Consider the following 57,671-nt stretch of genomic DNA (forward strand, 5'->3'; position numbering starts at 1 on the left):
CAAATCCATACGCTTTTTGCGTCTTAAAAATAAAAAACAGATGATTCCTCAGGGCCAATTTGAGCAATGTTTTTAATTGAACTAAAAAGATTCAAAAAGGTGAAAATATCGCCTACTGACATAAATAGGGTGTTTTTAATCTTGAAATTTTACACAATAGTAGCAAGGAGCACCAAGTCGAAATCGATTGAAATCCTCTATTTCCTTATACAAATTCAACCTAAGCTCCTTCTTTTGCTGCTGTGATCGCGAGCACATTTTTTTCCTTGGGAATCCGGAACTCCCATGGGGTTAATAATTTTTAACATTGTCAGCTAACTATTTTTATGCGATTAAAGTACTGTTCGGCAATTCGCATTTCCCTATTGCGAATGTCATTATTCGGGCTTATGATGCTACTCCATTTTTCTGCATTTGCCCAAAATCAAATATCTGGTCGGGTAACCGATCCTAACGGTGAAGCCATTATTGGCGTAAATGTGGTGGAAAAAGGAACCACCAACGGTACCATAACTGACTTTGATGGAAACTATCAATTTCAGGTTTCTAGTGGAGCCACGATTACCGCTTCTTTTATTGGATACACTACTGAAGAAATGGTGGTGGGAAATCAGAGTAAAATTGACTTTGTTCTACAAGAAGATGTGGAAGAACTGGAGGAAGTGATTGTCATCGGTTATGGTGTTCAGAAAAAATCAGTGGTCACAGGATCTATTGCCTCGATTAAAGCGGAAGAGATTTCAGCTACCCCTGCACCAAACATCAGTCAGGCCCTTCAGGGAAGAAGCCCCGGGGTTACGGTATCAAATGCTTCGGGTCAGCCAGGTGCTGGAATTAACGTTCGCGTGCGTGGTGTCGGAACTACAGGAAATGCTCAGCCATTGTACATAGTGGATGGTATGCAGGTGGATGATATTTCTTTCTTAAACCCAACAGACATTGAGTCTATGGAAGTATTGAAAGATGCGGCCTCTGGTGCAATTTACGGTTCTCGTGCAGCAAACGGGGTGGTTTTGATTTCTACAAAGAAAGGACAAAAGGGCCGACTGGTCTTGAGTTATGATGGTTATATGGGGGTGCAATCTCCCTGGAAACATGCTGATCTACTAGGGGCTCAGGACTATATGATGATCCACAATGAAACGGCTTTGAATGATGGTAAAGCAGCCCATTTCTCTCCGGAGTTTATGGCTACTAACCAAACGGATACCGATTGGCAAAGCGAGATCTTTAATAAAGCGGCCATGATGATGAACCATCAGTTCATGCTTTCCGGAGGAAATGATGCCTCTACTTACTCGGCTTCTATTGGTTATTTTGGGCAAGACGGTATCGTGGGGCCTTCAGAAAAATCCAATTTTCAGCGCTTCAGTATGCGTTTGAATTCGACGCATCAGTTGAATAAGAAAGTGAAAGTTGGACAAAACCTGACCTTTACCAACAACCGATCTGCCGGCATTCGAGAGGATGACATCTACTTTTCTCCTTTAACATTTGCCCTGTTACACGATCCCCTGACCCCAGTAATTGAAACCGATAAGGCGCGCTTGGAGGAAATCAAAAACATGTCTCCAACAGCCTTCCGAAATGCTAATGGTGAGTATTATGGTATTTCTCAACACAATATGAGGGATAATGTGAATCCGGTTGCGGCCATTGACAATACGTTCAATGCTGTGGAAAACCGAATGTTGATTGGTAACTTTTTCGGAGATTTGGATATCACCAAGGCCTTTAAAATTCACACTGACTTTGGATTTGATTTCCGAAATAACAATATCCGCAACTACACACCAGAAGGAACTTACAACAATGATCGGATCTATTTTGTAAATGACGCCTCCAATCGAATGACCAATATGTTTAATTGGCAGTGGGAAACCTATGCGGCTTATGACAAAGCGTTTGGTGGCCACCACCTGAATGTAGTCGCCGGAACCACACTTCAGAGATTCACTAATCAGTGGATGGAAGGAACCCGAACCAACATCAACCCATCCGGTTGGGATTATGCCTGGTTAAACAACGGAGCAGATGATGACACCCAAAAAGTACAGGGCATGTTCATTGAAAGCCGATTAATGTCTTTCTTCACACGTGCCAATTGGGATTATAAAGAAAAATACATGTTGAGCGCTACCGTCCGAGCGGATGGATCTACGCGATTTGGTTCCAATAATCGATTCGGGTACTTCCCTTCTATCTCTGCCGGTTGGTTAATTTCCAATGAAAAATTCTTTAGCTCCACCACCATTAACCATTTAAAACTTAGAGGATCCTGGGGTAAAGTGGGTAATCAGGAGATTGGCAACTTCCGTTATATGTCGGCTATTAACCAAACCATTCCCTATGTAATTAGGGTCTGCTGAAATAGTTCGAATTATCTAAAAACGACTGAAGATCAACTTATTAAATCACATTAAATCTCTTTTAGTGCAAGGGGAAATTTTGTAAATTGTCCTTTAAATAGCCCCAGGGCTCCTTTCCTACTTTTTTAGCTTGCACTATGATTAAGCATTCCCCTGATCAACTTGAGATTTCTGATTTTATGGACCCGTATTTGGGTGGCCTTAATCCCAATAATAGATGGATTATTATGGCCAAAGAAATTCCTTGGAGTCAATTAAAAAGGATCTATGAACGGAACATGTCCTTCGACAAAGGAGCTAGACCTAAACCAGCGCGTTTAGTGATTGGAGCCTTGATTATCAAACACAAATATAAGTTGTCTGATAGAGAAACAATTGAACAAATCAAAGAAAGTCCATATCTACAATACTTTGTTGGATTGCATAAATTTCAACATGATCAGGTATTCGATTCTTCATTATTTCCGACAATTAGAAAGCGTTTGACCATAAAAGACTTTAATGATTTAAGTCACTTACTCCAGAGTCATGACGTTAGTATTGATGAGCAAAGCGAACTTCGTGATGAAAAAAATGTAGAAAGTGATACAAAATATAAGAAGCCTGAAATTGAAAACTCGATTTCAGTTGATGCTACTGTAGCGGTGCAAGAAATTCCTTATCCGACCGACCTGGCTTTGATCAATAAGGCTCGCATTGAATCAGAAAAAATCATCGATATATTATGGGAATTTGTTAAAACAGATGCTAAGAAACCTAGAAGCTATCGACAAAAAGCCCAAAAAGAATTTCTAGCGTTGACAAGAAAAAAGAAGAAAGGCGCCGATTTTTGGAGGGCTGCAAATCGAAAACAACTACAGTATCTTCATCGAAATATAGGGCATATTCATCGTCTATTAGACCAAATTAAGGTAGGTATTCCTTTGAATAAGCGTTTTTTGAAGCTATTGTATGTTATTCAAGAAGTGTATCGCCAACAAATGGAAATGATTGAAGAGAAGAAAAATACGGTTGGTTTCCGTATTGTAAACTTATATCAACCACATATTCGCCCCATCATAAGAGGGAAGTCTGGAGCGAATGTTGAATTTGGAGCTAAAATATCAATATCTATTGACCAAGGCTATTCTTATATTGACCATCATGATTTTGAAGCATACTATGAAGGGGAAGAGGAGATTATCAAAAAGCATATTGAAGCACATAAACTACGGCACCCTCACACTAAGCTAAATGGAATTGTTGGAGACAAAATTTATGGAAATCGAAATGCTAGAGAAGTTTATGATCAAAATGATATAACTTTCGTCGGCTCACCTCTTGGAGCTCCTCCTAAAGATCCTGAAAAAATTAAAGAGCGGGAAGAGAATAAGGTTATCCATCAAAAATTGAGGAGTCATGTAGAAGGAAAATTTGGACAAACTAAAAGGGGGTATGGATTGAATAATATTAAGGCACGAAGATCAGACACCACAAATTCTTGGATTGGTGCCATCTTCTTTATTGCTAACCTTGAAAGATTCATGAAAGGAATCTTTTTTGACCTGTTTTTTAATATTTATAAATATGATTTATGGGCATTAGTTACATCAATCATCGAAGCTGGAATTGGTAAACCAAATTTCAAGAAAAATAAAGAGACCTTTTTAAGCAGACCCTAATTAATGGTTCCCCGATTTACGGAATGGGATTGACCGCAGCCCCCAACCCGGATTTACGATGGGAATCCGCCGTATCCTCCAATCTAGGAGTTGATTTAGGCCTTTTGGATGACCGCATCTTGTTCAATGCGGAATATTACAAAAAGCGTTCAGACGGATTTTTGGCAGCCGAACCAATTCCTGATTATGTAGGCATTGGCTACCCGACCTCCAATTTGGGTATTATCGATAATCAAGGAATTGAATTAATGTTGCAATACCGCAAGAAAACCGGTGATTTCCATTATGACATTTCTGCCAATGCGGCCTACAATCATAACCGCGCAGTGGATGTAGAGAACGAAAATGGTTACATCAACTCCATCAACAATCCGGGAGGTTATATAGGTGCAGTAAGAATGGAAACCGGTATGCCATTCCCATTTTTCTATGGATTCCAAACGGATGGCATTTTCCAAACACAGGAAGAAATTGATGCCCATGTAAATGCCAATGGTGAACCTTTACAACCAAAAGCACAACCGGGAGACATTCGTTTTGTAGATGTAAACGGAGACGGATCTATTGATGAGGATGACCGTACCGATCTGGGTTCAGCCATGCCAAGCTGGACTTTCGGAGCAACCTTTAATGCTTCTTACAAAAACTGGGATTTCAGCATTTTCTTCCAGGGGCAGGCAGGTAACAAAATTGCCAACTTGAACCGCCGAAGAGATGTAGAATTACAAAATTATAATGGCCGGGTAATGGATCGCTGGCATGGGCCGGGCACCAGTAATGAATACCCTCGTATGACCGTTACGGACCCTAACAATAACTACCTTTGGTTTAATGACATGGTGCATTTGGAAGACGGATCCTACCTGCGTTTGAAAAACTTGCAAGTGGGCTATACCATCCCAATGGCCATTACCGAAAAAGTAGGCATCAGCAGATTGAGGCTATATGTTTCCGGTCAAAACTTATTGACCTGGACGAATTACACTGGCTTAGATCCGGAATTAGGTTCTGTTAATGCCCAAACTGCTACCATGGGATTGGATAGAGGTAATTATCCACAGTCTCGCATTTATATGATGGGTGTCAACATCACATTCTAATTTCTCCCCAAAAAGTATTATCATGAAAAAAAATAAAATATCGCTATTGCTGTTGGCTTTTATGCTACAGTTGGCGGCTTGTAATTTTTTAGATCTTGATCCGGTGGATCGAGTGGACGAAGAGACCTATTTTCAAAACCGAGATGAGGCCTATCTGGCCCTATTAGGAGCTTATGAACCTTTACGCTCTGACCGAACCGTTGCCCTGAACAATATCCTGGGGATGTCAGCAGATATTATGTCTGATGATGCCTATGCCGGTGGAGGATCGGTCACGGATAACTACCCATTACAAAATGCCGGAAGATTCATGAACAACCCGGCAGATCAGGGGGTAGTGCAGGGATTTTGGAAGAAATGCTACCGTGGAATTGCACGAGTAAACCTGCTGTTAGATAAATACCCGGAAATTAATTGGAAACCTAGTGAACAGCAGGATAGCTTAAACTTTGCAGCAGAAGCCACTTTCCTTCGAGCACACTATCATTTTGAATTACTTCGTTGGTATGAAAATATACCGGTAGTTCAGCAAGTATTGGATGCTACCAACTGGAGAGGCATTACGCAATTGGATCCAGCTCAGGCTTATGCCTTAGTAGCAGACGACATTTTGGAGGCCATTCCACATATGATGGACCAGGTACCACAATCTGAGCAAGGTCGATTAAGCCAATGGGCTGCAAAGGCAGAGCTATTGAAAGTCTTTCAATTTTATACCGGGGTTTATCAAAAAAATAGTCTGCCAGTAGCAGGTGGAAATGATTTTACGCTGGCAGATGCTATTGCCATGGCCGAAGAAATCATTCATGAATCCGGGCATGATTTGTTAGCGGATTACGCCGCAGTTTTTGATGCCGACTCAGACTTTAACAATGAAGTCCTATTTGAAATTCCATTCTTCGACAGAGGTGGAGCGACTCCCGGAGCGGACAATCACCTGGGAAATTTCCAGTGCCAAATGTCAGGGCCAAGAGGTTACAACTCGGATTTATTAAGAGCAGGTTATGGTTTCAATATTCCAACACACAGTCTATACAATGCTTTTGAGGACAGTGACCCTCGTAGAGCTGTAGCCATTGTAACGGCGGAAGAATTATTGACCCGAGAATCTGCAACCCCAAACCTGGAGGCAGGCTTCACCCACACGGGCATGTATGCTTATAAGTACACCACCCATGCAGATCGCTTCCCTTCAGCGGCTCCCGTGCAAAACTGGTCACAGAACTTCCATTATATTCGTTTTGCTGATGTTTTATTAATGGCTGCAGAGCTTCATCTAAACAATGGAAATCAGGGGAAAGCTTTAGAATATACCAATCGCGTGAGAAACCGCGTAAATTTACCTTCAATGACTTCCGTAGACCTGGAGGACATTTATCAGGAAAGAAGAGTGGAATTAGCATTAGAGGGCTGGCGATATTTCGACCTTTTGCGCCGTGGCGTGGATTATGCTGACCAGCACCTGACCGTCACCAACTATCAAATGCAGGCGCCAAGTATTCCGGACTTACCACAGACCGGGGATGTGGGCAACCCACAGGATTTTGAAGTCACCTTTGATAAAGTAAAAAGAGGATTCTTGCCCATCCCTCTTAATGAACTGGATTTGAATAATAATCTGGTTCAAAATGCGGGCTACTAATTGAACCCATAAGAAAGGGCAGTCGAAAGGCTGCCCTTTTTATATGTTCAAAATGAAATAGTAAAGGGTACAAAAAAGTAATTCCGTTATTGAAAAAACGTGAAGAAAGATTTTTGCCCGAACCTCATAGCCAATCGGCTTTTTAGAAGCATTGAAAATAGCATCCACTCTGGGTCTTGTCTTCAGATTTTGATACTTATTCCATAGCCTGATCACATTTAGCCGGATTATTCCTGTTTAAATTCTCGTTTAACTGCAGAGCGGGACAAAGTACGGAATTTTTGCTTGTTCTGAGTTTTTTACAACAAAGCAAATGAAGGGGGGAGCAAGCAAGCCTGCCCCTATTTGGCCTATTTGGAAATTAACCAAAACAATTTTAACAAGCTGAAGGCACATAGAACAACTAAATAAATCGATCGGTGAATAATTCAGAATAAGGAATACCGCTAAAGCCCAAATCGGTATTGAATACCCGCCAGCACTTGCGTACGAGTCCCCAAAAAACCCACCTCTCCCCGGAACATCCACTTGGGGTTGAGTTGATACTGGGCGCCCACCAAAAAATTCCACATCTCTTTCTGTTGTTTATCCAAAGAATACTGCACCGTAGATTCTCCTATCTGGTTAAGCCCATTTTCTAAAGCATTCAGCGCCTCTCCTACTCTACCTATGGCTTCATTGGAACGGTCATATACCGGCTGATAAATCCGTTGTTGAGCTGATGTTAATCCCTCCCACCAACTATCCAATTGATTTTGAGCCTCCTCCAAACGCATATAACCCTGATCTATTTTTTCTAATGCACCCTCTCCGCTCAGCAAAGCATCCAGGGGCAGTGTACCGGAAGTCCCAGAATTAATTTTCACTCGAAAACCTCCCACCCAAACCGCCAGATTGCTTTTTTTGCTAAACTTAAAAGTTTTGCCCATTCTGGGGCCGAACACAAAACTAAAGGCTGGCTCTTCAAGTGCATCAATATCGGTCCAGGTAAAATTCATATCTAAAGCCAACCAGCCATTGGCAATACCAATGGTCGGGGTAATACCAAAGCCTGCGGTAAGCCCGGAAAAATCAGCCTTAGTCTGTAAGTCAATAATTTCAGTATATCCCGTGCCATTTGGCACAAAGACCCCAAAGTCTACCTCCGTACTAGATGCTGAGCCAGCAATAATCCCATAAACATTTAAAAAGGGTAAAATCCAAATATCAGGGCGGAAGTTAAAAGCACTCGTACGGGCTTGCGCATTCTTAAATCGGATGACATCATCCAGATTATACATCGGACCATTATTGAAGCCAATCATCAAGTTATTAATGGTCACATCAGATTCCTGAAATAAATAATTTAAACTCATTCCCGCAGATAATGGCAATGTATAACCCGCCTGGGCAGCCTTTTCTCCCAAAATAGGTAAAACATAAGGGTATTTAATTTGCTTCAAACTATCGGAAACTACCTCCCGATTTGGATTCACTTCTCGATTGGAATAAACCTGCGCCTGAACGCTTTGTGTCCCAAAAAAAGCGAGCAACAATAGCAACAGAGGGACATGAAAAATTGGAGTAAAATGCTTTAGAGCCATATGCAGTGGTTAATTCAAGATTTAAGTATTTCCCCCTCCATTAAGGACTTATACTTAAGTCAGGTTTGGAAACATTGAATGGACTTGATAACAGCAATACCGCATTATTTTGAAAGCATAGCTTCGCTACCGCAAAAAAATACAAACCACCTTAAAATCAATCAAATACATTTCGATTAACATGATTTTGAAGGAAAGCTATTCGCCTAAGTCTTTTCCCAAACTTCTTAGAGGAATACAATTAAAAGTTAGAACAGGAGGAATTAGCATAAGTTTGCTTTTCATAAAAAAACTTAACTTTTGAAAAGGCTAGTGCCGCCTCTCCAGCTCACCTCTTTACCTTATGAATAACGGATACTGGCTAATTGGCGTCCCTCAAATCGTTTCAGCGAGCCTTAATTGAAAGGTGTTTAGATTTAAAATATAAAGATAAGCTAAAACCAAAAAATTGATGCTACATAGCCGTAAAGGCAAGGCAAACGCATGACTGAAATTAAGAACGATTGTAAAAGCACAATTCCTGATAAAAGTTTAAGGTGTTTTAAAAATAATGAATCATCAATTCCAATGAATCAAAAATTAATTATGACCTGAAAACTTGATCCGTCTTTTAATTCAGGACACAAAATAGATGAATTTAAACAATATTTAAGTAAAAGAATAAATCATGGGAATCAAGAGCAAAACATTACCTCAAATCAAAAACAAACAATTTTCATCTACTTTTTTTTAATCCATATCACTCAAACAATATAAAATATAGTAACATTTTTTAATTCGATTTTCAACAAAAAAGATTACAAAACCAGTTTTATCGTTGGCCCTTTTAAAAACTCCCATAACCTCTACCCTCTCAAAATGATAAATTTAGCTTCACGCAAGCTATAATGATGCTGGAAATTTTAAAAAAGACAATGACTCTGTTTTAAACCCAAAAAAACGCCTAACCATATACACCTATCGAATAGTGATAATTTTTAAATTAAAAATACTTTTTTATACTTGCTTATTATTTTAGCTTTACAATTAATACTACTATATTAAATCACTTAATATTAACACATCTAAAACAACCACTTACGCCTGATAATTTTTTGACATGAAAAAAACCATCCTGCTGTTCACAGCCATGCTATTTTGTTCATTTTCAGCTGAGGCACAAGAAGATGATGTGAAAATAAACACCCTTTCCAGACGATTTGATATTAAACTATCCGGAAGAAAAATTACCATTAACGAACATAACTTTCAGGAAAAAACATTCCTTAAAAATGTCACCAGGCACGCCAGCGATGCTGTAGGGTATTCCAACCTTGACCCCGTCATATCCCTGGAGGCCTACACTAAAATCCCACACAAAAAAGGGCGATACAAACTTCAAAATGTAAGCTTAATCGAAACTAGTGATGTTGTTGAGGCCGGGATTTTTTATGGGGGACATAAAATGAAAAACTTCCTCTACCCCAATATTTCCCCCGGGGCCAGAGGGGTTCTTAAATACACAAAGAGATTAGTAGAACCACAAATGATGGGCAGGTTCTTCTTTGATGATATCTACCCAGTGGATAGCAGCTGTATTGAAATAAACTATCCCGCAAACTGTGCTATAGATTTCAAGCTGTTCAACATAAAGGACGAGCAAATACTTTTTGAGAAAACGGAACAATTAGGCACCATCACTTGTCGGTGGATCATGAAAAATCAGCCGGCTTATATGAAAAATGCCGGCGCTCCAAACCCTGCCTATACCTCACCGCATATTATTTTGAGAATCAGCTCCATTCTGGTAAATGGAGAAAAAATCACCATCAATGAAAGTCCTGCAGACCTTTACCAATGGTACCATAGCCTGTTACAAAAAATACCGGAGGAAAATAAACAGGAAAAAATTAACCAAAAAGTTAATGCGCTAACGGAAAATCTCATCAACGAAGAGGAGAAAATTAAGGCCATTTATAATTGGGTACAATGCAATATCAAATACGTTGCCTTTGAAAATGGCATGGCTGGCTTTATTCCAAGACCAGCTGGTGAGGTTTTTACTAAACGATACGGGGACTGTAAAGATATGTCATATCTTCTCCAAAATATGCTGAAAAGTGCCGGGATTCCCGCCCACCTTACCTGGATCGGTACGGTACATAAACCCTACACCTATTCGGATGTGCCCACCACCGTTACAGACAACCATATGATCTGTGCGGTGCAAATAAATGGCGACTACAAGTTTCTGGACGCCACTAACCGATTTCATTCTATTGAACAATCCCCTTCCATGGTACAAGGGAAAGAAGCATTAATTCAAAAGGACGCTACTGAGTTTGAAATAATAAAAGTCCCTGTAGCTCCTTTGGACCGATGTCTGCGTAAAGATGAATTAAATATTCAGTTAGAGGGCAATAGCTTAAAGGCGGAGGGACAAACGCTTTTGAAAGGGTATCAACAAGAAAACTTTTTACATGCCGAATTCCTTTTTGATAATCATCGGGAAAAAAATTTCCATCAGAAATACCTTAATCTGGGGAAAAAAAGCTCCTCCTATGAACAGGCAGAATCTGAATCTTTAGAAGATGGACTTAATGTCAACTATACCGCAACTTTTAATAATGAGGTAGTAAAAACCAGTGATAAAATTTATATCAATTTAAACCTGGATCCCTGCCTTAAGACTTTAAATCTTGGAGATCTACAACACAGAAGCCAGCCTATTCAACTGCCCAAAAAGTATAATTATGCTTTAACCACCAGTCTGAAGATTCCGGATGGCTATGTAGTTGATTTTTTCCCTGAATCCCAGGAGCTATCACTGGAGGGAATGGACCTCCGCTATCAGTACGCTATACAGGAGGGACAGCTAGTGCTCCACAAAACCCTCCAGATTGACCAACTTTTCATCGAAGGAAAAGATTTGGTGAAATTTTCCACCCTATTTGAAAAGCTGGTTAAAATTAGTCAACAAAAAATTATATTAAAAAAGTCATAATATGAGCAAGCTCTTTGTCACCTTTCTATTTTTTTGTTCTTCGTTTTATAATGCATTCGCACAACTTTCAGAACATCACAATATTAACTGGGAGATCTCTCCGAAATTACACCCTCTAGATGAGCAATACCAACAGGAGTCAGCCATAATCATAAAAGACGAACGGGTAATCGAACTGGTTCCGGTTCAAATGCAGGCAGTCAGTGTGAACACCGTTCATAAAATCATCAAGATTATGGATGAGTCCGCTATTGAAAATTATAATAAGGTATATATACCCTATATTTCGGAGGAGCAGTTACTGGAATTAAATGTAAGGACAATTTCAAAGGAAGGAAAAGTCATTGACTTTGATAAAAGTAAACTGAAAGCACTTGAAAATGTAGATGGAAAAGGAAACTTCCATATTTTTGCGATCGAAGGCATAGAAGAAGGCGGAGAAATTGAATACACCTACACCATTACGCAGATGGCTCAATACTTTGGAAGCGAAATATTCCAGACTGATGTTCCTGTAATGGAAGCCAGTATTAAAATTGTTTACCCAGGCGCGATAAATTATACTACCAAATCCTATAACGGTTTTCCAGATGCGGTCAAGAGATTTAATTATCATTATGCCGCTGCCACTAATATTCCAGCCATGCAGGAAGAGGAGCAATCTGCCTTCAGCCCGAACCTGATGCGTTTGGATTTCAAAATTGATAGCAATCCGCAAAAACAGAATTTAATATCCTGGAGAACCATAGGGGAGACTTACTTCAAACAATTCAATATGAGTAAAGGAAGCGCAAAAGCATCCAAGCTTATCCGTAATTTGAAGATTAATAAATTGTCCACAGAAGAAAAAGTGCAGGCTATTGAGGATTATTTAAAAAATAATATCACCCTCACCAAAAGCTCCAAGGAAGAGTATGGAGACCCAAATTTTATCTTGAAGAATAACACCAGTAATGAAGCAGGATTAATAAAAACCTATTTTAAATGTCTTAGCGCTGCAAAAATCAGGTTCAATGTCCTTATCTGCGCCAATAAATATAAACTTCATATTGATAAAGATTTTGCAATTTACCCCCAACAAAGCGATATAATTTTTTATTTCCCTGAAGTTGACGCATTTGTCGCCCCCACCTATGCCAATATGCGTTTAGGCGCCGCTCCTTGTCTTTTAGAGGGGACAAATGCTATCCAGTTAAGAACCGACTATAACTCATCGAATAGATTGATTTACTTAAAAGGCACCAATCTACGACGAATTTCTACATTGAGCCCTCAGCAAAACTTTGCCAGTGTTATCGCCAATGTCTCGGTGAGTCCGGAAAATTTAAAAGCGAAGGTTGATTTGGCCCATAGTTTTCAGGGCCACCCTGGCTATGAGGTAAGATTTGGATATTTGATGAATAAAGAAGGAGAGGACCTGGAGAATTTTAAGCAAATGATCGTCACTTCCGCTTTAGAAGATGCAGTTTACGAAAATTTTGAAGTACTTAACGAGGACATGACGCATTCCGGGAAAAAAAATGATCCTTTGGTGGTTAAGGCCACCTTTGAAACAGACGGAATGGTCGAAAGTGCTGGAGATGACCTACTGGTATCTATTGGAAAAGTGATCGGGAAACAAAGTGAGCTATATGAAGATAAAGAACGAATTACTGATGTTACCACCAGACACCCAAGAGTATATCGTCATGAAATAAGCCTTGAAATTCCTAAAGGGTATAATTGCAAGGGTCTGGATCAACTAGAATGCGAGCACCTCATTGAAGAAGATGGGAAATTATTAATGAGATACATCTCCCACAGTACGATTCAGGATGGGGTACTCAAAATAGTCATTGAGGAAGAATACCATCAGGCAGAAATGGATAAATCCCAATACGATAACTACCGAAAATGTGTAAATGCTGCCGCTGATTTTAATAAAGCGGTGCTCATTCTAAGCCCCGAGCTATCCAACTAAATTTGTGACTATTCAGTAAGCTTAAGAAAGGGAGAACTGACAATTAGGAATGCGACAAAATCCTCAAGCTATCGATGCACCCCTTTCCTTCTTTCAATATAAAAGATTAAAAACATCAAAACCTCCCTCTAATAAAAGGGAGGTTTTTTACTTTCTGAAGGCTACCTTCTTATCACCTATAAATGGTATTGCCAGTATTGCCTTTTCATGAACAAAAGCTCTTTTGGTTCTCATCAATGACCCATAAACGGAATCTAAAGAGGCAGAACTAAAGGGGAATAAAAATTCATATTGAAAAATAGGAGAAAGCCCGGAGGCAATGCATATTCACCTCAATATTTACTAAAACAAAAATCCCACTCGCAACTCAGGACTTACAAATCCAAAAATGGTGTAATAATCCTTCTCTTTTGCATCAACAGGTGGATTGCCTTCCTCCTCTGATAGTATCATTTTATCCCATTGACGTCCCCAGCGAAAGCGACTTTCAAGCCCAACATAAAATTTCTTACTTAAATAATAATCTAATCCCAGGAATGCATCAACACCAGATTGCCGAACAAAAATTTTATCATCTGTGCCCTCCATTGGTCTTGAAGGAGAAATTTTCCCACCCTCTTTAAAGGTAGATTTAGTTTGATTATAAAAAAACTGACCTCCAATATAAGCCGTAAATCGATCATTTTTCACAAAATGATACTCATAACCCAGAGAAATCCCACCCACAGCACCAGTAGTTTTAGAATCGTAGGTGGGACCGCTATATAAGGCTTCATATTTATAATTATCAGCTACTCTACCGTAGTTACCTTCCATACGTACTCCTCCCTTTTCTCCCAAAAATTTCCGCACTCTCAACCCCACTCCCATTGAAGGGGATAGAATTTCAGGACTATCCTCAATCACATTCAAATTATTTCCCAAAAACGATTTAAAGTTAAACTCTATCGCCCAGTCACCGGGTTCGAATTTCAGCTCTTGAATGTCTTGATCCTTCTGCCCCATCACCTGAAGGCTGAATAAAAGTAGGAAAGCAAGTAGGTAAGGCCTTTTCATATATATAAATAATTAAATGTTAAACAAAATTAAATCTTATAATATTTATAAATACAAGAATAACATTGTTATAACAAAAATTATTTCAAAAAAAACACTCATTCTCATGAGTGTTTTTAATAATATCATCGAAATCTACTTTTCGATATCTTTCAGGCTTTCCATTTTCTTGGCTTCCAAAAAGCTCTTCACATCCCCCAGATGTTCTTTCACTTTTTTATTCCCAAACTCATATACTTTGTCTGCCAGACCATCCAGGAAATCCCGATCATGGGAAACCAGGATAATGGTTCCTTCAAAACTTTGAAGGGCATCTTTCAAAATATCCTTGGTCTTCATATCCAGGTGGTTGGTAGGCTCATCGAGTATCAGCAGGTTCACCGGCTCCAGCAATAATTTGATCATCGCCAATCGCGTCCGCTCTCCCCCTGATAGTACTTTCACTTTTTTGGTAGACTCTTCCCCGCCGAACATAAATGCCCCTAGCAGGTCTTTGATTTTATTCCGGATTTCTCCCACGGCCACATCATCAATAGTCTGGAAGACGGTCAAATTCTCATCCAAAAGGGCGGCCTGATTTTGGGCAAAATATCCAATCTGAACATTATGGCCCAGGGTCCGCATTCCTTCAAAGTCAATTTCCTCCATAATGGCCTTCACCATGGTAGATTTACCTTCCCCATTTTTCCCCACAAATGCCACCCGATCTCCTCGTTTAATGGTCATATTGGCTTCGCTAAAAACTAAATGGTCCCCATAAGTTTTGGCTACATCCTGCATCATCACCGGGAAATTTCCGGAACGCGGAGCCGGAGGGAATTTCAATCGTAAAGCGGAAGTATCCACTTCATCAACCTCCACAATTTCCAGCTTTTCTAACATCTTCACCCGGGATTGCACCTGCAGGGTCTTGGAATAGGTTCCCTTAAAACGCTCAATAAAAGCTTTGTTTTCAGCAATCATCTTTTGCTGTTCTTCAAAGGCCTTTTGTTGCTGAGCTCTACGCTCCTGGCGTAATACCAGATAGTCAGAGTATTTGGCTTTATAATCGTAAATCCGACCCATGGTCACCTCAATGGTTCGGGTGGTGATATTGTCCACAAAAGCACGGTCGTGAGAAATAACCACAACGGCCTTCCCGCTTTCGGTCAAAAATTCTTCCAGCCACTGTATAGATTCAATATCGAGGTGGTTCGTCGGCTCATCCAACAATATCAAATCCGGATCCTGCAACAACAGTTTGGCCAGCTCAATACGCATTCTCCAGCCCCCACTAAAGGCTGAAGTAGGACGATCAAAATCTGAACGATCAAAGCCTAAACCTTTCAGGATTTTTTCAACAGCAGCATCATAATTGGTTTCTTCAATAGAATAAAAAGTCTCGCTTAAAGTGGATACCCGCTCAATCAGCTTCATATAATCATCCGACTCATAATCGGTACGGGTTTCCAGCTGCTTATTCAATTCATTGATCTCCGCCTCCATGGCATGGATATGCGCAAAGGCTTTCGCAGTCTCCTCAAATACCGTCACATCATCTTCGGTTAACAAATGCTGTGGAAGATAAGCCACCTTTTTATCCTTGGGCACGGCCAAATTTCCTTTGGAAGGCTGTTGGGCGCCCGCCAAGATTTTCAACAGGGTGGATTTCCCCGCCCCATTTTTTCCCATCAAAGCGATGCGATCCTTTTCATTAATGACAAATGAGATATTTTCAAACAGCGTTCGTCCACCAAACGCCATGGTAAGTCCGTCTACAGAAATCATGATTTTGTTATTTGAGGCGAAAATACGAAAATTTAAAAGGCAACCTGCTATTCCAGCGGCTTTAAAAGCCGGAATTACAAAGAGCGTGTTTAAATGCCAAAATTCGAAACGAAAATTTGAAATATTGCAGAAACGATACCGGATTATTTTGAGAGAATAGCAGCGCTATTGCTGAGAAATGATTCAAAATCACTTCCAATAATTCGAATTTGTAGTCGGATGGTGCGGTTTTAAACATGCGCTAAGGAGAAAACGAGCGCCGTCATATAGGGGCTATCAGAAAAACCAACCGCAAAAGTTGATCTGAAATCTTGGAGAGTAGCACCTGAAACTAGCAGGGAGTTAAACGGAATAATTAGAATCTCCAGCAGGAGCGTTTTGTACTCCCCCTATTATTGAGCTTAAAAAAAAACCGGCCTGCGCTGCAGACATTCTTACAAATATCTAATTGGAAAAATAAAAGTGTACTATGGCCATTTTCAATACTTTACTTCTCCATAGTACCGGGAACCCTTTGGCCGCAAATTCACTTTTTACGGTGGTAGCGCTTAACTTTTTTAGTTGAAAAATAAATTTTTCACAATCCTTCACTGTCATTTCATTTATTATATCGGCCACCACTCCTATTCGTGAAATAACCGAAATTACAGCGGAAGTAAATAAATCGGCTACCTTGACCTTTTCTGTTTTCATTACACTAAAAGCCCCAAGCCAAAACAAAACCCCTTTCCTAAACCACTGGATCACAAAAGACTAGCGAGACCATTTATTGCTCCTCTTTTTTTGCTTATCTTCTATTGGTATGATTTTCCTGGATTCTAATTTTAAGTGCAAGTTTATTTGGCATAAAAAAAAGGTATCCGGTACCTTTGAAATTTAAATCTAATTGCACTTAAATAAGAAATAACAATGGCCCAGATTACCCTGACACAAAGATATGAAATTGAAGCGTTAGTTAAAATAGGGTTCAATAAAACAGCTATTGCTGATAAAGTTGGATTTCATGTATCGACTATAGGGAGAGAAATAAAGCGTTGTCGTAAAGGGTATTACGACGCTGATACGGCGCATAGTAAGTACCTGGCCAATCGTAAAAATAATCGGGAACCGTATAAACGGACCCCTGAAATGGAACAAGTAATTCGTAAGTTTCTTATTGATAATGATTTCAGCCCAGAACAAATAGCTGGAAGATGCAAAGAGGAAGGGACTCCTATGATCTCAGTTGAAGGAATTTATCAATTCATTTATAGTGTCCCTGAATTGGCTAATCACCTTAGGATCAGTAAGGGGAAAAGGAAAAAACGGAAATCTAATTCAAAAAATGGATCAAAAATTCCAGATCGGAAACCTATTCATATTCGACCCACGGAGGCTGATAATAGATCGGAGTTTGGGCATATTGAACTTGATGTTGTGGTAGGGACCAAGGAGAAGTCAAATGTTTTGGTTACGGCTGTTTGTAGAAGGTCTAGATATACATTGATCGGAATAGCATTAAGCAAATCAGATAAAGATGTTTTGAAAGCTTTAGAAGATATGGCTTCAAGATCTTTAATACCTTGGAAGACGGTTACTTGTGATAATGGGAAAGAATTTGCATGCCATAAAGAATTAGAAGCCTCTGTTGGTTGTGTGGCCTACTTTGCAGACCCTTACGCCAGTTGGCAAAGGGGTACCAATGAAAACACAAATGGCCTAATAAGACAGTACTTTCCTAAAGGGAAATCAATGGACAATATCAAAATGAATTCAGTACTCCAAGTAGAAGAAACCCTCAATAATCGCCCAAGAAAGAAATTGAATTTTTGGACGCCTATCGAATATATTCATGGTGAAAGAAAAAATTTGATCACCATCAATAAAACTTGCATTTAAAATTGGAATTCAAGTTTTAAAAATTAAATAATCCCAATAATTACCTATGAACAGAGAACGATTACAAAACGCCTGGGAGGCACTTTTAGAAGAAGGCCTGAATAATTATCATAATCTTGAAAGAAACAAACGTATTTGGTACAACCTTGAACCGCTTACCACCGATGGCCTCATGGACCACTACCTCAATGAAGGGGCCATTAGAAATGCGGATGTCATCCAAGACTTGGAATACCTGGGTTTTCAGGATTTAGCGAATATGGTACGAAAATTCAACGGTCTTTTCCCAGAAAACACCCCTCCGGCAGATTTAAAGGCTCGCAACCTTCACATGACAGAATGGAACGAGCAACAAGAAGCAATCGCCGATGATATTGAATCTCATTTTTGGGATCGCTCGGCGGAATTAGAGGCCAAATTATTGAACCATATCGCCAAAACCGGTATAGCAGCAATAAAAATCTACAAAGAAGAGGAAGCTAATGAATAAAAATCAGGCAATACCTCAAAATACAAAAGGGCCTGCCTACCAGCGTTTTTGAAGAAAGCAAGAAAAGACCCTTTGAAATTATGGTCCCTGCTCCGGTAGATATTCCCAAAATTGTTAAGCCCTTTTTTTTGAAAGGCGGAGAAGAAAAGTCGAGAAGGAAAAGCCTCTCGACTTTTTTTGTCGGCGGGGAAACAAGCCTGAAGCCTACCTACTTAATCCGGATTATTCAGGCTTAAATCCTCGTTTAGCTGTAAGGCGGAAAAAATGACGGAATTTTTCCTATTTCGAGTTTTTTCCAAAGAAACAGATGAATGAGGAGAAAGCAAGCTTGCCCAAATTTGGGCTATTATAAATCAATGGAAATAATTTATAATCAACTGAATTAAACCTATTTACGATCAATCAATAAATTAAGCATTGAATAATTCGGATTAAGGACAAATCTTTGATTGGATTTGTTAGATCCGGCGGTTAATAGTTTGATATAAAGCAATATTATCCTCCCCCCTATTTCCTGAATCAATATTAACGAAATCCACAAGTCCGCTATTTTTTTTGAGCAGATTCCCTAACTTATGGAAAGAAACTAATCCTTAGCTTATTACTCTACTATGTCCTTATTTTCCATTAATGTGAACGGTGTTACCCATGAAATTGAGGCAGAGCCCCAGACGCCCCTTTTATGGATATTGCGAGATACCCTAAAACTCAAAGGTACCAAATTCGGATGCGGCATTTCACAATGCGGAGCCTGTACCATTCACCTGGATGGACAAGCCGTCAGGAGTTGTGCCCTCACTTTGGAAATGTTAGAAGAAGAAAAAATCGTGACCATTGAAGGACTTTCGGAGCATCTTGATCATCCTGTACAAATCGCATGGAAACAGCTAGACGTTCCGCAGTGTGGCTATTGTCAGGCCGGGCAAATGATGACCGCGGCCGCTTTGCTTGAGGAGAACCCTAAGCCAAGTACGGAAGAAATCAGAAACGCCATGCATGGAAATATTTGCAGATGCAGTGCCTATAGCAGAATCGAAAAGGCCGTGGCGTTGGCGGCCAAAAACCTAAATCCAACATCATGATGAGAAGCCTTAAAAAGAAAGTAAGTCGCCGGGATTTTTTACGAACCAGTGCGCTTAGTGGCGGAGGTTTATTAATTGGATTTAACCTTCTCTCGGCCTGCAAGCCAGAAGCAAAAATGCCCCGGAATATCAGCGAGATCAACTTCCAGGATTTTAATGCCTTTATCAAAATAGGGGAAGATGGCTATGTGACCATCATTTCCCCTAATCCAGAAATTGGGCAGGGAGTAAAAACGGCGATGCCGATGATTATTGCGGAGGAATTGGAAGTCTCCTGGGACAAGGTAATCATTGAGCAGGGTAAACTAAATACCAATGACTTCGACCGACAGGTTGCCGGAGGAAGTCAAAGTATTCGACATGGCTGGGAAGGACTTCGGGCCACCGGCGCCACGGCCCGGCAGATGTTGATCAATGCCGCTGCCATACGTTGGGGCGTAGAAGCCTCCACCTGTAGGGCCGAAGAGGGAAAAGTCATTAATGAGCAGGGAGATCAATACTACTATGGGGAGTTAGTAGCGGATGCAGCTAAACTAGAAATCCCAGAAAAAGTGGCCTTGAAATCCCCCAAAGATTTTAAGATCATCGGTCAAAATGCCACGAATGTAGACATGGATGCCATTCTCGGTGGGCAAGCCCTTTATGGAATGGATCTGGAAAGAGAGGGAATGGTCTATGCCGCTGTACGCCATCCGGAAGCTTTTGGCCAAACCTTGCTTAGCTATGATGATTCCGCAACTTTAAAAATAAAAGGCGTTTTACGCACCCTGGCTTTTGGGGATAAAATCGCCGTTCTGGCGACCAATACCTGGGCGGCCTTTCAGGGGAAGGATGCCCTGAAAGTAGAATGGAAGGATGGTCCAAAAATGGAAAGCAGCACTGATCATGAAAAGATATTGACTGCACTATTAGATAGCCCTCAGGCCGATATTCGCAGGGAAGACGGACAAGTTGACCAGGCCATGAAGCAGGCGGATTTCCTTTTGGAGCGTGATTATCATGCCCCTTTCCTTCCACACAATTGTATGGAACCGATGAATTTCTTTGCACATGTGCAACCGGATAAGGTGGAATTAATTGGCCCTATCCAAACACCAGCGGGAAGTGCAAAGAGAGTCGCCAAGGAGCTGAACAGAGCGCCGGAGCAGATAAGTGTGGAGATGACCAGAATGGGCGGTGGTTTTGGCAGAAGACTCTATGGGGATTTTGTTTTGGATGCGGCCATTATCTCAGACAAAAGCGGCCTGCCGATCAAATTAGTGTACAGCCGTGAGGATGATATGACCGCAGGCATTTACCGACCAGCGATGAAATACCGCATTCGAGCGGCAGTAAAGGCGGGTAAGGTAAGTGCCTACGAAATGAAGGAAGCGGGCATCAATGGAAATATGTATGGCTTAATCCCCAATTTTTTCCCGGCTGCAGCCATCCAAAACTATCGGGTAACTTCCATTAAACATCAAAGTGACATTACCATTGGGGCATGGCGTGCCCCCTACACCAATTTTATCGGATTTGCGGAGCAATGCTTTTTTGATGAGTTAGCGGAACAAATGCAAAAAGACCCGATCAGCCTGAGGCTGGAGCTATTGGAAAATGCGAAAGACCACCTGGATGATAAAATCCAATATAGTCCACAACGGATGATCGACACCATAAAACTGGTTGCCCGAAAGGGTAATTGGGGAAAAGCGAAGCCCGGCAGGTACCAGGGTTTTTCGGCTTATTATAGCCACAATACCCACGTGGCTGAAATTGCAGAAATAGAAATGGTTGAAGGACTTCCGGTAGTCAAAAAAGTAACCGCGGCGGTAGATTGCGGGATAGTAGTCAACCCCACCGGAGCCATTAACCAGGTACAGGGAGGAGTGATTGATGGTATTGGTCACGCCCTGTATGGAGAATTACAGTTTGAAAATGGCAAAGCCCTCTCGGATAATTTTGACAATTATAAACTGATTCGAATGCGGGAGGTTCCGGAGGTGGAGGTCCATTTCGTAGAGAGCCAGGAGCATCCCACCGGTCTGGGAGAACCGGGATTACCGCCTGCGGCTGCAGCGGTGGCGAATGCCATTTTTAAAGCGAGTGGCCAACGTATATACCGCCAACCCATGCTCAAAGCTTTTCAGGAGGCTGCCCAATCCTAAACTTATTTTTTACCCCAAGCAAGTAAGCCCATCATGGAATTTAAACAGATTATAGAACAGGCTTATCAGGCCTATTTGGAAAATAAAAAAACGGTATTGGCCACCATCGTGCAACTGGAGGGCTCTTCCTACAGACGGGAAGGAAGCCAAATGCTTTTGAGAGAAGATGGCCAAATGACCTTTGCCTTGAGTGGAGGATGCATTGAAATGGAAGTATTCCAGGCGGCACAATCCATTTTTGCGGGTTCGCCAGCTAAAATGATGGCTTATGATGGCCTGAACCGATTGGGATGTGAAGGACTCCTGTACATCCTCCTGGAACCGCTAACCATTGATCAGCAAAGGCATCAACAAATCCATCAATTATTAGAAAGCCGGGAAACCCTAAAACTGAGGAGTTATTTTTTAGCAGAAGATAGTTCCGAGGGGCAATACGGAACCACCTTTCAAAGTACTCAATGGCCGGAGACTCCCCTATCCGCTTCTGCTCATAAATTGCCTATGAAGGCTCTGGAGCAATTCCAATGGGAGATTCAGGCTCCATTCAAACTGTTTTTATTTGGAAGTGGCCATGATGTAGCCGCCTTTAGTCAAGTCGCTAAAAGTCTACATTGGGAAATTTCGGTAGTGCTATGTGAGCAAAGCCCAAAAACAAAAGCAGACTTCCCTGCGGCGAATCACTTTTACCGATGGCCTGAGCTTGAGGATCAGGAAGACTTGTGGGATCATCAAACCGCGGTGGTCGTCATGTCCCATAACTTTGAGAAAGATGCAGCCTATGTACAGGCGCTACTTCCACAACCCCTATGCTATTTGGGTATGATCGGCTCTTTAAAGCGGCGGGATAAATTAAAGGACTATTTGGAAATCAGAGGGATTAATCCCGGATTGGTGGAAAACATTTACACCCCGGCGGGACTTAATATTGGCGCTAATCAGCCGGAAGAAATCGCCCTATCGGTAATAGCCGAAATTTTGGCGGTAAAAAATACCAAGTCCCCTTATTCTTTAAAGGAAATGAAAAGCCCTTTTATCCACCTTTTGAACTAATGACCAAATTTTCCATCATCATTTTGGCGGCAGGAGAAAGCAAAAGAATGGGCCAGGCTAAGCAACTTCTCCCAATCCGGGGAAAAAGCCTATTAGCCTGGGTGGCTCAAAAAGCGCTTTCCCTTCAGGCAGAGAAGACGATTGTGGTAACTGGCGCCCGGCAGAAAGCCATGGATAGCGTCCTGAAAACTATGCCTTTGGAAAGCATTTATGCCCCTGACTGGAAAAAAGGGATGGGTCACTCGCTTGCTTCCGGCCTCTCCTATTTGTTTGAAAAAAAAGTGGCGTATCAGGGCGTCATGGTGCTGCTGGTAGACCAACCTGCCATCATGATGGACGATCATTTTTTAGAGGAAATGCTAAAAAAATGGAGAGAAACGCCGGACCGGATTGTTGCCAGCCAGTACGGGGATCGCTATGGAGTTCCCTGCATTATTCCCACTCCCCTTACTTTAGGATTATTGGACCCTCAGGGAGATCAAGGAGCAAGAACCTTACTCAATAAAGGAGACAAGCCAATATTAGGTATAGCGGCCAAAAACTTACATCATGATCTGGATAGTCCGGAGGACTATCAGCGATTTTTAGCGCAACTTGAGGCCTAGCCATAAAAAAACAGCCCGGAGGCTGCTCTTTTTACGCGCTAATTTTTTGCATGCCAACAGGAGCTAAGCTCCGCAGGGACAGGGATTAACCCGAATTATTCACCGCTAAATTCATTAACCAGGTGTAATCGGTTTTTTCCAATCTTTTAAAACTTATTGCTTTGAATTATAGTATCCCAAATTCGGGCAAGCTTGCTTTCTCCTTATTCATCTGTTTCGTTGGAAAAAACTCGAAATAGGAAACTATTCCTTCATTTTTTCCGCCTTACAGCTAAACAAGGATTTAAGCATGAATAATTCGGTTTAAGCGAATTTGTTTAAACCACAGCTGACCGACAGGTCAGATGGGGTGAGTCGCGCAAGCCCGGTGCTGACGCTTGCGGAAGCAGTCCCCCGAAACCCGCATCACGGCCTAATTTTACCGCATTAATTTCAATCTCACTTACGGGCTTTTCGCTACAATCCGTTGTTTAGCCGAATTATTCATTTGTAAACCCATCTTAAGCGCAAAGGCAGGGAAATGAAGGAATAATCCCCTATTTCGAGTTTTTTTGAGAAAACAGATGAAAGAGGAGTAAGCAAGCTTAGGCCACCGCCATGTCTCCCATCGGTTCTGCAGGCGGAGTGGCACTGTATTTCTTTAACTCCCAGAAATTCAAAGCCAGAATAACCAGCCCTTTCATAATAGAGGAAAGGGTGACGCTCCACCAAACTCCATAAACGCCCATATCCATTTGGTAGGCCAGGAAAATAGCCAGGGGAATTCGCAATCCGGTAAAAACAATACCTACCAGAGAAGTCACCTGTGCTTTTCCTAAACCATAGAATAAACCCGAACCGGTAATTTCAAAAATCATGAACAATTGAGAAACCCCTAGGATAAACAGGTATTCACCGCCCAGATTCCAGGCATTGGCATCGTTGATAAAAAGCATATAGATCTCGCTACCAAAAATCATAAAGACGGCTGAAATCAGCAGGCCGAAGAAACTCATGACCCCAAGGGCATACAGCACCCCTTTTTTGATACGATCAAATTGCTGGGCACCAAAATTCTGCCCAACAAAGGCGCTCAATGCGGTGGAAATACCGAGCGCAGTCATCCAGGAAATCGCTTCAATCTGAATACCGATACTTTGTACCGCCATGGCTTCTGCGCCATAGGCCGAAACAATTTTGGCCAAAATCATTGAAAAAACGGCAAACAGCGCATTTTGAACGGCTGCCGGACCACCAGTCTTGAAGGTTTTAATGGCTTCGCTTTTTCCAAAAATCCAGTATTGTCTGTTCTGGCGCTCCTTTTTAAGAAAGTATAACAGGAAGCCAATAAATACCAGGCCCTGGGTAAGGACGGTCGCCCAGGCAGCTCCGGCCGCTCCCATGGCCGGAATCATTCCCCAGCCAAAAATGAATAATGGGTCAAGACAAATATTGACCACCAAGCCCGCCGTAGTCAAAAGAAATGGAATACGACTATTTCCTTTTCCGTTTAAAATTCCGGACATGGTTGGATTCCCAAAGGCAAACACAAAACCCAAAGATACGATCCGAAGATAGCTCACCCCAATCTGAACGACCTCCACCTTTTCAAAATCAAAAAGGTTCATTAATTGAGGGGCCAAGCCATAGATCAGTGCCGTTGCCATTAAAGACATCACTATTCCCAAGGACCAGGCCGTAAAGGCTGAGCGTTGAGCCCTGGGACTGTCTTTCGCTCCTTCAGCTTGAGATACGGTGACTTCAGCGCCAATTTTTGTAGTCATCAGCAATGAGCTGCAAAACCAAACCAGGAAAAGTGCCGTTCCTACTGCCGCTACGGTCTCAGCATTAACATGTCCTAACCAGGCCATATCGGCCATATTATAGGCCATTTGCACAAAGGATGCACCCATGATGGGTAAGGCCAGCTTTACGATACTGGAGATGATATTGCCTTCTGTAAGTTTTGCCATTTAAGAATGATTTGCACTAAAATTTTTAAAATGGCCGCAAAAATAAGGCAAAAATGGCGAATTACGTAAATCCGGTAAAATCACCATTTTTACCTTTCCAGGAGAAGGACAATTTATAAGATCTTTTCAATTGCAAAAACACCGGCAAACACAATCAAAAAGGTCTTTTTTAGGAAAAAACACTATAAAATTTTTTGCATTATTTTTCCCATGGCACAAATTCAGCTAATGGATCTTTAAAAATTACCATTTGCATCTTAGCCTGAATTACGCATACTTAGCCTGATTATTCAAGCTAAAATCCTCCTTGAGCTGCCAGGAAGGAATTTTTCCTATTTCAAGTTTTTTTCCAACGAAGCAGATGAATGAGGAAAAAGCAAGCCTACCCTAATTTGGGCTTTCAGAAACTTAGCAGACCCTATCGTAAAAAGCTGCCAAACAACCCTTCTAATAGACCTTAAAACTGGCGGTGGATAATTCGGGTTATGGAATTAACAAAACTTTCCCGGCGGACTGTCCGCTTTCCAGATATTCATGTGCCGCACGCCCTTCAGCAAGGGAAAATTTCACCGGAGGATTAACCACCAATTGTTCATTCAGGATCCACTGAAAAATTTGATTTGCACGGCGTTTTCTTTCAAAGGCAGAAGTAAGGTAATTCCATAAATCTCCCCCCACCAGTTTTTTACTGCTGTCCATGAGCATTCGAGGATCCACAGGCGCCGGATCTCCTCCACTCATGCCATAGAAAACAGTGGTTCCGCCCGTACGGCTCAGGGATAAACTATCGGCCAGGGTACTTCCGACAGAATCAAAAACCACATCTACGCCACGATTATGAGAAATGCCGGAAACCTTTTTTTTCCAGTTTGCATCTAACAATAATGGATATTCAATGCCTATTTTTTCCAGTAGGGCTAATTTCTCTTCTTTTCGGGTCAGGCCAATGACCGTCCCGCCCATTAATTTCACCATCTGACTCAATAACTGCCCCACTCCACCTGCTGCAGCATGCACAAGCGCAATATCGCCAGCCTTGACGGCATAACTGTCATGGCACAGGTAATGTGCCGTTAGTCCCTGCAATAAAACGGATGCTGCTAATTCAAAGGGCACATGATCCTGAAGTGGAATAATATGATGCTCTGGGACCACTACATATTCTGCATTGGCAAAGGGAACATCAGCAAATGCTACCCGCGAACCTACGGGATACAGCTGACTTTTGGATTCAATCACCACTCCTGCACCTTCATATCCCGCAATATAAGGAGGGGAACCCTTTAAATGATAATTACCTCTTCGACGGTAAATATCAGCGTAATTTAAACCAATGGCCTTCATTTCGACCAGAACTTCATGGGTGACAGGCTGTGGTTTTGGAATTTCCTGATATTCTAAAACATCCGCTGCTCCAAAATCACTAAAAGTAAGCGCTTTCATAGTATATATAAGATGCCGAGATCAAATAATTTTATCTGATCTGTAGGTTAAGGTGCTCAAAGGTATTAAATTTTCATTAAAAACACACAAATTTGATTTTAGATGAAATAATTACAACAGCAGTTGGAAAACCTAAATCCCTATCCCCATTACTGCTGAAGAACGTGTTTAAAGCCAAAATTCGTGTGGAAAATTTGATTATTGCAGGAGCGATACCTGATTATTGTAAGAAAATAGCATCGCTATAGTGGAGCATTTTGCCAAAATCGGTTCCGACAATTCGAATGTGCAGTCTGATGGTGCGCTTTTAAAAATGCGCTAAGCTATAAAAAAGCTTTATTCACTATTTTGAGATATAAGTCTATCCTATTTACATTACATTTACTTTCAAAATATTAATAAAAAACGCAATGAAACCAACCGCATTACTACTCATAGACATCCAGAAAGGATTTGAAAACACCGCTTACTGGGGAGGTGGCAGAAATAATCCGGAGGCGGAAAAAAAAGCCGCCCTTTTGCTGGAACACTGGCGTAAGATGGGGTGGCCACTTTTTCATATAAAACATTGTTCCACCACGCCCGGCTCTCCGCTGGAACCCCATCAAAGTGGAAATGAAATTCAGGCCTGCGTTTTTCCAATTGAAAAGGAACCTGTGTTAGAAAAGAAGGTCAATAGTGGATTCATCGGAACGGGCTTAATGGAAAAACTGAACGATTTGGGAGTATCGGAAATTATTATAGCCGGACTAACCACTGACCACTGCATATCCACCACGGCCCGAATGGGCGCCAATCTGGGATTTAAAGTTAAATTGGTGGAAGATGCCTGTGCCACTTTTGATAAGACCGGTCCAAAAGGAGAAAAGTACAGCGCACAACTAATTCATGACACCGCCATTGCCAGCCTGCACCAGGAATTTGCAGAAATTTGCAGTGTGGAAGATATTCTTTCTGGCGATTGAACCCTTTACAGGCATCCATAAAACTATCTTTTTTATCAACATACAGTAGGGGAATTCGTAAGCTCTAGCATAAGACCGCGCTCTCCTACTGATAATGAAACTGAACCTTCTTTTTATATTCATTTTTCTCTCGGTATTGCAGCTAAAAGCTCAAAAAGCCGACGACATTATTGGGGTATGGATTACCGAAGAAAGTAAAGTAGAAGTTTATAAACAGGGGCAGGTATATTATGCTAAAACCATTGAAATGGATGCTCCCTTCGATAAAGAGGGGAAGATGAAAACGGATATCCATAACCGAGATGAAAAACTGCAAAAAAGACCCCTTGTTGGACTTACTTTTCTAAGTGGGTTTCTATTTAAGAACGGGGAATGGGTGAATGGCATCATCTACAACCCCCGGGATGGCCGAAAATACCGAGGTAAAATTGAGCTCAATGAAAAGGGAAATTTTGAGTTAACCGGATATTGGGGTCTTTTCAGTAAAACCGTAGAATGGATGCCGCAACAGGCCGAAAACAAATAAATTCCGCTTTATCCGAAACAAAGATTCCCGGCAGTTCTCGGACCACTTAACTGCTCCCTTTTAGGAGGAACCATTAAGCCGGATTATTCAGGCTAAAATCCTCCTTTAGCTGTAAGGCGGAAAAAATGAAGGAATAATTTCCTATTACGAGCTTTTTCCAACGAAACAAATGAATGAGGAGGAAGCAAGCTTGCCCAAATTTGGGCTATTACAATCAAAAGAAAATAAGACTCAAAGACTTGAACACAAACTATTTACGACTGACTAATAAATTCATCGGTGAATAATTCGGCTCAAGACTGCTACTCCAAAAGTTCAGGCCATGCCAGCCTATAAGCCCGAATTACTCACCAACAGATTTAATGAATCACTCGTGAAGCCTTTGTTATACCTAAAATCTGGCACTAAAATTAAAATACCGGTATTCCTTTTTAAAGCTTGTTTATAAGTAGGCTGTCGAAAATCCTTGAATGTGAGGAAAACACCCCCTGTTCTGATCGCGACAGAGCCATTTGTCAGAAAGAAACCAGCTAACACTCTGAAATATTCGACATCCCTGTTTAAAAGCACACTATCCACCTGTAAATTTTGGCTTTTAAACTCGCTCTCAAACCGTCCAAATTTGGCTGAGCTCCCTTGCCTTTTCTGCTTTCATCTGCGCGGTTTCGAATACCTCGAAATAGAAAACGATTGATTCCTTATTGCTGCCTCGCAGCTAACCGCGTGAATAATCGGTAAAAAACCGAAAATGTGACTATTTACCGTAATTTACCTAACATAAGTAACATAGGGTTATGATTATTTTATTTTTTATTTTTTCTTTTTGAATAAATTCGACAAATAAAAAGAAATTTGTTACCAATTAGCCTAAAAAAGCCATAAATAGTCACACAAATAAGGTAGCAGTGAAGACGAAAGAAAAAATTATACGGGCAGCAAAAGAAGTCCTTTGGAAAAAAGGACTCGCCAAATCTAGTATAAAAGACATCTACGAAACCGCAGGAGTATCTAAAATGACCTTTTATCGGATGTTTGAAAATAAAGAAGATATAGCAGGAAAAGTGATAGATTTGCTTTTTGAAGAGGGGATGTCCCGCTACCGCCAGATTATGTCTTCTGGGGATAGTTTTCAGCAAAAAATGGCAAGGGTAATGGAAATGAAGTTGGAAGACACCAAAAATATCAGCCCGGAATTTGTCATGGAAATCTACCAGAAAAAGGGGGTACTGGCAGAGCGCATGCAACTACATTCTCAAAAAAGTATGGAAGCCTTTATTGCAGACATTGAAAAAGCCAAAGTAGAAGGCTGGGTGGATCCACAGCTGAATACTGCTATGATTATTTATATGATAAACCAGGCTTCCAATGCCATGAATGATCCCCAACTAATCAATCTATTCCCTAACATCGGGGAAGCCCTTAGACAAATATCTGCCTTTTATTTCCATGGGATATGTGGAAAAGCACCCAAAAATACCGAATCCTAATGAGATTTTGGCTCCTACTCCTATTGATCGGCATTAGCAATCCTGCTATTTCACAAAAGCATGAGTGGGCTTTTGACGGCACCCTAATGGGTTTTTCAAATTATACGCCAGCGGATGATTACCCTATATGGACTGGTATTCGGTATTTACCGGAACTGACCTACAATTTAGGCCTAGACTCCCTTCAAACACTAACAGTGAATGTTTCGGGAAACCTTTACGGATCTACCCAACTTTTCGGAGACCCCCCCCCCCAAAGCGAAGGCTATATCAGACCTTATCGCGCATGGATGCGCTATACACACGGCATGAGCGAAATTCGACTAGGTTTACAAAAAATTGATTTTGGTTCTTCCAGCATTTTACGCCCGATGCAGTGGTTCAATGGCATGGACCCAAGGGACCCGTTAGGATTAACAGATGGCGTTTATGCCCTATTGGGAAAGTATTATTTTAAAAATAATGCCAATATCTGGCTATGGACTTTATATGGAAATGAACAGCGAAGAGGTTATGATGTACTGACCAGTAACCCGCACCGCCCGGAATACGGTGGTCGTTTTCAGTTCCCTACACCTAAAGGAGAACTGGCATTTAGTTACCATTATCGTGACGCCCAATTACTGACCACCAATGAATCGGGCGAAGTGTTTATGAAGGAAAGTCCTGAAAACCGATGGGGGCTTGATGGGAAGTGGGATTTGGTGGTTGGCTTGTGGCTGGAAGCCAGTCATAGCAGAACGATTCACGATATTGGGGCCTTTAGTCAACAAAGTCTGTTTAACCTTGGTGCGGATTATACCTTCGGCCTCGGAAATGGGCTGAATGCATCCCTGGAGCACCTTACGGCATTATACGGAGCACACATGGATGAAATTGAATACCGCGCCAATACCACGGCCAGCCAATTAAGTTACCCGATCAGTTTTTTTGACCATATCAGCGCCATGGTGTATTATGACTGGAGCAATGAAGCTACCGGTTATTTTCTGAATTACGAGCATCAGTTCAATCGGTTCACCACCTATCTGATGACTTATTATAATCCCAAGCAAAATATTCAAATCCCTTCCAATGATTTCAGTCAATTGACTGCCGGATATGGATTTAGACTCATGCTAGTATATAACCATTAATTTTTTATTATGGATAAAGATATTTTAATCAAAGTAGTCAGTGTCACTAAAAAATTCCCGGTAGGTGATACCGATTTCACGGCACTTTCAGAAATTAACCTCTCCCTGCAAAAAGGGGAGTTTGCCGGATTGGTGGGCCCTTCAGGTTCGGGAAAAACAACGCTGTTGAATCTAATAGGTGCATTGGATGGACCCACCGAAGGAGAAGTATGGATAAATGATGCAAAAGTAGAGGCTAAATCCGATGAGCAAACTGCGGAATTACGCAATGAAAATATAGGCTTCATTTTTCAATCTTATAACCTACTACCCATCTATACTATTTATGAAAATGTAGAATTCCCTCTCCTTCTACAACATATACCGGCTGCTAACAGAAAACAAATGGTGATGGAAGCCCTGGAATGGGTTGGCTTAGCGGATAAGGCTCATAAAAAACCTTCCCAAATATCGGGAGGAGAAGCTCAAAGAGTAGCTATTGCCCGCTCCATTGTTAAAAAGCCAACTATCGTGCTGGCAGATGAGCCCACCGCTAATCTGGACTCCAAAAATGCCTATAAGATCATGGATATCCTGAAGGTACTCAATGAACAGCTGGGCATTACTTTTCTATTTTCTTCCCATGATAATAAGGTGATACAATACCTGACTCGCATTATACATTTGGAAGATGGTAAAATCATTAAGGACGAAACCCCTATCCAAAATGAAAAGGCTACTGTATAATCTAAAGCTTGATTTTCAGCTCGCTTTAAAGAATATATTGGCAGCTGGATTACGCTCCTGGTTGAATATCGGAATATTGTCCTTTGCTTTTATCACCATTTTATTTTTCAATGGCATGATGGATGGATGGGAACAACAGGCGGTAAGGGACAGCATTGACTGGGAATATGGTGATGGCCAATATTTGCATCCCGAATATGAACCTCTGGATCCTTTTACCATTGAGGCCGGACATGGTACATTTGAAACACATGATAAGCTCACCCCTATTTTGATCCGTCAGGGTAATATATACCCATCGGGCAGAATGCTACCCATAATGATCAAAGGCATTGATTTGAATCGGCAAACCTTAAAAATGCCTGTGGAAGTCTTGAAAAACAGTCCGGCTTCCATTCCCGTGCTGATTGGCAACCATATGGCCAAAACCAACAGGCTTAAAGTAGGCGATGAAATACTAATGCGCTGGAAAGACAAAAATGGCACCTTTGACGCCCAAAACATTACCATTGCCGGAATATTTGAAAGCAATGTCCCCGCAGTAGATATTGGACAAGTCTGGATGTCTCTAGAGCAACTTTGGGAGCTTAGCGATTTACAACAACATGCCAGCCTATTGGTTAAAGATCCTGATTATCAAGGAGCGGGACCCGCCGAATGGCGGTTTAAAAGTCAGGATGAATTACTCCAAAATTTCTATGCGCTGATTGAGCAAAAAAAAGGAGGCTCCTCCTTTCTGTACATTATACTGCTTCTGATTGCATTAATTGCCATTTTCGATGCACAGGTATTTTCAGTATTTAAAAGGCAAAAAGAAATAGGAACTTATATCGCATTAGGCTTTACTAGAAAAAGGGTGACCTTTTTATTTACTTTAGAGGGTACCATGTATGCCATAATGGCTTGCATTATTGGAGGCCTGCTCAGCATCCCGCTCTTTGCCTACCTTGGACAAGCCGGAATCCCCATCGGCAATAAAGAGATGTCCTATGAAATGGGAATTTCAGTAACAGAAAATATATATCCCATCGTTGGCTTACCCTTGATTAGCAAAACTTTCTTTACCGTCAGTCTTTTGGCGCTGATCGTAGGATACTGGCCCGTGCGAAAAATTGCAAAAATGAATCCCGTAGACGCTTTAAAAGGGAAAAAGATATGATCAAGTTTTTAATGAAAGGGCTGCTTCGAGACAAAAGCAGAAGCATACTTCCCCTGATTGTGGTGAGTCTGGGCGCTTTACTAACGGTCTTCTTCTCCGGATATATTAAGGGTGCGATAGAAGGCATGATTGAACAAAGTGCCCGCTTTGATACTGGTCATGTGAAAATTGTCACCAATGCCTATGCGGATGAAATCAGTCAAAAACCGCTTGACTTAGCCATATTAGAGGCCTCCACTTTACAGGAAAAGCTGGAAAAACAGTTTCCGGCGATGACTTTCGCCCAGCGCATACAGTTTGGCGGAATGCTGGATGTCCCCGATGCCCAAGGCGTAAGTCGGGCACAGGGTATTGGTTCGGCCATTGCCATTGACCTGCGTCCGCAATCCGGAGAATTAAAGCGGCTCAATATCCGCAATGCGATTCAACAAGGAGATTTACCACAAAATCCCTTTGAAATTTTGATGGGTGCAGGTATGATGGAGCGATTAAAATTAAAAATCGGCGAAGAAATAACTTTCTTTGGAGCCACTATGGACGGTGGAATGGCCTTCCAAAATCTACGGCTTGCCGGAACGGTGGAGTTTGGGAATGCCGTTATGGACAATCAGACCTTCATTATTCACCTACCGGATGCACAGCAAATCCTGGACATGAAAGATGGCTGTGCTGAAATTGTGGGATATTTGCCGCAGGAACATTTTGATTTGGCGCAAAGCCTGTCCACTCAGAAAGCCTTTAATCAATTACAGGAAGCCGGGGAGTTTGAACCGACTATGTTGGCGCTATCCGACCAAAATGGTATGGATGTCATTCTGGCCATGGTTGAAAACTACACCGGAATTTTAACTTTCATTTTTATACTGGCCATTTCAGTGGTGCTATGGAATACCGGCTTGCTGGGAGGACTAAGAAGATATCAGGAATTCGGCATCCGGATTGCCATGGGGGAAACGAAAAAGTCAATTTATAAAAGTTTAATCGCGGAGGCGATTTTGATTGGCTTTACCGGTGCTACGATCGGTTCAATTTTGGGGATTGCCGGAGTAATCTATTTACAAGAAAACGGATTAGATATTGCTCCTTACCTGGAGGGCAACCAAAGCATGATGATTCCCAATGTCCTTCATGCCCGGTTCACCCCCTCGCTATTATATATAGGCTTCATTCCCGGCTTATGCGCCACCGTTCTGGGGGCCATCCTTTCAGGCCGGGGCATTTTCAAAAGACAGACAGCCGAATTGTTTAATGAATTAGGCGTATAATTTAAAATTATGAAAACAAATATTATTTCCATACTAGCCATTATTTCACTCTTATTGTCAAATGAAATAATAGCACAAGATGCCAAAACAATACTGGAAAAGGTTGATGAAAATATGTTTACTCAAACCAAGATCACAGAGTCCACCATGATTGTTTATGGCAAACGCCGGGACCGGCAATTCACTTCTATCACCTATAACCGGGGGGAGCAGGAATCTTATTCAGAATACCTCTCTCCTGCGCGGGAAAAAGGCACAAAAATGCTAAAACTAGAGGACAAATTATGGGTCTACTCCCCCTCTTCGGACCGCATCATACAAATGTCCGGGCATATGCTCCGACAATCTATGATGGGATCTGATATTTCCTATGAAGACATGATGCAGGAGAAAAAACTGTTAGAATCTTATGAAGCCAAAATATTAAGGGAGGAACAATTCGAAGGAAGGGCCACCTGGCTTTTGGAACTTAAGGCAGTCAAAGAAGATGTTAGCTATGCGAAAATGCACATTTGGGTGGATCAGGAATATTTTGTCCCCCTCAAAGAGGAGCTTTTCGCCAAAAGTGGCACCAAACTTAAAAGCCTCCACTTTTCAAAAGTGGAAAAAGTGGGTAATCGTTATTTCCCCATGCATATGAATTATAAAGACGTGCTTAAGGAAGGCAAAGGTACGGATCTGATCGTCAACAAACTTCAATGCGATGTGGACATTCCGGAACATGTATTTAATAAAGCCAATTTGAGGAAATAACAATTAATCGATTGATTAAGGTTGTGTTTTAAGCCGGAGTTTTCATGCTTAAATCCTCGTTTAACTACAAGCCTGGAAAATGAAGGAATTTTTCCTATTTCGCTTTTCCCAACGAAGCAGAGGAATGAGGAGAAAGCAGGCCAGGCTAGATTTGGGCTACTAATAATAGCCCAAAGGCAACCTGATCAGAATGAAAATAAGTAATTTAAGGATAGCTACTAAATCTTAGGTTGAATAATTCGGATTAAAGTGCCCCGTCCAGCCGCAAATTTGAATTAAAAGAAGCAATTTTGATAAATTGCTCAACAATAATGAAACTATTCTCGCAAAATAATCGGATATCACTTAGCAATAATCAAATTTTCGCGGCGAATTTTGGCTTTTAAACACGCTATAAAGCTATAAGTGAAAAATTCGGCTTATTAAATGTTAGGAATAGTGAGGAATATTTCGATAGCATGATGCAATTTCCCTTCAGCTTGGTCTGAAATTAATCCCACACCTACTTTTGCATCTCTTACTATAATCAAACACCCTTTTAAAATGCCTCATTGACCCCAAAATAAAAACCGGAGCTTCCCGCCAGCCCAAAACCATAATCAAAACGCACCACTGTATTTTGATCTTTTAATAATTTAAAACGAATCCCGCCCCCGGCAGCTGGTTTCATATACCGAAAAAATTCATCTCCAGTGGCTGCCACTTCCCCAACCAATGCAAAAGCAGCCACCGTCCATCGGGGATGAAAACGATGGCGGTATTCCGCCTGTAACACATACTGATGACGCTCAATAAACCTTCCCCGAAAATAACCCCTTGCACGCTCTCCTCCACCATACCATGACATTCCCTGAAAAGGCACCTCCCCAAAAGTGGATTCCTGATAAATTTGTAATGCCAGGACACTATTACGACCGATGGGCCGGTAGGTCCTTAAATCGGTAATAAATTTATTATACCCTTGTGTCGCTCCAAAATTTTCCGATGAAAAGCGGGCATTCAATTGTAAAAAATGGCCATCAAATGGCGAGGCTACGTCATCCCGGGAATCCAAATTAAATATCACCCCCAGCCCATTGATAAGGGCTTTATCAAAACCTACAATATCACCCCCAGCCAACAAACCTCCTTCAGCAGTCTCCGTAACTTGATGACTCTGGAAAACCCATTCCAGGCCAAAATTTAAATCCGGAGGTAATCGTTTTAAAAATGCCACCCGCAACTCCGTGGAATTCATATCATATTGTTCCTGATTAGATTCCGGTGTATTTGCCCCTACTCCCCAAAAGAGGTTAGGATAAATCTTAAATTTATAAGCGATATCCAGAAAAAAATCTCCTTTATCAATATAAATTTGAGGTTTTAAATCAATTATAAATTGTTGATTTAAAGTATAGATAGCCGTAAATAAAATGTTAGATAATCTTTCATTATAAATATTTGACTTTTGAAGCAAGAATAATTGCCCACCACCACCAAATCCAAAACTTGTTTCCGGGGTAGAGAAAATAACCGGAATCGCCAGAATTTTCGCCTTCTTCAGGGACATGGTGTCTGTCTGGAAGATCGGCTTTTCGTCCTGCGCCTGGGCCAAGAATGGAAAAAAAGCAAACAGTACTATGATCCAAAAACACCTCATCAAAAGAAAAAACTATCTAATATCACGTTAAACTCAAAAGCAAAGGAAAGATTACCTATTCTGGTAAAGGTCTTCTTTACCTCAATTCCATCCAGCAAATCATTATCTGCATTTACCCAGACATTATTCAGAGAGAGGCCCATTTTAAAAATAATATGATCATTCGGGGAATAGGCATAACCAATTTCCCCTAAGGCACCAAAACCAACCCCGGAAAGCTTTTCCTCTACCGAAATCCCGCCCTGAATAATGGAAGTTTCTTCCCGAAAATTCACAAAACCAGGAGAAAAGAGAAAGTATATGGACCCTAGAGGGGCGTTTGAAAAATAGTGGATAACGGAAGGACCGATGAATAAGGATTCTATTTCTCTTTTTAGAAAGGCCTCACTGCTGCTTCTGTTCGCCGAAAAAACAAGACCTAAAGCCCAGCGCTCCTGAATGAATTTGGCCGAGGAAATGGTAATCGCATAGCTATTGGTATTATTTGAAACGGAATCCTGAATCGTAGTCCCCGAGCTGATATTACCACCAAATCCAGTCAGCCACCGACCCTTACGGAAAGGCGTAAGCCGAAGACTATCTTCATTTTGATATTGAAGACTATCGGTATAATGACTAGCCTGGCTATGGGAAAGCGAAAGGCCTAGTAAAACAATAAAAAGAGCAATAAATCGCAAAAGTAGGTCCTTAAGGTGATAAATTAAGTGGGCAAATTACAATAAGGCACTCTCCCACAAATGGATAGACGATAAAACCTTCTAATTGTTCAATTTTTAGACATTAAAAAACCCGAAAACCTGAAGGCTTTCGGGTAAGAAAGAAAAGTGGATTTTCAATTCCCTTTCAGTAATTCCATACCATCTCTGAATCCGGCACAAATATCAAATGCTTCTTGCTTCCAATCATTTAAAAGAATAAGCAGTAAAATAATCAGCGCCCATAAGTATGGCCTAATTTTATTGTATTTCTTTATCATAGAAGCCATTTTTTATTCGAAGAAAAACTGCAGGAAGTATATAATAAAACTACCTTCTTATCTCAAAAAGATGTTTAATTCACACCTCCTGTATTACATTTAGTTGATTACAAATTGGAGGCTTCCAGGCGATCTTCATCGATGGTTTTTCGAATCAATCGAATCAAATTCTGTGCTTCCTCTTTACTCAGCTCCTTATTTTGCTTAAAAAGCACTTTACCGTCCTTATCCACCAATACCAGTGCGAATTCATTATTCACATCTCCTAAATTCCAATTATTTTTAATAATGTGTTTAGGATCTGTATATATTTTGACATGCTGATCGGCATTTTTACGCTCTTCCCGGCGAATCCCCATTCTAATTAAAGAATTAGGATAAAAAGGAGCATCCTTCATGTTTACCACACCATAACTGAAGAAATTATCCTCATCATTGAATCTTGCCTCCTTCATCAATTCCACGAAATAAGCATTCCGCTTTGGAACTTCAGGGTCAGAATAAAAGATTAAAATAATTTTTTCTCCAAAAGCCGGAAGTTCTACCGGATTGTCATTAGAATCCCTAATCACCAACGGCTGAACGTAGTCTCCGGCGGATAATTCAGAGGCTTCTTCGTTATTTTCAGGAATGGCCCATGCAGATACCATCAGCATGGACATAAATATTGAAAACAAATATTTCATTGTTAGATCTTAAATATTATAATTCGTAACCCCACTTCTCAAAACTATCTTTCCAGTATGCCTGAACTTTTTGAATGGTATTCTCCTGATACTTGTAGGCGTTCTTTTTATAACCGGATTTTTCCTTTATATAAGCTTCAAAAGCTGGACGAGATTCTTCGAAATTTCCTAAATCAAGCTGCTGGTAGATTTTTTCCAACATCCCCAGATTATCCTGCTCCAAATCCTCAAAACGAATCTCCATCAGATTACCCTCCGGAATTAAGGCTTTCTCCCGTTCGTATTTTTCATACATCTGTACATAAATGCGTAAAATATTCTCCTCCATCTGCTCCCGACTAATATCCTGAAATTTCAGTGGCTCAATCGTAGCCATGAAAAATTTGATGGTAGACTCAAATACGGTATAAGGATTACGCGCAATATGAATAAACTTGGCATTCGGATATAAAGCCAAAAGTTCCTTAATTCTACTCGTATGAGGTGGATTTTTTGAAATAAATCGCTCCCCATTGGTATTGATCATGGCTTTACGTACCATGGTATCATAGGTGTTTTGCCATTCCTGATACTCTCTATCAGTGAGGTCTTCGAATAACAAATACTTTTTGGCATACTCCTGCATATGTTGCGGAAAATACCAAAAGTTGTAATAGCTATGCGGGCACATATTACCCAAGCCAAATTCTTCCTCCTGAGGATAATTTACCGACAATTCCACATTGTCCGTTGCGCGCTTTTTGGGCATTGCCAATTGCATAAAGCTTTTAAAAAGCCACTGTCCGGAAAGCAATGCATTTGGAAAAACCCCCTGATAAGTCGTAACATATCCAAATTGCTGATCCTGACACATCAGGTTATGTAAATGAGTCGTTCCACTGCGCCAGTGCCCAAGAATAAATAATGGTGCTTTGTCAAAAGTAACTTCTTGCAGGCGTTTGTGGTTTTTTGCTTGCTCGTATTTACTAATAGGCTCAATAAACCGGGTCACAATACCGGAACCATTTAACCTTTTTTGATATTGCTTCTCTATCTCCTTTCCTTCAATAACACGCTTAAAATTGCTGTATGTACTCCCTGCCAATGCGGACATTGAAGGAAGTTTAAATTCATTGCTCATGCTAAAATTGTTTTCCCTTTTGGGTGTAAAAGCCACCCTTCTAATTTATTTAGTGCAGTGCAGATCGAAAATCCCCATCAAAGCCTTCAGAATAATTACGCATCAGGACAAAAAAAAGTGATATCAACTTAAATGAGTGCAAAATAAGGGGATATACACGCGTTTAACGCTGAATATTATCCCAATGCGACACATTGGGAAATAAAATAACAGTAAAACTTCAATTTTTATTACACCCATAGTACATTACATCTCCATTTGAGATTAACTATATAACACCCCATTGACCTAAAATTAATCCCATGAAATATTTCATTATTCTATTTACCTTCATGCTGAATTTTCAGGCCGCCTTTGCCGATAATTGCGAGGGAGAGGAAAAAGACGGAAAAAAAGAAGGCAAATGGATTTGCTATTATGAAGATGGCACAAAAATGCAGGCCGGCACCTACCATCAGGATATAAAAGAAGGTTTTTGGCAGTTTTTCCATAGCAATGGAAATGTGGCTTTGGAGGGCAAATATGCGGACGATCGCGAAGTTGGTATTTGGAAAATGTTTGATGAGGAAGGCAATGAAGTGCAAGAAATCAACTACGGAGAATAAAAATAAAAAAGGGTTGTCCATTTCGGTCAACCCTTTTTTATTTACAGGAAGTACACAAGCCGTAATTCACTCAAAAACCGGTGATGGCAGCCATCAAAAACGGTAAATTGTAGGGGCATCACCTCCTCCTTTATAATAAGTCATCTGACTTCGTTTTTTTTTTAAATTTTAGGGCGGTTACGAGCGTGTTTAAAAACCAAAATTCGCAGCGAAAATTGATCATTCCAAAAGCGATAAAGAATTATTTTGAGGCTCTCTCTGCCAAAATACTAACCGCACTTCCCGTGAAAAGCAAGAGTTGGTCGTCTTTCAACCAAAAATGATTTACCTCCTCCATCACCTTAAAAAAAGCATCTTCATATTTCATTGTGGCCTCGCAATACATTTTTGTTCCAGCTAAGGGACCCAATTTAATCGCATAATCCTGATCACCCATTTCAATTCCGCCAAAATAGCGATTGCATCCGCCACGGCCCGCCACTTTCGCCTTATCCGGATCTATAGCCAAACTCACCTCCACGGAATCGGGCACCATTAAATCTTCAATTTGAAGCACTTTCCATTCTCCCGCAAGATGCGCTAAACCGGCATCAACCTTTTCCTGTAGCATTACTTCCTTTAAAATATAGCGTAATGAACTGGCATCCGCTGGCGGATTTTCTATTTCCTCAATTTTCACCGCAAGCTGATAACGATATCCGGGCTGATATTGAAACCCTTCAATCCCCCCGTAAAACAGTTGGAAGTCCGTTTTGTCCTCCCGCTTCACGACCATACAATTCATGGGGCCAACACCTGTACAGTCCAGTGTAAAGGGTGCTATTTCTATTATCATAAGTCTTTCCTGTACCACTTCTTTTTTTGCTTTGCAGGACCAAAAAGCCACTACAAAAGTCAGTAAAACGAAAAAGGTATTTATAATTCTCATAGGGTTAAATTTTAATCCGATGAATTTAATTATACAAATTTTAATTTTTCAAAATCATAAGCTAAGAACATGTTTATAAACACACCATCAGGCAGCAAGTTTGAATCATTGGAAGCGATATAGGATAATTTCTCAACAATAGCGATACTAATTGCTCAAAATAATCGGATATCGCTTCTTCAATAATCAAATTTTCGCTGCGAATTTGGGTTTATAAACACGCTCCAAAGGGTGCCGGAAATATAGCGGCTCCAACAATTGGCTTATTTGTTAATGGGCCTGAGCGGGATATTTTAAATGATCCCTGGTATCCTCCACTATTTTTTTTCGGTATTCCTCACTATAAGGTTTGGTAATCGGACTAACCGGCATTAAACCAGAAGGATTATATTTAAACTTCCCATTTTCTTCCACTTTAATATTACCATCCATATATTTCACCAATAAATAGTTATCCAATTCTTTCCATCGCTGCACCATTTTATCGGCATTATTGACTGAAAAATCAGTTACAAAATCAATCGCCATTTGGGTATCGATTTTCATTAATTCCTCAGCGGCCTTATCAATCGCCGGTACTGTTTTAATATACTTTCCTTCCAATTCAGACTGAAGCTTGCGGATATCCTGAATAATCTCATCGTAGCGCATATAAGCAAAATTCGTCACCCTGTTGAACACCCAAAAAGCTGCACTCTCCGAATAAGTTAACATATCTCCATTCCCAACAGCAAAGCTCTCCGGCACACGAGTGGAAGCCGAATAAATCGGCGTATAACAAGTGGAATAAGTGTCATCCACACCGAACCACAATAGGCCTCCAAAAGCATCCGGCAGCCAGGAGCGGGACTGAGACACAAAGGAAAAACCTGTTTGCTGGGTAGAAATGGCCCTCTCATTAAAATAAGTGGCTCCTTCCGATTCCCAGGTCAAAGGTCTCCAACGATAAGGACAAGCCGATGGCCCAGCGCCAGCATCGTTGGTCATGTCCATAGGTGTCCCTTCGTAGTGGTCACGCATCAGTTCCATGGCATCTTTTACCGTTAATAATGCGTCTGGTTTTACATACAAAGGCATTCTGTCTTTAGATAAATCTCCCATAGCATAATCCTGATATTTAGCCCCAAAGGCAGGATTCACACGATTAAATATACTCCAGGCCCGTGCATCACAAAACCGAACTGCCCCAAAATCCAAGGGGGCATAGGCCGCCGAAAAGTCAAAGTCTTTCTTCTTACCCGAAAAATAACCCTGTGCTATCGCGAATTCCACTACGTCTTCCGAATAAATAAAATTATCAACATCTTTAAAATCAATATGGGTAATCCGGGCCTGATTCGCATGGGCAGAGATATAACCATCCGGTATACGCTGTGCCACCCAAACGGCTCCTTTCTCCACTTCCCCTTTTGAAATCATCTCTAAAACCCAAACCTCCTCTTTGTCTGCAATGGAAAATGATTCTCCGGAAGAATAATAACCATAATCTTTTACTAAATCCGTCATGATCTGAATAGCCTCCCGAGCAGTTTTAGCCCTTTGCAAAGTAATATAAATCAAAGAACCATAATCCATAATTCCATTTGGGTCATGCAGTTCCTTGCGACCGCCAAAGGTGGTTTCCGCAATGGCAAGTTGGTGCTCATTCATATTACCGATCACATTATAGGTATGGGGAACCTGAGCAATTTCCCCCAGAAATTTCCCGGTATCCCACTCAATCACCTGCAGCATTTCCCCAGGGGCATGATCTGCCGATGGCCAATGATATAATTCCCCATATAAAACGTGGCTGTCCGCCGCATAAGTAATCATCGTGGAGCCATCAGCCGAGGCTCCTTTGGTGACCAATAAATTAGTACATGCCCAAACGGATGGTGTTCCCAACAACAAGAACACGGTCATCCAGCTAAAAAAAATCTTCTTCATCATTTCTCAATTTTGCCTGAAAATAACCATTAATTTATTCAATTACCCTACCCTTGTCCAAAACTGACAGAAAGAATCCCATTCCCTGGAGGTTAAGCGTCTGTTAAAAGCCACCTTTCTAAAAAAGCACCAATAGCAGGAATTTGGGTACTTATTCTTCCCCATGGAGGCCATACGCTCTAATAAAGCGCTGATATATGCCACTAATTTTTTAGGATTAGACCAACTTAAGCCGAATTATGCACCGCTAAATTAATCAAGCAAACAGAAGTGACTTATTATCGGTCCTTTGAAACAAGTTTTCGTTGAGTTATAATAGCCAAATTTGAGCAAGCTTACTTTCTTCTTATTCCTCTGTTTCGTTGGAAAAAACTCGAAATAGGAAAAATTCCTTCATTTTTTCCACCTTACAGCTAAACGAGAATTTTAGCATGAATAATCCGGGTTAACGGGGCATGGAACGAAAAAAAACCGAATCAGCTTGCATTTAGTTTACACGTAAACTACATTTGTAATATCAAAGTTCATTTATATGAGAATAGAGGAAGAAATAAAGACGACTAAGTTTAAGAATTTAAAAATGAAAGCAATTCTTAATACTGTATTCACGGCAAACTGGTTCAATGCCCAGAGTGCAGAACAACTTCGTGCTTTTGACCTTTCCCTTTCACAGTATAATATCCTTAGAATTTTGCGTGGCTCTTATCCCAAAAGATTACCGATTTTGGAAATTAAAGCCCGCATGCTCGACAAAACGCCAAATACCACACGTTTAGTGACAAAGCTTTTGGAGAAAAGACTGGTGGAAAGAGAACAATGTGAGTCGGACCGTCGGGTATTTTATATCAGTATTTCGAAAGAGGGGCTGGCCTTTCTTGAGGATGTGGATCAACAATTAGAGCCGGTTGAAGCGCAATTAAACCTCACGGAAGAAGAGGCAAAAACTCTGTCCGACCTTTTAGATAAAGTCAGAGGATAAAAAAATTTACATAATTAGTTTACAAGTAAAATAACTTAACTACAACAAAATGAAAATCACGGAATTAATTGCACGCATTTTATTGGGACTATCCATGACCATCTTTGGACTAAACAAATTCCTTAACTTTATTCCTATGGGCGAAATGCCGGAAGCGGAGGCCAACTTAATGGGGGCATTTGCGGCATCAGGCTTTATGTTTCCGGCGATCGCTTTGGTAGAAATTATTGGAGGCGTTTTATTATTAACCAACCGCATGATAGGTTTGGCTTTAGTTATTTTGGCGCCTATCATCGTCAATATTCTACTGGTTCACCTGTTTCTTGCTCCAGCTGGCCTTGCTATTGCCCTGGTACAAGTAGCACTGATAGGGATTTTATTTTATGCCCACAAAGAAAAATTTTATCCTATGATTTCATTAAAAGGCTAAATCCTTTTGGACTATCAGATGATTACGGGCACCATGTCTCTAGAATTTGAAGGCAATACATCCCTTATGTAGGAACCCAGATTGAAGAGCGTGATTTAATGCAGGGGGTAATTAAGATAAAAACTATGTAATTCACGGAGTCAAAACCGATTCGCCTCTTGCCAAAATCTGGCTTCACTCATTCATCTTGGAAAATTCATGATGGGCTTCCTACGCTTAGGCCGGCTTATTCCTGCTAAAACCCTCGTTTAGTTGCCGGGCGCCAAAAATGAAGGAATTTTTCCTATTTCATTTTCACCAACGAAGCAGATGAAGGAGGAGAAAGAAAGCAAACCCAAATTTGAGCTATTCAAAAATCAACACAGCTAACCGCAATACCTTGATCATAACGCTTTCTAATAATACGCTACATCTAACAGCGAATCATTTGGTTTAGCAGCGTCCATCCTACATTAAAAATATAAATTAGAATATAATAAATCATGAAACATCTCGTTATTATTGCTCATCCCAACCCTACTTCCCTTTCCTTTGCGTATGTGGATCAAATTGTAAAAACTACCGAGGAGAATGGTCATGAAGTAGAGGTGAGAAATCTTTATGACATTGGCTTTAAGGCTACTTTAGATGCTACCGACTTTGGTGCATTCCAACAGGGTGAAAGCCCTGAGGATATTGCCAAGGAGCAGCAATGGATTAAATGGGCCGATACCATTTCCTTTGTATATCCAATATGGTGGACAGGAATGCCCGCTATTTTAAAAGGTTACTTCGACCGTGTCTTCGCCTATGGTTTCGCCTATTCAGTCAATGAGGATGGTTCTTATAACCAACACCTATCAGACAAAAAAGTATTGGTTTTTAATAATCATGGCGCTCCCGCAGAATACTATGATTCGGCCGGATTTCACGACGCTTTCCTTAAGACCTCTGATGAGGGCATATTTAACTTCACCGGCATGGAGGTGTTAAAGCATCACTTCTTTGGTAATGTGATCAATGGAAGCGATGAGTTAAGAAAAGGGTACATTGCTACAGTAAAAGACACTATAGAACGCTTTTTCCCTGCTACCGTAGAAGCATAATCTGGGATGTTAATTAAAAAAAGAGATTGGTTGATTCCAATCTCTTTTTTTATGACAATTATCATTTTATAATTTGCCATTTAACGTTTTTTAGATATTAGTTGAAAACTAAATTCATAATTGATAAAAATATCAGCATTTGAAAACACCACTATTTCAATAAATTAAAATAAATGTAAAAATAATGAGACGATTGATAGCTCTTTTTTTCACCAAACCCTTAACCCCAAGGTAATTATTTCGTATTTTTCAAAAAGAATTTTTTAAACTATGGATCATTTGTTCTCTAAGCTATTAGTAGCCCTTCCCATTGGCGGGTGTTTTTTTTGGGCATTCAATCATATGTTGACGGCCTTCAAATTTCCTCACGAATATGCCCTGTTACCATCTGTAATCGCATTTCTAGCCATCGCATTTTTAACGGCCATCTATGGCTTTTCCATTTTATCCATTACCAAAAAGAAAAAATCCAGATAAACCATTTATCTCCGGGCTGTTTTCAGCCCATTCAAGTATTGTTTGTTGCCCCTAAATACAAAAACCGCAAATTATCATCTGCGGCACTCAATCTTTTGGTAAGCAAAAATAATCGTTATTGTTATTGTTATTTGTCCAGCGGCTCATCAGGATATGGGCCGTTTGTACTGAAAAAAGCATACCTCTATGCTTCGGTACCTTTACAGGAATAAGCATCTATAATGGCATTTCAAGCCAACCCTTTTTAAGAGTCATTTGCGGTTTTCCATTTTATCCATTACCAAAGGTAAAATAATCCGGATAAGCCATTTGTCTCAGCTTTCCTCAGCCCATTCAAAATGGGGCTTATTGCCCCAAAAACACAAAAACCGCAAATTATCATCTGCGGTAATCAATCTTTTGTTAAGCTAAAAAAGTCGTTAGTGTTTTTCTGTCCAACGGTTCATCAGAATATTGGCCGTTTGTACTGCAAAAAAATCATACATATCTGCCTCGGTACTATTTCTGGATATTGAACGATATTCTTTAGCTGTAGCTTCCATTTCTTCAATGGTCTTAAGAACACGCATGTCTTGTGGCGTAGCATTCACCTCTTCCAAATCAAACGCTCTGTTATTCAATACTACAATCATAATTACTCATTTAAAAATTAAACTTTATTCGATACGCGGGAAGTTTTGTTTATACATAAGATACTGAATAGGTAAAGAGTAAGTTACATTAATTGAATTAAATTTTGATTAATTAGGGAAATATTTCCTTCACTTTTATGCATAAAATGATAAACAAAGGGCATCATAAAAAGTCTGGCCATGAACAAAATTTGGCAAATATCACTTTTGACTCCATAAATGATAAGGAATTTTAAAATTTAACCCCAAAAAATAAATGCAAAACACCAACTACGCAAAAGGTAAAGTTTGGGCAACAAGCCTGCTGGTGGTTATGATTTTCCTGTTTATTATTGCACTTATTTTTAGAGATCATCATCCTGTTTTTCAACTTTTACAGGCATTCACCGAAGCCGCCACCGTCGGGGCATTGGCGGATTGGTTTGCGGTGGTCGCTTTGTTCCGATATCCGATGGGGATAAAATTCCCGCACACGAATATCATAGAGAAGAAAAGGCAACAAATTGCGCAGGGCCTGGGGCAATTTGTCGTCAACAGCTTTTTAACCAAAGCAATTATTGAGGATGAGTTAGCAAAATTCAATATTATTGACCGGCTATATCATTGGAGTCGGGAAAATCCGCAATGGGAAGCATGGGTAAAATGGATGAGTCTAAAATTACCCCAACTGATTAAAGATATAGAAGAAGAATTGGCCAATAACATCCTGCATGAACAGATCAAAAATCTTTTAGGGGAGACGCAGATCCAATCCCTATTCCGTTATACTTTGAAGCAAGTAGAGGCTCATTCGCTCCATCATTATCTGGTTCAAAAAGGTTTAAAATGGGCAAAAGATAATCAGGAGATCCTATTTCAGCATATATATGGAAAAATGGTGGAGGAAGGCAATCTATTCGAACAGGCCTTTATGGGACTTTCAAAAAAAAGAATGGAGGAACGGTTTTATCATTTCCTCGAAAAGCTTACTTCTTCTTATGATGAGATGCTTGGCGCTTGGGTGGAAGCACAATTTCAGGAATTGAAAACCCATCAATTAGACCAACCGGAGTTTCAACAAAAAATTCAGCTTTACCTGCTTCAGTTTCTTGAACAGCCTCCTGTAAACACCTATATCGAAAAAGCATGGACCACTTTAGCTCCTACCCTCATCGCATACCTGGAGCGCGAACAAGCACAAATCCAAAAATTTATCCTTTCCTATAGTTCCCGGCAACTACAATTATGGTATGAAAATCAAGTACAGCGCGATAAAATAAACCACTATTTTCAAAACACTATCACGCAATGGATTTTTGAAAAGCGCGAAAAAATTGGTCAGATCATTGAGACTACCGCGCAGGGATGGACGGATATTGGTGCCCGAATGGAAGCAGAGGTGGGGAATGATCTTCAATACATTCGCATCAACGGGACACTGATTGGGGGAACTATTGGGCTTTTGCTATATGGGATTGAACAGCTTTTTGCCCTATGGCTGTAAAAAAAGCCGATCGAAAGGATCGGCTTTAATAGCGTGTTTAAATCTTATTGCTTATTGAACAGAATAAAAGTTGAGTTCCTCCACTCCGGCTGCCCAGAGCAAAAGGGCTTTATCCTTTTCCAGCTGAACTTCCAGCTTCAATAATTTCTGATTGGCTTCTAACAATTGGCTTTCCCGCGTATTCACTAAAAACAAGGAACTTTCCCCGGCTTCAAACATCGCCTGCTCTCCGTTTAGCAAGGTGGTGTAATTCTCCACCATCGCCCGCTGAATCTCAATCAAGCGATTGGTATTTACCAACTCATTATAAATGGACAAAACTTCGGTATCAATTTCCTTTTCACGCTGACGGCGATCAAAGTCCACCTGTTCCATTTTAATCTTGGTCATTTTTAGTTTTGCCCGTTCTTTTCGCAGTAAAATCGGGAAACTAAAATCAAAACCCCATTTATAATTATTGTTAAATACATTTTGGCCCAATTCATTTTCAAATCCCAGCGTCTGATTGATGATATTATAATTAATATTCAATTCAGGCTTTAGATTCTCTACCGCCATTTTCTTATCCAGAATTAAATTGCGCGCTTTCGCATCCAGCTTTACTAAATCCGGATGACGCTGGGAAGCCAACATCATCAGTTGCGCCAAAAACTCCTCGGACTGATAGCCTTCCAAAAGATCTTCATACACCGGATACAAACTTCCGTCCATTTCTAAAGGCTCTTCATTTTCATTCCAAAGGTAATTAGATACCAAAAGCGAAGAATTCACAAAACCTATTCGGGCCTCCATATAAGTTACTTCGCGCTGTTGAAAGTTAATAAAGGCCTGTACAGAATCAATGGGCGCCTCATCTCCATTTAAAACCGCCTGTCGAACAGCTCTAAAACGTTCATCCGAAAGTTGGAATATTTCTTCCGCTACCTGTAGATTACGATAAGACAAGTACCATTGCCAATAATCTTTGGCGGCGGAAAGCAACACCTTGTTGATGGCTTTGAGTTGCTCTGCCTCGGCAGCCTGCTGATTAATTTGTGCCTGACGAAGAGTTAACCTTCTGGCATCCATCACCAAGCCCTTTCCAATGGGTACACTCACCCCGGCATACATTAAACCTGCATCGGGAGTACTGGACTCAGGGTTGACATAAAGCCCCTCGGCCCGCTCAAAACCTGCTTTAAAATCGACATTAAACCAGGTGGGTACACTCACATAAGCATCCAACAACTGGTAATAATTTTTATCTTCAAAAACTTTCTGTTTCAATTTGGCCTGCGCTTTGGGATCAAAGCTACCACGGGCATAGCGAATTTCTTCCTGTGCCAGAGGGCTTAGATAGCGCGACTGCTTTACAATGGGATGATATTGTAATATCAATTGATAAAATTCATCCAGAGAAAACGGCTGAACACTCTCTCCACTCCCAATTGCCTCCAGAGGCGTCGGAATAATGGAAAGCGTGTCCTGCTGTGCCCGACCTTGATTGAGCTGCATCAGAAAGAATAGGCTGAAAATGATTTTCAAAAATTTCTTCATTCTGAATTACTTTTTAGAGGAAGCCTCGGCAGTGGGAACATTGGGCAACTGTGGAGGGAAACCATTAAACTGACGCCACAATTCGTACCAAACCGGCACTTCATCCAGCATGGCCCAACCATTGGCGCCGGAACCGATCCGTAAGATATCCGGCCATTCCTCATCATTCGGATCAGGCTTAACCAGGATTCTATATTTCCCTCCCTGGGAATCGACATAATCGATCACCTCAACAATGCCCCCAAAGGTTCCAATGGAGGCATTGGGCCAACCACTAAATTGTAAAGCAGGCCAGCCATCGAATTGCAATCTGACTTTTCCCCCGGCCCGCAATAAACTTACATCCATTGCTTTTACATATAACTCCACGGCCAGATCGGTACTTGCAGGCAAAATCGTTACTACAGATTCCCCTTCCTTTATAGTTTCGCCAATACCGGCAATTAAAGCCTTCACGATGTATCCATCCTGGGGCGCTTTAATACTGTATTGATCTGAGCGGATTTTTAGGTTAGCATATTCATTTTCCAGTTTGGCCAAAGAACCTTCGGATTCGTATAAGTCAGATCTGGTAGCCCCCAAATCAGACTCCGATTTGGAAATTTTATCCAAATACTCTGCTTCCACCGCATTCAGCTCCACCGCCAGGCTCAGAAATTCATTTTTGGTGGCCAAGAATTTATTTTCCTTAGAAACCAGTTTGGCCGCACTTTCCTGTAATTTCAACTTACGGCTTTCCAATTCGGTCAGGGATTTTAAACCTTGCTCATATAATGCTAACTGCCGGTCAAACTGTTTCTCCGCCACTTCATAATTAATCCGCTCGGCTTCATAATCAATACTGTCAGATTCAAACTTCAAGACCGTCTGCTGCTGCTTAATCTTAATTTGCTCTAACTTTAACTCCCGGGCCTTCCGCAGGGCAGAAATTTGCTTCTCTAATGCCAAAATTTTGGCTTATTTGGCGTTCAGGCTATTTTCCTTGGCGAATAATTGCTCCTGCGTTCTGGGTAACAACTGGGGATCGAAGAATTTATCCTTGATCTCTGAAATTACCATCAGGGTATCTCCGGCATGCACATACTGCCCTTCCCGGACTTTCCAGGATTCTATTCGACCTGCAATGGTGGTTTGCACATTTTGAGGGCGATTGGAAGGGTGAAAGGCCGTCACCTTGCCATAGCCATTGATATTCTGCTGCCAGGGCACAAACATGATCAAAAAGGTAAGGGCCAAAATACCCACTAACCATTTCGCCAATATTTTCCCATATTGGGGGGTAACCAAAGTTTTCAGCGTTTGCAGTCGGTTTTCCTCCGTCTGCGAATACATTTTGTTTTTTGAAACATTCAACATATCGGTAGACGATTTAAGAGGTTACAATTTCAGCATAGGCCTTGGTACTGGAGATTTTTTTAAAGTCCCCATCCTCAATCAATTGCCCCTGCTTTAAAATAATGGTTCGATTACACTTTAAATGAACATCCTCATGATCTGAAAGCACTACCAATGTCCAGTTACGCTCTTCTGAAACCAAATAATTCAAAATATTTTCCCGATCGGCCGTATCCAAATTGGAGAAAGTATCATTAATAACGATTAATTGCGGTTTCTTCGCAATACTTCGGGCGATCAATAGCTTATCGATGGTCGAAGAAGATAATCCCTTTCCGCCAGCAACCAAATTGGTTTGAAGTCCATCCTGCATCAAATTGGTCTCACGTTCAAGCCCTACGATTTTAATAGCTTCAATAATTTCGTGATAGCTAATATTAGATTTCCCCATGGAAATATTTTCTGCAATGGTGCCTTCAAAAATCACATCAGAAGTCATATTAATGGACACCTGATCATGAAAACTTACCAAATCCAAATCACGGGCATTCAGGCCGTTGAAAACCATGGCGCCATTATATTTTGTATAACTTCCACTGAGCAGACTAATCAGCGTATTTTTGCCGGAATTATTATATCCGGTGATCGCCACACGCTCCCCCGCCTCAATTTTGAGATTCAAATTTTTCAGACCAAAGCGACTACGCCCCTCATAACTATAGGATACATCCATCAATTCCACCGACATTCCCCGGTTAAAATTGCTATGTCGCTCCAATTTTACGCCACCTTGCCTTTCTAAAGGAATATCCATGACATGACCAATTTTATCCACGGCCACTAAAATATCATAAACCGAATCCAGATAGGCAATAATCTTCTCCACCGAACTTACCACCAAAACAATAATAATTTCGGAAGCCACAAACTGCCCCAGGGTAATCTGCCGATCAATCACTAAGAGAGAACCAATCACCAAAACCCCTCCAACCACGAGCATTTTGAATAAGACAATAAAACCATACTGCCCCATCAAAACCCGGAAATGTCGGGCACGATTGGTTAAATAGGACTCGACCTGCTCATCCGTTCTTTTAACAGGCAAATAAGTGGTTCCTGACATTTTAAAGGCGGAAAGGGAACGTGCCAGCTCCTCCAGCCAATAAACGGTTTTATACTTATCTTTTGACGTTTTTATTGCCCATTTCATCCCGTTTTTACCGGTTTGATACACAAACCAACCGATGAACAAAAATAAGAATATTCCAAAAAAGACGAAAAACTGATGATAGAAGGATAATAGAATTAATCCAAAAAAGATTTGCAAAAGCGCGCCCGACATATCAATCAAAAGCTTCGGCAAAGACTTTTGAATGGTGAGCACATCAAAAAACCGGTTCATTAATTCCGGCACGTGACTTCCATCAATAGATTCCATTTTAAATCTTGGAACCCGCAGAGTGAAATCATAAGCAGCTTTGGCAAAAATCCTACGCTGTAAAATCTCCACCATATAATATTGCATAATCTGCAGCCCACCATTTAATAAAACACCAAGCAATACAAAAGCAATCAGAAAAATAACCGTTCGAAACAGAACGCCTGAGGAGATCAAAGAGATAATGGCTTGCGTTCCCAGGGGCAGGGTCAGCCCGACGAGCCCTATTACTACGGCATAAATAAATATATAAGCAATTTCCTTTTTCTCCACGGTCAGCAAACGAACCAGTCGCTGGTAGGGACTTAAATGCCCCTCTTCCGAACTGGTGGATTCGGGAGAGCCCGGGCTCTGGTTTTTGAAAACCATTAAAAACAACACCTCCCCTTTCTCATAGCGAATGAGCTTTTCTAAAGCGGAAAATGGAACTTGCTGCTCTCCCTCCGGGAAAATGGCTAATATTTCTAACTCCTTTAAATTCTTATGTTGTAATAATACAGGAACTGTATTTCCTTTAATTTCTGCGAATACCAACATGGGATTATCCAGCTCCTGGCAGTAGGCCAAAAGTGCTTCCTCACTGGTTTCATTACGAAGGATTAAAAGATCATTGATTCCCATAATACGGCTCAGGTCATTACAGAAATCTCTCACTTCCAGGTAATAGGAACCACCGGACAAATCCAAGCGGCGGGCCAATTTCGGATCATAATCCAAACCGGCACGTTCGGCAAGCAAGTGTGCGGCACGAAACAGTTGTAACTGATTCATAGAAAAAAATGATTAATGGTGTATTGGATAATTGATTGTTGATCATGCTAATTTAGTCCAAAATGTAAGATTCCGGAAATATTTGTACTTAAATCAAGCAGACTGAAAGATAAAATCTACAAATAGGATATAGGATTTAGCGATAAGTTAAAACAGTATTGTGAATTCATTTAAAAGTACTAATTGAGTATTAATAAAAATTCCACTCACGTGAACAATAAAGGCGGTTTTTTCGTTCATAAATTATATTTATAAGCACTTTAAGCCAATGATAAAAATTTACCCCCTACTGCTCTTTATCGGAATAATCCTATTTACAAAATGCATGGAAGATCAGCCTTCCAACGGAATTACACAAAACAGCTCAGACGATCACCCAAAGGCTACCGCTACTTATGAGGTCATTATTACAGGGCAATGGAGCCGGTCTAATTTCCCAACCGATTACCCCAAAAATCCTCGATTTTCAAGCTTTGTGGGGCTTACACATGCTCGCCCTATTGACCTATTCAATGTAGAAGCCACCGCGAATAATGGCTTACAACGGTTTGTTAAGGATAAAGATGCACAATTGTTGCAAAAACACATTCAATTCTTAACAAAAGATGGAAAAGCTGGACAGTTAATCAATACGGAGAGCATCAATTCGGGAACTGGCACGCTAAGATTTGAGCTGACCGTTGATGCTAAAAATCCCTATATGACCATCATTTCTACCCTTTCTCCCAGCCCGGGATGGTTTGTAGGTTTAAAAAATATGGCCCTATTCAAAGAGGGCCAATTTGTCGGGGAACTTACTCAAAATTTGTATTCGTTCAATGCGGGTATTTCTGAAGCTAATGATTACAACAGTTCCCCAAAAAGCTCTATCGAAAGCCCGATCTCGACCCTTACCGGATATCCCTTTAGTGAAGACCCTGATCAAATGCCCATTCTAGCCAAGGTCACCGTCACCCGAATTCCACACCCTTAGGTGCTGCATTCTATTTCAAGGGCTTTGCCCTCCTGCTTTCAGGTATTTCATAGGTTTTTAAATAGCCTAAATTTGATTAGGCTTACCTGGCCTTCATTCATCTGATGCCAATAAGGCAAGTCGAAACAGCGTTTTTTCCTTCATTTTGTGACCATTCAGTTAAACGAGGCATTCGCATAGATCATTCAGACTAAAGAAAAAATGAAGTGAAATGCTGTGGCAAGTTTGAACTTTTCGACTAAATAACTTCAAATTTAAACGGATTCAACTGGGAGCTGAACAAATTCAAATAATATTTCCGATATTGCGCTTTAGATTTACCTCAATCAATAAATTCGGGTAAGCAAAATAAACTAGCGAAAGTGATTTTGAGCATGGCGGCATTTTTTTATTATTTCTTCCTTCTTCCGGTATCGTATTTACCGATGTTTATTTTATATCGATTTTCCGATTTCCTGTACCTTGTCATTCGTTTTGTATATCCCTATAGAAAAAAGGTGGTACTGGAAAACTTAAGAAATTCCTTTCCGGAGAAAAGCGAAAAAGAGATCCAGCGCATTGCCCATCAATTCTACCGCCATTTTTGTGACCTGATCATTGAAAGCATTGCACTCTTCTCCATGAGTAAAAAGCAAGTACTCAAACGCTTTAAAGCGAAAGATACCGCAGCCATAGAACGCCTTTACGATCAGGGGAAAAGCGTGATCATTACCAGTGGACATTATAATAATTGGGAAATGGCCGCTGTGGCGATGAATCCACAAATTCGCCACCAGGTGGACGGCGTATACACACCGCTATCTAATAAATTTCTAAACAGGGTATTTAAGGCTTCCAGAGAAAAATTTGGCGCACATCTCCGCCCCAAAAGTGATTGCAAAAACATGTTTGAGACCCACCAAAACCAATTGGTGGCCACAGGTTTTGGAACGGATCAATGTCCGGTACGACATGTTAAAAAAACCTATTGGACGAAATTTTTAAATCAGGAGACGCCGGTCATGTTCGGCACCGAAAAATACGCCAAACAATATGATTATGGGGTTGTATTTTTAAGAATTGAAAAAATCAAAAGGGGCTATTATCAATTCGAATTTGATTTGGTGGAAGACAAGCCACAAGATGCTCCCTATGGAAAAATCACAGAACGCCATGTCAGGCTTTTGGAGAAACAAATTCTCAGCGCTCCGCAATATTGGCTCTGGACTCACAAGAGATGGAAGCTTAAACCGGAAATGATGGAACATAACAACCACAAAAGCGCATAACCCAAAAATAAGCGCGGTTTCCCTCCCGAAAACCCACTCACGAAAATCTAATTCGGATATGTGATCAATTAAGCCCAATTTAGGGTTTTCAAGCTTTATCATGTATTGCTTATGTCAACATTAGATTTTCTATCAGCCGAAAATATAGCGCAACAAAAGATTCCTTTTTCCATCATGCCCAAGCCCGTGGGGCCGGTATGTAATTTAGATTGCAGCTATTGCTACTATTTGGAAAAGGACCGGATATACCCTGAAAAAGAGGGGAAATTGAAATCCTTCACCATGTCCGATGAGGTGCTGGAACACTTTATCCAGCAATATATTGCCGCCCAACCCGACCAGATTCCGGAAGTAACCTTCACCTGGCACGGGGGCGAACCCACACTGGCAGGCCTTCCCTATTTTGAAAAAATTATCGCCCTCCAAAAGAAATATGCCAAGGGGAAAAATATCAAAAACAATATCCAAACCAACGGGATGTTTATTGATGATGACTGGGCAAAATTCCTACACCAGCATGATTGGTTAGTGGGACTTTCCATCGACGGCCCCCAGGATCTACATGACCCCTTGCGTCCAACAAAAGGAGGAAAAGGTTCCTTTGAAGGCGCTATGAATGCGGTTCGTTTATTTAAAAAACACCAGGTAGAGTTTAATACCCTTACGGTAGTCAATCAACTGAATGCTCAACACCCTAAACGGGTTTACCAATTTTTAAAAGGCATTGGGAGTAGATTCATGCAGTTTATCCCCATTCAGGAAGTAGAAGCCCTGACCACCACAGAGGATTTGATTAGTCCCCAATTTCAGGGCGAAGTAAAACCCACCAAAGAAAGTGTGAAGCCGGAGGACTTTGGAAACTTTTTAATCACGATATTCGACCAATGGGTGCGTCAGGATGTTGGGCGCTATTTTGTACAGCATTTTGACATTGCGCTCTCCACCTATATGGGCTATCCGGCGAGTTTGTGTATTTTTAGCAAGTATTGTGGGCAAGCCGGGGCAATGGAACACAGCGGAGACGTATTCGCCTGTGATCACTATGTGTATCCCGAATACAAAATCGGCAATATCACCAAGGATGATTTACAAAAAATGATTCAAAGCCCGCAGCAAAGAGCTTTTGGAGTGGATAAATTTCAAAGCCTGTCTGAGGATTGCCTGAATTGCCAATATCTGAAAATGTGTTTCGGTGAATGCCCTAAAAACCGATTTGCCAAAACGGACCAGGGAGAGAAAATTGCCTATTTATGTGAAGGCTATTTTATGTTTTTTGAACATATCAGCCCTTACCTGAAGCAAATGAAGGAATTATTGGATCAGCAGCGCCCGCCGGCAGAAATCATGAACCTGATCAAGAAAAAACGGAAAAAATAATTTTGAAAGCCAAGTAATTGAAGCCGGATTTTTCATGCTTTAATCCTCGTTTGGCTGCCAGGAGCCTGTCGGATTTATACCAATTTAGCCCATTAGGTGAAATATTATTGGGGAGCTCAATTTTCATTCGAGGAAAATATCTTTCCAGTTCCCGCAATATAACCTTTAGAGCTAGTTTGACTTCAATGTAAAATCTAATAGCCAAAATAATATTTTGTGATTTTAGTAAAGTCAATTATAATCCGACAAGCTTAAATGAGAAAAAAGAAGGGATTTTTCTCGCCTAACACCTGAACCAGATTTCAGGCAGCATTAATCCGGCTTAAGACTCCTATCTTTTGGAAGAAAATCGCCGATTTCAACCACCAAAAAGAGGGCTCTACTCAAAAATATTAGTATTTTATAATACACTAAAAATTAAGGCATTATGAATCTTGGCGCATTCTCTATCAGTTTATCGGTTAAAAATCTCCAGGCCTCCAAAAACTTCTATGAAAAATTGGGATTCCAGGCATTTGGCGGATCTGAAGAACAGCACTATCTCATTATGAAAAACGGCAATAGTCTTATCGGATTATTTGAGGGCATGTTTGAAGGAAATATCCTCACTTTTAATCCCGGCTGGAATGAGAATGCCCAAAAACTAAACGTCTTTGATGATATTCGCGACATACAGGCTAAGCTTGAGGCGGCTGAAATAAATTTTAATAGTAAGGCAGAGCCATCCGCGAAAGGCCCGGCAAACTTCATGATTGAAGACCCGGACGGCAACGTCATATTAGTGGACCAACATTTTTAAATGATAGGGAGAACAGGCTAATGCTTCAAAAATAGAAAGCGATAAATAACAAATGATAAAGCATTAGACGCCAATCCCTCCTCAGGCAAATTTTTGCGAAAGATTAATAGGCCTCTCATTTTAAAAGGCAATTTATTGGCTTAATTGAATGATAAAATTAGTCAACCAAAATAGACCAAATAAAAGATGAGAAAATTATTATTCCTCCTCATGTTATTGCTCTGCTTCAACTTGCAGGCTCAGCAAAGCGATGAGGAGATTCTTTACACCCAATTCCGAAATACTTATAAAGTATACCAAATGCTTCGCCATGAAAATGGGCTTTACCATGACATGGTGAGAACAGATGGCCCAACGGACCGAGGCTCCTCTGCCAACATCGGTATGGGATTAGTGAGTCTATGTGTCGGGCACCAAATG

General features: G+C 40.8%; 48 protein-coding genes (1 of these 48 running past the window's edge). 31 read left to right on the top strand and 17 right to left on the bottom strand.

The genetic code is table 11. From position 1 onward, the window contains the following. The first annotated feature begins 326 nt into the window (after positions 1-326). From AAA970_RS16670 to AAA970_RS16685, 4 genes are all read left to right on the top strand, one after another. Positions 327-2,369, top strand: coding sequence for a SusC/RagA family TonB-linked outer membrane protein (locus AAA970_RS16670; RefSeq protein WP_338238025.1), 2,043 nt, complete (start codon positions 327-329; stop codon positions 2,367-2,369). A gap of 137 nt (positions 2,370-2,506) precedes the next feature. Continuing rightward, the gene (locus AAA970_RS16675; protein WP_338236803.1) at positions 2,507-4,030 is read left to right on the top strand and encodes an IS5 family transposase; all 1,524 of its coding nucleotides are present in this window, start codon (positions 2,507-2,509) and stop codon (positions 4,028-4,030) included. Positions 4,031-4,053: 23 nt separating this feature from the next. After that, positions 4,054-5,130 (top strand): TonB-dependent receptor domain-containing protein, encoded by a 1,077-nt coding sequence (locus AAA970_RS16680; RefSeq protein ID WP_338238026.1) that lies wholly within the window; start codon positions 4,054-4,056, stop codon positions 5,128-5,130. A 22-nt stretch (positions 5,131-5,152) separates the two neighbouring features. Beyond that, the gene (locus tag AAA970_RS16685) at positions 5,153-6,772 is read left to right on the top strand and encodes a RagB/SusD family nutrient uptake outer membrane protein (protein ID WP_338238027.1); all 1,620 of its coding nucleotides are present in this window, start codon (positions 5,153-5,155) and stop codon (positions 6,770-6,772) included. Between the two features lie 446 nt (positions 6,773-7,218). Here AAA970_RS16685 and AAA970_RS16690 read toward each other — a convergent pair whose 3' ends face one another. Further along, positions 7,219-8,355 (bottom strand): hypothetical protein, encoded by a 1,137-nt coding sequence (locus AAA970_RS16690; protein ID WP_338238028.1) that lies wholly within the window; start codon positions 8,353-8,355, stop codon positions 7,219-7,221. A 1,099-nt stretch (positions 8,356-9,454) separates the two neighbouring features. Here AAA970_RS16690 and AAA970_RS16695 point away from each other — a divergent pair. Together AAA970_RS16695 and AAA970_RS16700 are read left to right on the top strand one after the other, a co-directional pair. Beyond that, a complete protein-coding gene (locus AAA970_RS16695; protein ID WP_338238029.1) occupies positions 9,455-11,338 on the top strand; it encodes a transglutaminase-like domain-containing protein in 1,884 nt (627 codons plus the stop codon). Between the two features lies 1 nt (position 11,339). Then, the gene (locus AAA970_RS16700; protein ID WP_338238030.1) at positions 11,340-13,298 is read left to right on the top strand and encodes a DUF3857 domain-containing protein; all 1,959 of its coding nucleotides are present in this window, start codon (positions 11,340-11,342) and stop codon (positions 13,296-13,298) included. 342 nt (positions 13,299-13,640) lie between these two features. Here the strand turns inward: AAA970_RS16700 and AAA970_RS16705 are convergent, their stop codons facing one another. The 3 genes from AAA970_RS16705 to AAA970_RS16715 form a co-directional block, all read right to left on the bottom strand. After that, complete coding sequence (locus AAA970_RS16705) at positions 13,641-14,354, bottom strand: hypothetical protein (protein WP_338238031.1); 714 nt, start codon at positions 14,352-14,354, stop codon at positions 13,641-13,643. 135 nt (positions 14,355-14,489) lie between these two features. Further along, complete coding sequence (locus AAA970_RS16710) at positions 14,490-16,121, bottom strand: ABC-F family ATP-binding cassette domain-containing protein (protein WP_338238032.1); 1,632 nt, start codon at positions 16,119-16,121, stop codon at positions 14,490-14,492. A 444-nt stretch (positions 16,122-16,565) separates the two neighbouring features. Then, on the bottom strand, positions 16,566-16,814 hold the full coding sequence (locus AAA970_RS16715; protein WP_338238033.1) for a hypothetical protein: 249 nt from the start codon (positions 16,812-16,814) through the stop codon (positions 16,566-16,568). Positions 16,815-17,030: 216 nt separating this feature from the next. Between AAA970_RS16715 and AAA970_RS16720 the strand changes: the two genes are divergently transcribed. From AAA970_RS16720 to AAA970_RS16745, 6 genes are all read left to right on the top strand, one after another. After that, positions 17,031-17,999 carry an IS30 family transposase gene (locus tag AAA970_RS16720; protein ID WP_338236266.1) on the top strand — a complete coding sequence of 323 codons (969 nt, stop codon included), beginning with the start codon at positions 17,031-17,033 and terminating at the stop codon, positions 17,997-17,999. Between the two features lie 46 nt (positions 18,000-18,045). Further along, entirely contained in the window at positions 18,046-18,489 is a 444-nt protein-coding gene (locus AAA970_RS16725; protein WP_338238034.1) for a DMP19 family protein, read from the top strand. Between the two features lie 611 nt (positions 18,490-19,100). Then, complete coding sequence (locus AAA970_RS16730) at positions 19,101-19,571, top strand: (2Fe-2S)-binding protein (RefSeq protein WP_338238035.1); 471 nt, start codon at positions 19,101-19,103, stop codon at positions 19,569-19,571. After that, on the top strand, positions 19,568-21,718 hold the full coding sequence (locus AAA970_RS16735; protein ID WP_338238036.1) for a xanthine dehydrogenase family protein molybdopterin-binding subunit: 2,151 nt from the start codon (positions 19,568-19,570) through the stop codon (positions 21,716-21,718). Before AAA970_RS16730 ends, AAA970_RS16735 begins: the two co-directional genes overlap by 4 nt. A 33-nt stretch (positions 21,719-21,751) precedes the next feature. Beyond that, positions 21,752-22,768 (top strand): XdhC family protein, encoded by a 1,017-nt coding sequence (locus AAA970_RS16740; protein WP_338238037.1) that lies wholly within the window; start codon positions 21,752-21,754, stop codon positions 22,766-22,768. Continuing rightward, entirely contained in the window at positions 22,768-23,373 is a 606-nt protein-coding gene (locus AAA970_RS16745) for a nucleotidyltransferase family protein (RefSeq protein WP_338238038.1), read from the top strand. Before AAA970_RS16740 ends, AAA970_RS16745 begins: the two co-directional genes overlap by 1 nt. A 584-nt stretch (positions 23,374-23,957) precedes the next feature. Here the strand turns inward: AAA970_RS16745 and AAA970_RS16750 are convergent. Together AAA970_RS16750 and AAA970_RS16755 are read right to left on the bottom strand one after the other, a co-directional pair. Then, positions 23,958-25,325, bottom strand: coding sequence for an MATE family efflux transporter (locus AAA970_RS16750; RefSeq protein ID WP_338238039.1), 1,368 nt, complete (start codon positions 25,323-25,325; stop codon positions 23,958-23,960). A 483-nt stretch (positions 25,326-25,808) separates the two neighbouring features. Further along, on the bottom strand, positions 25,809-26,768 hold the full coding sequence (locus AAA970_RS16755) for a zinc-binding dehydrogenase (protein WP_060687778.1): 960 nt from the start codon (positions 26,766-26,768) through the stop codon (positions 25,809-25,811). Positions 26,769-27,178: 410 nt separating this feature from the next. Between AAA970_RS16755 and AAA970_RS16760 the strand changes: the two genes are divergently transcribed. From AAA970_RS16760 to AAA970_RS16795, 8 genes are all read left to right on the top strand, one after another. After that, positions 27,179-27,733: a cysteine hydrolase family protein gene (locus tag AAA970_RS16760; RefSeq protein ID WP_338238040.1), complete on the top strand. Its 555-nt coding sequence runs from the start codon at positions 27,179-27,181 to the stop codon at positions 27,731-27,733. 94 nt (positions 27,734-27,827) lie between these two features. Continuing rightward, positions 27,828-28,259, top strand: coding sequence for a DUF2147 domain-containing protein (locus AAA970_RS16765; protein ID WP_338238041.1), 432 nt, complete (start codon positions 27,828-27,830; stop codon positions 28,257-28,259). A gap of 905 nt (positions 28,260-29,164) precedes the next feature. After that, a complete protein-coding gene (locus AAA970_RS16770) occupies positions 29,165-29,746 on the top strand; it encodes a TetR/AcrR family transcriptional regulator (RefSeq protein ID WP_338238042.1) in 582 nt (193 codons plus the stop codon). After that, positions 29,746-30,882 carry a hypothetical protein gene (locus AAA970_RS16775; RefSeq protein WP_338238043.1) on the top strand — a complete coding sequence of 379 codons (1,137 nt, stop codon included), beginning with the start codon at positions 29,746-29,748 and terminating at the stop codon, positions 30,880-30,882. Before AAA970_RS16770 ends, AAA970_RS16775 begins: the two co-directional genes overlap by 1 nt. Positions 30,883-30,891: 9 nt before the next feature. After that, positions 30,892-31,608, top strand: a complete 717-nt coding sequence (locus AAA970_RS16780; RefSeq protein WP_338238044.1) for an ABC transporter ATP-binding protein — start codon at positions 30,892-30,894, stop codon at positions 31,606-31,608. Continuing rightward, positions 31,589-32,767, top strand: a complete 1,179-nt coding sequence (locus AAA970_RS16785) for an ABC transporter permease (protein WP_338238045.1) — start codon at positions 31,589-31,591, stop codon at positions 32,765-32,767. Before AAA970_RS16780 ends, AAA970_RS16785 begins: the two co-directional genes overlap by 20 nt. After that, on the top strand, positions 32,764-34,032 hold the full coding sequence (locus AAA970_RS16790) for an ABC transporter permease (protein ID WP_338238046.1): 1,269 nt from the start codon (positions 32,764-32,766) through the stop codon (positions 34,030-34,032). Before AAA970_RS16785 ends, AAA970_RS16790 begins: the two co-directional genes overlap by 4 nt. Before the next feature lie 9 nt (positions 34,033-34,041). Then, positions 34,042-34,785, top strand: coding sequence for an outer membrane lipoprotein-sorting protein (locus AAA970_RS16795; RefSeq protein WP_338238047.1), 744 nt, complete (start codon positions 34,042-34,044; stop codon positions 34,783-34,785). Positions 34,786-35,323: 538 nt separating this feature from the next. Here AAA970_RS16795 and AAA970_RS16800 read toward each other — a convergent pair. From AAA970_RS16800 to AAA970_RS16815, 4 genes are all read right to left on the bottom strand, one after another. Next, a complete protein-coding gene (locus tag AAA970_RS16800) occupies positions 35,324-36,379 on the bottom strand; it encodes a BamA/TamA family outer membrane protein (RefSeq protein WP_338238048.1) in 1,056 nt (351 codons plus the stop codon). A 44-nt stretch (positions 36,380-36,423) separates the two neighbouring features. Then, positions 36,424-37,101, bottom strand: coding sequence for a hypothetical protein (locus AAA970_RS16805; protein ID WP_338238049.1), 678 nt, complete (start codon positions 37,099-37,101; stop codon positions 36,424-36,426). Between the two features lie 406 nt (positions 37,102-37,507). Further along, positions 37,508-38,086: a YtfJ family protein gene (locus AAA970_RS16810; RefSeq protein WP_338238050.1), complete on the bottom strand. Its 579-nt coding sequence runs from the start codon at positions 38,084-38,086 to the stop codon at positions 37,508-37,510. A 16-nt stretch (positions 38,087-38,102) separates the two neighbouring features. Further along, positions 38,103-39,206 carry a sulfotransferase family protein gene (locus tag AAA970_RS16815; RefSeq protein WP_338238051.1) on the bottom strand — a complete coding sequence of 368 codons (1,104 nt, stop codon included), beginning with the start codon at positions 39,204-39,206 and terminating at the stop codon, positions 38,103-38,105. A 302-nt stretch (positions 39,207-39,508) separates the two neighbouring features. Here AAA970_RS16815 and AAA970_RS16820 point away from each other — a divergent pair, with 302 nt between their 5' ends. Continuing rightward, entirely contained in the window at positions 39,509-39,811 is a 303-nt protein-coding gene (locus AAA970_RS16820) for a toxin-antitoxin system YwqK family antitoxin (RefSeq protein ID WP_338238052.1), read from the top strand. A gap of 241 nt (positions 39,812-40,052) precedes the next feature. Here AAA970_RS16820 and AAA970_RS16825 read toward each other — a convergent pair whose 3' ends face one another. Next, on the bottom strand, positions 40,053-40,739 hold the full coding sequence (locus AAA970_RS16825) for a DUF4377 domain-containing protein (protein ID WP_338238053.1): 687 nt from the start codon (positions 40,737-40,739) through the stop codon (positions 40,053-40,055). Positions 40,740-41,009: 270 nt separating this feature from the next. Then, positions 41,010-42,671 carry a dipeptidase gene (locus AAA970_RS16830; RefSeq protein WP_338238054.1) on the bottom strand — a complete coding sequence of 554 codons (1,662 nt, stop codon included), beginning with the start codon at positions 42,669-42,671 and terminating at the stop codon, positions 41,010-41,012. Positions 42,672-43,248: 577 nt separating this feature from the next. Here AAA970_RS16830 and AAA970_RS16835 point away from each other — a divergent pair. The 4 genes from AAA970_RS16835 (at position 43,249) to AAA970_RS16850 (ending at position 45,639) form a co-directional block, all read left to right on the top strand. Further along, entirely contained in the window at positions 43,249-43,647 is a 399-nt protein-coding gene (locus tag AAA970_RS16835; RefSeq protein WP_338238055.1) for a MarR family winged helix-turn-helix transcriptional regulator, read from the top strand. 49 nt (positions 43,648-43,696) lie between these two features. After that, positions 43,697-44,077: a DoxX family membrane protein gene (locus AAA970_RS16840; RefSeq protein WP_338238056.1), complete on the top strand. Its 381-nt coding sequence runs from the start codon at positions 43,697-43,699 to the stop codon at positions 44,075-44,077. A gap of 482 nt (positions 44,078-44,559) precedes the next feature. Next, positions 44,560-45,162 carry an NAD(P)H-dependent oxidoreductase gene (locus tag AAA970_RS16845; RefSeq protein ID WP_338238057.1) on the top strand — a complete coding sequence of 201 codons (603 nt, stop codon included), beginning with the start codon at positions 44,560-44,562 and terminating at the stop codon, positions 45,160-45,162. Between the two features lie 270 nt (positions 45,163-45,432). After that, entirely contained in the window at positions 45,433-45,639 is a 207-nt protein-coding gene (locus AAA970_RS16850; RefSeq protein WP_338238058.1) for a hypothetical protein, read from the top strand. A gap of 419 nt (positions 45,640-46,058) precedes the next feature. Here AAA970_RS16850 and AAA970_RS16855 read toward each other — a convergent pair whose 3' ends face one another. After that, positions 46,059-46,271 carry a hypothetical protein gene (locus AAA970_RS16855; protein WP_338238059.1) on the bottom strand — a complete coding sequence of 71 codons (213 nt, stop codon included), beginning with the start codon at positions 46,269-46,271 and terminating at the stop codon, positions 46,059-46,061. A 256-nt stretch (positions 46,272-46,527) separates the two neighbouring features. On the opposite strand from AAA970_RS16855, the gene AAA970_RS16860 reads away from it, so the two are divergent. Beyond that, entirely contained in the window at positions 46,528-47,754 is a 1,227-nt protein-coding gene (locus tag AAA970_RS16860) for a DUF445 domain-containing protein (RefSeq protein ID WP_338238060.1), read from the top strand. 51 nt (positions 47,755-47,805) lie between these two features. Here the strand turns inward: AAA970_RS16860 and AAA970_RS16865 are convergent, their stop codons facing one another. Genes AAA970_RS16865 through AAA970_RS16880 form a run of 4 tightly spaced genes read right to left on the bottom strand, consistent with a single transcriptional unit; the run spans position 47,806 to position 52,834 of the window. Continuing rightward, positions 47,806-49,290: a TolC family protein gene (locus AAA970_RS16865; RefSeq protein ID WP_338238061.1), complete on the bottom strand. Its 1,485-nt coding sequence runs from the start codon at positions 49,288-49,290 to the stop codon at positions 47,806-47,808. Positions 49,291-49,296: 6 nt separating this feature from the next. Continuing rightward, positions 49,297-50,238, bottom strand: a complete 942-nt coding sequence (locus AAA970_RS16870) for an HlyD family secretion protein (protein WP_338238062.1) — start codon at positions 50,236-50,238, stop codon at positions 49,297-49,299. A 9-nt stretch (positions 50,239-50,247) separates the two neighbouring features. Next, a complete protein-coding gene (locus AAA970_RS16875; RefSeq protein WP_338238063.1) occupies positions 50,248-50,646 on the bottom strand; it encodes a biotin/lipoyl-binding protein in 399 nt (132 codons plus the stop codon). A gap of 13 nt (positions 50,647-50,659) precedes the next feature. After that, on the bottom strand, positions 50,660-52,834 hold the full coding sequence (locus AAA970_RS16880) for a peptidase domain-containing ABC transporter (RefSeq protein ID WP_338238064.1): 2,175 nt from the start codon (positions 52,832-52,834) through the stop codon (positions 50,660-50,662). A 325-nt stretch (positions 52,835-53,159) separates the two neighbouring features. Here AAA970_RS16880 and AAA970_RS16885 point away from each other — a divergent pair, with 325 nt between their 5' ends. The 5 genes from AAA970_RS16885 to AAA970_RS16905 all read left to right on the top strand — a co-directional run. Then, entirely contained in the window at positions 53,160-53,807 is a 648-nt protein-coding gene (locus tag AAA970_RS16885) for a spondin domain-containing protein (protein WP_338238065.1), read from the top strand. Between the two features lie 374 nt (positions 53,808-54,181). Beyond that, positions 54,182-55,075 (top strand): lysophospholipid acyltransferase family protein, encoded by an 894-nt coding sequence (locus AAA970_RS16890; RefSeq protein WP_338238066.1) that lies wholly within the window; start codon positions 54,182-54,184, stop codon positions 55,073-55,075. 111 nt (positions 55,076-55,186) lie between these two features. Continuing rightward, on the top strand, positions 55,187-56,452 hold the full coding sequence (locus AAA970_RS16895; protein WP_338238067.1) for an anaerobic sulfatase maturase: 1,266 nt from the start codon (positions 55,187-55,189) through the stop codon (positions 56,450-56,452). A 427-nt stretch (positions 56,453-56,879) separates the two neighbouring features. Beyond that, on the top strand, positions 56,880-57,251 hold the full coding sequence (locus AAA970_RS16900) for a VOC family protein (protein WP_338238068.1): 372 nt from the start codon (positions 56,880-56,882) through the stop codon (positions 57,249-57,251). A gap of 186 nt (positions 57,252-57,437) precedes the next feature. Beyond that, positions 57,438-57,671, top strand: the 5' end (the start) of a protein-coding gene (locus AAA970_RS16905) for a hypothetical protein (RefSeq protein WP_338238069.1). Its footprint extends 1,125 nt past the window's final position; 234 of the gene's 1,359 nt are visible here — the first part of the coding sequence; its start codon is at positions 57,438-57,440; the stop codon falls past the right edge of the window.

Origin of the sequence: Persicobacter diffluens (genome assembly GCF_036244895.1) — a bacterium.
GTDB lineage: Bacteria > Bacteroidota > Bacteroidia > Cytophagales > Cyclobacteriaceae > Persicobacter > Persicobacter diffluens.

Excerpts from the sequence above, each read along its gene's own strand:
- AAA970_RS16695 (WP_338238029.1), top strand. The coding sequence starts at position 9,455 with ATGAAAAAAACCATCCTGCTGTTCACAGCCATGCTATTTTGTTCATTT.
- AAA970_RS16760 (WP_338238040.1), top strand. The coding sequence starts at position 27,179 with ATGAAACCAACCGCATTACTACTCATAGACATCCAGAAAGGATTTGAA.
- AAA970_RS16740 (WP_338238037.1), top strand. The coding sequence starts at position 21,752 with ATGGAATTTAAACAGATTATAGAACAGGCTTATCAGGCCTATTTGGAA.
- AAA970_RS16785 (WP_338238045.1), top strand. The coding sequence starts at position 31,589 with ATGAAAAGGCTACTGTATAATCTAAAGCTTGATTTTCAGCTCGCTTTA.
- AAA970_RS16680 (WP_338238026.1), top strand. The coding sequence starts at position 4,054 with ATGGGATTGACCGCAGCCCCCAACCCGGATTTACGATGGGAATCCGCC.
- AAA970_RS16710 (WP_338238032.1), bottom strand. The coding sequence starts at position 16,121 with ATGATTTCTGTAGACGGACTTACCATGGCGTTTGGTGGACGAACGCTG.
- AAA970_RS16835 (WP_338238055.1), top strand. The coding sequence starts at position 43,249 with ATGAAAGCAATTCTTAATACTGTATTCACGGCAAACTGGTTCAATGCC.
- AAA970_RS16780 (WP_338238044.1), top strand. The coding sequence starts at position 30,892 with ATGGATAAAGATATTTTAATCAAAGTAGTCAGTGTCACTAAAAAATTC.
- AAA970_RS16750 (WP_338238039.1), bottom strand. The coding sequence starts at position 25,325 with ATGGCAAAACTTACAGAAGGCAATATCATCTCCAGTATCGTAAAGCTG.
- AAA970_RS16865 (WP_338238061.1), bottom strand. The coding sequence starts at position 49,290 with ATGAAGAAATTTTTGAAAATCATTTTCAGCCTATTCTTTCTGATGCAG.
- AAA970_RS16815 (WP_338238051.1), bottom strand. The coding sequence starts at position 39,206 with ATGAGCAATGAATTTAAACTTCCTTCAATGTCCGCATTGGCAGGGAGT.
- AAA970_RS16810 (WP_338238050.1), bottom strand. The coding sequence starts at position 38,086 with ATGAAATATTTGTTTTCAATATTTATGTCCATGCTGATGGTATCTGCA.
- AAA970_RS16880 (WP_338238064.1), bottom strand. The coding sequence starts at position 52,834 with ATGAATCAGTTACAACTGTTTCGTGCCGCACACTTGCTTGCCGAACGT.
- AAA970_RS16895 (WP_338238067.1), top strand. The coding sequence starts at position 55,187 with ATGTCAACATTAGATTTTCTATCAGCCGAAAATATAGCGCAACAAAAG.
- AAA970_RS16725 (WP_338238034.1), top strand. The coding sequence starts at position 18,046 with ATGAACAGAGAACGATTACAAAACGCCTGGGAGGCACTTTTAGAAGAA.
- AAA970_RS16855 (WP_338238059.1), bottom strand. The coding sequence starts at position 46,271 with ATGATTGTAGTATTGAATAACAGAGCGTTTGATTTGGAAGAGGTGAAT.
- AAA970_RS16890 (WP_338238066.1), top strand. The coding sequence starts at position 54,182 with ATGGCGGCATTTTTTTATTATTTCTTCCTTCTTCCGGTATCGTATTTA.
- AAA970_RS16875 (WP_338238063.1), bottom strand. The coding sequence starts at position 50,646 with ATGTTGAATGTTTCAAAAAACAAAATGTATTCGCAGACGGAGGAAAAC.
- AAA970_RS16690 (WP_338238028.1), bottom strand. The coding sequence starts at position 8,355 with ATGGCTCTAAAGCATTTTACTCCAATTTTTCATGTCCCTCTGTTGCTA.
- AAA970_RS16745 (WP_338238038.1), top strand. The coding sequence starts at position 22,768 with ATGACCAAATTTTCCATCATCATTTTGGCGGCAGGAGAAAGCAAAAGA.
- AAA970_RS16845 (WP_338238057.1), top strand. The coding sequence starts at position 44,560 with ATGAAACATCTCGTTATTATTGCTCATCCCAACCCTACTTCCCTTTCC.
- AAA970_RS16715 (WP_338238033.1), bottom strand. The coding sequence starts at position 16,814 with ATGAAAACAGAAAAGGTCAAGGTAGCCGATTTATTTACTTCCGCTGTA.
- AAA970_RS16885 (WP_338238065.1), top strand. The coding sequence starts at position 53,160 with ATGGAAGATCAGCCTTCCAACGGAATTACACAAAACAGCTCAGACGAT.
- AAA970_RS16720 (WP_338236266.1), top strand. The coding sequence starts at position 17,031 with ATGGCCCAGATTACCCTGACACAAAGATATGAAATTGAAGCGTTAGTT.
- AAA970_RS16775 (WP_338238043.1), top strand. The coding sequence starts at position 29,746 with ATGAGATTTTGGCTCCTACTCCTATTGATCGGCATTAGCAATCCTGCT.
- AAA970_RS16670 (WP_338238025.1), top strand. The coding sequence starts at position 327 with ATGCGATTAAAGTACTGTTCGGCAATTCGCATTTCCCTATTGCGAATG.
- AAA970_RS16700 (WP_338238030.1), top strand. The coding sequence starts at position 11,340 with ATGAGCAAGCTCTTTGTCACCTTTCTATTTTTTTGTTCTTCGTTTTAT.
- AAA970_RS16790 (WP_338238046.1), top strand. The coding sequence starts at position 32,764 with ATGATCAAGTTTTTAATGAAAGGGCTGCTTCGAGACAAAAGCAGAAGC.
- AAA970_RS16685 (WP_338238027.1), top strand. The coding sequence starts at position 5,153 with ATGAAAAAAAATAAAATATCGCTATTGCTGTTGGCTTTTATGCTACAG.
- AAA970_RS16900 (WP_338238068.1), top strand. The coding sequence starts at position 56,880 with ATGAATCTTGGCGCATTCTCTATCAGTTTATCGGTTAAAAATCTCCAG.
- AAA970_RS16755 (WP_060687778.1), bottom strand. The coding sequence starts at position 26,768 with ATGAAAGCGCTTACTTTTAGTGATTTTGGAGCAGCGGATGTTTTAGAA.
- AAA970_RS16850 (WP_338238058.1), top strand. The coding sequence starts at position 45,433 with ATGGATCATTTGTTCTCTAAGCTATTAGTAGCCCTTCCCATTGGCGGG.
- AAA970_RS16705 (WP_338238031.1), bottom strand. The coding sequence starts at position 14,354 with ATGAAAAGGCCTTACCTACTTGCTTTCCTACTTTTATTCAGCCTTCAG.
- AAA970_RS16795 (WP_338238047.1), top strand. The coding sequence starts at position 34,042 with ATGAAAACAAATATTATTTCCATACTAGCCATTATTTCACTCTTATTG.
- AAA970_RS16860 (WP_338238060.1), top strand. The coding sequence starts at position 46,528 with ATGCAAAACACCAACTACGCAAAAGGTAAAGTTTGGGCAACAAGCCTG.
- AAA970_RS16825 (WP_338238053.1), bottom strand. The coding sequence starts at position 40,739 with ATGAGAATTATAAATACCTTTTTCGTTTTACTGACTTTTGTAGTGGCT.
- AAA970_RS16820 (WP_338238052.1), top strand. The coding sequence starts at position 39,509 with ATGAAATATTTCATTATTCTATTTACCTTCATGCTGAATTTTCAGGCC.
- AAA970_RS16840 (WP_338238056.1), top strand. The coding sequence starts at position 43,697 with ATGAAAATCACGGAATTAATTGCACGCATTTTATTGGGACTATCCATG.
- AAA970_RS16675 (WP_338236803.1), top strand. The coding sequence starts at position 2,507 with ATGATTAAGCATTCCCCTGATCAACTTGAGATTTCTGATTTTATGGAC.
- AAA970_RS16765 (WP_338238041.1), top strand. The coding sequence starts at position 27,828 with ATGAAACTGAACCTTCTTTTTATATTCATTTTTCTCTCGGTATTGCAG.
- AAA970_RS16830 (WP_338238054.1), bottom strand. The coding sequence starts at position 42,671 with ATGATGAAGAAGATTTTTTTTAGCTGGATGACCGTGTTCTTGTTGTTG.
- AAA970_RS16735 (WP_338238036.1), top strand. The coding sequence starts at position 19,568 with ATGATGAGAAGCCTTAAAAAGAAAGTAAGTCGCCGGGATTTTTTACGA.
- AAA970_RS16730 (WP_338238035.1), top strand. The coding sequence starts at position 19,101 with ATGTCCTTATTTTCCATTAATGTGAACGGTGTTACCCATGAAATTGAG.